A 44,101-nucleotide genomic window follows, 5' to 3' on the forward strand; every position below is an offset into this window, starting at 1 on the left:
GAGTACCCGGACATGACGCTCACGGAGGTGGGTTTCTCCGGGGAGGACCAGGCCGCGAACGCACAGATGGCGACGGACTACATGAACGCCAACCCGAACCTCGAGGGCCTGATCGGGCAGTGCACCACGTCCGCGGTCGGCGTGGCGCAGGCCGTGCGCGACGCCGGGCGGATCGGGGAGGTCTTCACCGTGGGCGTCGGGACGCCGCAGTCGATGAAGCCGTACCTGGAGGACGGTTCGTCCTCGGCGTCGATCCTCTGGGACGTCGAGAACTTCGGCTACCTCACGGCGTGGGCGGGCCGGCAGCTCGCCCTCGGCGAGGAGTTCCAGGAGACGAACGAGGTCAGCGAGGAGCTCGGAGAGGTCGAGTACGTCCCGGAGGAGGAGATGCTGATCCTCGGCCCGGCCCTGGAGATCACCCCCGACAACGTCGACGACTTCGACTACTGAGCGGAAGGCGTTCGTGAGCTCCGCACCCGCCGCTCCCCGGGTCCGCGTCCGCGGAGCCGCCAAGCGCTTCGGCGCCGTCCACGCCCTGCGCGCCGCCGACCTGGACGTGCACGCCGGTCGCGTCCACGCCCTCGTCGGGGAGAACGGGGCCGGCAAGTCGACCTTGGTCAAGATCCTCGCCGGTGCGGAGACGGCCGACGCCGGCACTGTCGAGTTCGACGGCCGCGCAGTGCAGCTGTCCTCGACCTCCGAGGCGCTGTCGCTGGGCATCAGCACCGTCTGGCAGGAACCCCAGCTGTTCGACGAGCTGACCGTGACGGAGAACATCTTCACCGGCAGGGAGCTGCGCAAGGGGTTCGTGGTCGACTGGCGTCGCCAGCGTGAGGAGGTCGGGCGGCTGCTGGACCTCATCGGGCTGCCCGGGCACCTGGCCACCGTGCCCGTCGCCGAGCTGTCGATCGCGCAGGCGCAGCAGGTCTCCATCGCCAAGGCGCTGGCGCAGGAGGCTGCCGTGCTGGTGCTGGACGAGCCCAGCGCGATCCTCACCGACGCCGAGATCGAGGTCCTCTTCGGCGTGGTGCGCCGGCTCACGGCCCGGGGGGTCGCGGTCGTCTACATCTCCCACCGCCTCGACGAGCTGTTCCGCATCGCCGACGAGGTGACCGTCATGCGCGACGGGCGGACCGTGGGCACCTGGCCGATCCACGACCTGACGGTGCGGCGCATCGCCGAGCTCATGGTCGGCGGCCTCATCGACGAGCACGTGCGCCGCGACGCCGCCCTCGACCCGGCGGCGCCCGTGGTCGTGGAGCTCGACGACCTGACCGGGCCGGGGTACACCGGCGTGCGGTTGCAGGTGCGCGCCGGAGAGGTCGTCGCCCTCTACGGGCTGGTGGGTTCCGGCGCCGCCGCGATCGCGGCCTCGCTGTGGGGGATGGTGACGCCGGTGTCCGGTCGCGTGCTGCTCGAGGGCCGCCCGGTGCGTCCCCGCTCCCCGAAGCACGCCCAGGCGACGGGCATCGCGCTGCTGCCGGCGGACCGCAAGCGCGAGGGGATGTTCGCCTTCCAGTCCATCGCGTTCAACGTCTCCGCCGGTCACATCGGGATGCTGAGCCGGCTCGGGCTGTGGTTCGACCGCCGCCGGGAGCGTGAGCTCGCGCGCTCCATGGTGCAGCGACTGGCCATCAAGACGCCCAGCGAACGGCAGGCCATCGGGGCTATGTCCGGGGGCAACGCGCAGAAGGCCGTGCTGGCGCGGCAGCTGGTGCGCCGCCCGAAGCTGCTGGTCCTCGAGGAGCCCACGCAGGGGGTCGACGTGGGGGCCAAGGAGGAGATCCACCGGCTGGTGGCGGAGGTCGCCGGCGACGGCACCGCGGTCCTCGTCGTCACCTCCGACCTGCCGGAGGCGTTGCGCGTGGCGGACCGGGTCGTGGTCGTGCGGGGCGGCACCACGACGGCCGAGTTCGGCCGCGGCGCCACGCAGGTGGACGTGCTGGCCGCGGCCGCCGGCGACGACGCCCTCGCGCGCGGGGGCCGGGCGTGAGCGCGGGGACGCTGCAGCCGGCCGCGCCGCGCGAGCGCCGGCGCCCGCGCGTGCTGCCCGCCCCGGTCTCGGCCGCCGAGCTGGTGCTGCTGGGCGTGGTGGCGCTGCTGTGGGTGCTGCTGGGGCTGACCACCCCGGCGTTCCTCAGCGCCGCCTCCCTGCAGCCGCTGCTGTCCAACGTCGCCCCGATCGCGCTCGTCGGGGTGGGGATGACGTTCGTCATCGTCTCCGGCGGGATCGACGTGTCCGTCGCGGGGATGCTCACCGTCAGCGCCGTCCTGGTCGCCAAGGCCATGACGGGCGCGGACGTGTCCCTGCCGGTCGCCCTGCTCATCGCCGTGGGCTCCGGCGGGCTCATGGGACTGGCGAACGGCCTGCTCATCGCGGTCGGCCGCGTGCACCCGATCATCATCACGTTCGGCACCGCGAACGTGTTCCTGTGGGTGGGGCTGCGCGTCTTCGACGCGCAGGTGGTCAACGGCCTGCCGCCCACGCTGGCCGTGCTGGGCCGCGGCCCGGAGGGCCGGCTGCTGGGCGTGCCGGTCTCCTTCCTGCTGGCCCTCGCCGTCGCCGCGCTCGCCTGGTGGTACCTGCGCTACACCGCCGGCGGGCGCCACGTGTACGCCGTGGGCAACGACGCCGCCGCCGCCCGGCTGGCCGGCATCCCGGTGCGCCGCCGGATCGTGGGCGCCTACCTGCTCACCGGGCTCCTGGCCGGGTTGGCGGCCTGCGTCCTGATCGCCAACGGCACCCAGACGCTGGCCCCCAACGTCGGGGCCGGCAAGGAGCTCGCGGTCATCGCGGCGGTCGTCATCGGCGGCACGTCCATCACGGGCGGGCGCGGCACCGTGCTGGGCACCGTGCTGGGCGCGGTGCTCGTGCAGACCGTCACCAGCGGGGTGACCCAGCTGGGGCTGCCGTCCCAGCTGGCCGAGCTGTTCGTCGGCGTGTTCATCGTCGTGGCGGTCGGCGCCGACCTGGTCCTGCAACGACTGCGGAGGTCCGCGTGAGCACGTCGACGTCGTCCAGCCCGCGGACCACCGCACCGCCCGCCCCCTCGCGGTGGGCGTCCCTGGGGCGCACGGTCCTGACCCAGCGCGTCGTGCTGCTCGCGGTCCTCGTCGCGGCCGTCGTCGCCACCTTCACGGCGCTGGACCTGGCGGGGCGCACCAGCGGGCCGTACAACCCCGACTACCTCGCGGGCTCGCTCATCAACGTCGTGCCGACCGCGATGCTGGGCCTGGCCGAGCTGCTCGTCATCGTCTCGGGCCGCGGCGGGATCGACCTGTCGGTGGGGGCGATGGTCTCCCTCGTCGGCATGGGGTTCGGGTTCTGCTACGGGCTGTGGGGCTGGCCGCTGTGGGTTGCCGTCCCGGCGGCGGTGCTCGGCGGCGCCGTCCTCGGCGCCGTCAACGGGTTCCTCGTGGCGCACCTGCGCTTCCCCGCGCTCATCGCGACGCTGGCGACGTACTACGCGTACAAGTCGATCGCCATCGTCGTCAACGACCAGCAGCCCATCAACTCCCCCCGGGTGCAGGACCTGTACGCCACGGCGCGCGCGGTGGAACTGCCCCTGATCGGTGCGCAGCTGCCGCTCCTGCCGCTGGGGGTGGTGCTGTTCCTGCTGCCCACGGTGCTCGTCGTCTGGTACGTCGTGGACCGCTCCCCGTACGGGCGCCGGCTGTTCGCCGTGGGCACCAACGACGTCGCCGCGACCTGGGCGGGCATCGGCGTGACGGCCACCCGGTTCTGGGCGTACGCCGGGGCGGGGGCGATCAGCGGCCTCGTCGCGGTCGTCACCGTGGGGCAGTTCGCCTCCGCGCGACCCGACGCCGGCACCTCCGGCAACGGCATGGCCCTGCCCGCCATCACCATCGCCGTCCTGGCGGGGGTCGCCATCACCGGTGGCATCGGACGCGTCTCGGGCGTCGTCCTGGCCGCGGTGCTGGTGGCCTGGCTCAACGCGGGCGTGCTGCTGACCTTCCCCGGCAACGCCGGGACCCGGCTGCAGCTGCTCGCGCTGGGGCTGCTCCTGGTGCTCGCCGCGCTGTTCAACGGCTGGACGAACCGGCGCTACCGGATCCTCGGCTGACCCCCCGCACCGCGGCGGATCCACCGACCGCGACCACCCCATCGACCGAGGAGGAGCACGTGGCGGTTCTCGACGCCTTCGACCTGACCGGGCGCAAGGCCCTGGTGACCGGTGGCAACCGCGGGCTGGGGCTGGCCTTCGCCCGCGGCTTGGCGGAGGCGGGGGCCTCCGTCGCCATCGCCGCGCGCGACGCCGCCCTCAACGAGGCCTCGGCGGCGCTGCTGCGCTCGGAGGGTCACACCGTCCACGTCGTCACCGGCGACGTGGTCACCGACGCCGAGCGCATCGTGGCCGGGGCCGAGGAGGCGCTCGGCGGGCTGGACGTGCTGGTGAACAACGCCGGCATCGCCATCCACCGCCCCTCGTTCGAGGTGAGCGACGAGGAGTGGCGCACGGTGGTGGACCTGAACCTCACGTCGTTGTGGAAGACCTCCGTGGCCGCGGCCCGGCACATGAAGGACCACGGCGGCGGCAGCATCGTCAACATCGGGTCGATCTCGTCGATCATCGTGAACCGCCCGCAGTGGCAGGCGTCGTACAACGCCTCCAAGGCCGGGGTGCACCAGCTGACGAAGTCGCTGGCCGCCGAGTGGGCGCCGCACGGCATCCGGGTGAACGCCGTCGCCCCCGGCTACGTCAAGACGGACATGGCGCCGGTGGACCGCCCCGAGTTCCGGGCCCGGTGGATCGAGGACTCCGTCCAGCAGCGGTACGCGCTGCCCGAGGAGATCGCGCCCACGGTCGTCTACGTGGCCTCCGACGCCGCCGCGTTCATGACCGGGTCCGTCGTGGTCATCGACGGCGGGTACACGGTCTACTGAGCCCCGGCTGCCGGAACGCGCGAGGCCGCCCCCGGGGGGAGTTCCCCGGGGGCGGCCTCGTCAGTGGTGCGGGTCGGTGGTGCGGACCGGTCAGACGGTGGCGGGCTCGGCGATCGCGTCCTCGACGCGCCGGCGGGAGCGGAACCGCTCCAGGTCCAGGATGCCCTCGCGCTTGGCGACGATCGTGGGCACCAGCGCCTGGCCGGTGACGTTCACCGCGGTGCGGCCCATGTCCAGGATCGGGTCGATGGCCAGCAGCAGGCCCACGCCCGCCAGCGGCAGGCCCAGCGTCGACAGGGTCAGCGTCAGCATGACGGTGGCGCCGGTCAGGCCCGCGGTCGCGGCCGAGCCGACGACCGACACGAACGCGATGAGCACGTAGTCGGTGATGGACAGGTCCACGTCGAAGAACCCGGCCACGAAGATCGCCGACAGCGCGGGGTAGATCGCGGCGCATCCGTCCATCTTGGTGGTGGCGCCCAGCGGCACCGCGAAGGAGGCGTACGAGCGCGGGACGCCCAGCTCCTCCTCGGTGACCCGCTGCGTCACCGGCAGGGTGCCGATGGAGGAGCGGGAGACGAACGCCAGCTGGGTGGCGGGCCACACGCCGGCGAAGAAGCTGCGCACGCTCAGGCCGTGCGCGCGCAGCAGCACCGGGTACAGCACGAACAGCACCAGGGCCAGGCCGACGTAGATGTCCACGACGAACACCGCGAGCGGGCTCAGCGCGTCCCAGCCGTAGCTGGCGACGGCCCGTCCCAGCAGGCCGACGGTGCCCAGCGGGGCCAGGCGGATGACCCACCACAGGACGGTCTGCACGATGGCCAGGGCGGAGCGGGCCACGTTCAGCACCGGCTCGGCCTTCTCGCCGACCTTGAGGATCGCCACGCCGAGCGCGATGGAGATGACGAGCAGCTGCAGGACGTTGAAGGACAGCGAGACGCCGTCGTCGGAGGCGGAGGCCTGCAGGCCGAACACGTTGCCGGGGACGATGCCCTGGAGGAAGTCCAGCCACGAGCCGGTGCTGCTGGGCTCCTGAGCGGCCGAGGCCGCCACCGAGGTGCGGTCGCCCGGGTCGGTGGCGATGCCCAGCGCGATGCCGATGCCGACCGAGATCAGGGCGGTGATGGCGAACCAGAGCAGGGTCTGCCACGCCAGCCGCGCGGCGTTGGTGACCTGGCGCAGGTTCGCGATGGAGGTGACCACGGCCAGCACGACGAGCGGCGGCACGAGCGTGCGCAGCAGCGTGACGAAGATCGAGCCGATGGTGGACAGGGTGGTCGTCAGCCAGTTCGGGTCCTCGCTGGTGCCGCCCATCGAGCGGGCGATCGCGCCGAGGACGACGCCGAGGACGAGGCCGATGAGCACCTGGACGCCGAAGGGCGTCCGCTTCAGGGTGCGGATCACGGGGTGAGCTCCTGGGTAGGGGTGGGTGGCGCGGTGGCGGGGGTGCTGCGCACCCCGCTAGACCGCGCTCGCCGTCCGGCCCAGGTCGATGTGCCGGCGCTCCGTGAGCTTCCATCCCGTGTCCATGCCGATGGGGAGAATGCCACAGCGGCGTCTTCTGTTCCCGCCGGGCTCACCCGTCCGCGGGCCGGGCGCCGGCGCTCCCGTGCGCAGCCTCCCGCCGGGCGCGGTGCTCCCCGGCGAGCAGCCCGAACAGCAGCAGGTCGGCCCAGCCGTCAGCGGCGGCCGGATCGGGTTCGGCACGCACGAGCCTGCCCTCCGGTCGCATGCCCAGCCGGGCCACCACCCGTGCCGACGCGGTGTTCCCCGCGTGGACGCGGGCGGCGACGCGGTGCAGGCCCAGCGGGCCGAACGCCAGGTCCAGCACCGCCCGGCACGCCTCGGTGGCGTACCCGCGCCCGGTGGCCGCGGGGTGCAGGACGTACCCGACCTCACCGGCGGCCGTGCGCTCGTCGTGCCAGAAGAGCACGACGTCCCCGACGAGCCGCCCGCTGCGGTCCTCCACGCCGAGGGTCAGCCCCTGCCCCGGGCCGGTGAGCTCGGTGCGGCTCAGGTCGCCGGCCAGCCGGGACCGGAGCACGGCCTCGTCCATCGGCGCGAACGGCAGGTACCGGCACACCTCGGCGCGCCCGCGGTAGGCGAGGAGCGCGGGGACGTCGCCCTCGTCCAGCGGGCGCAGCCGCAACCGCTCCGTGGTGACGGGGTACCGCGGTCGCAGGTGCACCCGCGGCCTCAGAAGAGGGTGTAGCCGCCGTCGGCGACGACGACCGCGCCGGTGGAGAAGCTGGCCGCGTCGGAGGCCAGGTAGACCACGCTGGCGGCGATCTCCTCGGGGGTGGCGTAGCGCTGCATGGGCGCGTCCTCGATCCACATGCGCCGGAAGCGCGGCTCGTCCACGGGTGCCATGTCCGTCTTGACGTACCCGGGCGCCAGGGCGTTGACCCGGATGCCCAGCGGCGCCCACTCCGCGGCCAGCGACTTCGTCAGCTGGTGCACGGCGGCCTTGGAGGCGTTGTAGACGGGCTGCATCTGCGGGCGGTTGACGATGGAGGCGCTGATCGAGCCGATGTTGACGATGCTGCCGCCGCCGTGCTCCGCCATCCACCGCGCCGCGACCTGGCTGGGCAGCCACACGCCCTTGACGTTGGTGGTGATGACGTCGTCGTACTCGTCGTCGGTCACCTCCAGCGCGGGGCGGTGCACGCAGGTGCCGGCGTTGTTCACCAGCACGTGCAGCCCACCCAGCTCACCGGTGGTGCGGGCCACGGCCGCCTCCACCTCCGCGCGGTCGGTGACGTCCAGGCGCACCCCCAGCGCGCGCCGGCCGGTCGAGTCGGCGATCTCCCGCGCGGCGGCCACCGAGCGGGCCTCGTCGCGGGCGGCGACCACGACGTCGGCGCCCGCCTCGGCGAGGGCCTGGGCGAACGCACGGCCCAGCCCCCGGTACCCGCCGGTGACCAGGGCGACCTTCCCGGTGAGGGAGAACCTGCTCAGCACGTCGCTCACGACCGCGCCCCCGTCCCGCTCGTGGGGTTCACCACGACCACCGCCTTCATGCTCAGCGGGTCGGAGTCGGCGTTCAGGGCGTCCTCGACCCGCTCCAGCGGGTACCGGGCGGTGACCATCTCGTCCAGGTGCACGGCGCCGGCGGTGAACAGCGCGATGCCGCGCGGCCAGGTGTCCACGTAGCGGAACACGCCGGTCACCGTGATCTCCCGGCTGGCGACGAGGCTGACCGGGATCGGCATCTCGTCCGGGCCCATGCCCACCAGCACCGCCGCGCCCCCGGGGCGCAGCGCGCGGATCCCGGACAGCACCGCGGGGGTGGCCCCGGAGCAGTCCACGAAGGCGTCGGCCCCCAGGGCGGCGATCTCGCCGGCGTCGTCCACGGGGTGCAGGGCGCGGGTGGCGCCGAAGGAGGTGATGCGCTCGCGGCGGGAGTCCACGAAGTCGGTGACGACGACGTCGGCGGCACCGCGCGCCCGCACCGCCTGCGCCACCATCGCCCCGATGGGCCCGGCCCCCGCGACCAGCACCCGGTCCCCGGGGGTGACCTGCGCCTTGTGCGCGGCCCACAGCCCGACGGAGAACGGCTCCAGCAGGGCGGCGGCGTCGTCGGACATCGCGTCCGGCACGGCGTACGCCATGTCCGCGGGGGCGGTGACGTAGTCGCAGAACGTCCCGTCGACCGGCGGGGTGGCGTAGAACTCCATGTGCGGGCACAGGTTCATCCGCCCCGACCTGCACGCCCGGCAGTGCCCGCAGGGGCGCTGCGGGTCGATCGCGACGCGCTCGCCGACGCGCGACTCCGCGACCCCGCGGCCCACCGCGACGACCTGGCCGGAGACCTCGTGGCCGAGCACGAGGGGCTGCTCGACGACGAAGCCGCCGATGCGGCCCTCCTTGTAGTAGTGCACGTCCGAGCCGCACACGCCGACCGAGGCCACGCGGACGAGGACCTCTCCGTCGGCGGGGGCGGGTACCGGCCGCTCCTGCAGCTCGATGACGCCCTGCTCCACCAGCACGCTCGCGCGCATGGTCGACGGGACGGGGGCGGTGCTCACGGGTTCCTCCATCGGGGACGGGGTGATGGGGTCCCGGGCCGATGCGGCCTCGGGACGGCTGGGCGTCAGCGGATCGTGTACCCGCCGTCGACGAGCAGGTCGTGCCCGTTGACCATGGCGGCGCCCGGGCCAGCGAGGAACACGACCGTGGCGGCAACCTCGTCGGGTTCGGCGAACCGGCCGGCGGGTATCTGCTCACGCAGAGCCTCGCCGGCCGGGTTCTCCCAGTTCGGGCGGCTGAGCGGGGTGAGGACCACGGTGGGGGACACGCAGTTGACGGTGATCCCCAGGGGTCCCCACTCCAGGGCGAGCGTTCGAGAGAGCCCGAGCAGGCCCGCCTTGGACGCGGCGTAGGCGGCGTGGCCGGCCAGCGCCACGGTCGCCGCCTGGGAGGCGATGTTGACGATCCGGCCGCAGCCCGAGCGCGCCAGGTGGGGGGCGGCGGCCCGGCTGACGACGAAGGTGCCGGTGAGGTTCACCCGCAAGGTCCGTTCCCAGCCGCCGAGGTCCAGTTCGAGCGCGGGGGCGATCGCCGCCGTGCCGGCGCAGTTGACCAGGACGTCGAGGCGGCCGGCCTCGTCCACGACCCGCTGCACCGCGGACTCGACCGACGGCACATCGGTGACGTCGCACGGCAGCAGCAGGCGGTCGCCCGCCGCCTGCTCTTCGAGCGCTGCCGCGTCCCGGTCGAGGACGGCTGAGCGGGCACCGCCCGCCTCCAGCGCTTCGACGATCGCCGCGCCGATGCCGCTGGCTCCGCCCGTGACGAGGGCGACCCGGCCCTGGAGGGGCGGGGCCGCGGCCGGCGCGGGGGTCACTGCCCCGGGATCCCCTCGTCCGCGATGTCGCCGCTCTGCAGGTTCTCCTCCGTCATGGCCGGCAGGTCGGCGAGGAACTGCTCGCGCTCGGTGACGACGTGCTGGATCGCGACGTCGACGTTCTCCTGCGTGATGCGCGGCATCCGGTAGACCGGCTCGGTGTTCACGTCCTCGCCCTGGGCGATCTTCGAGGCGACGGCGAGGCCGGCCGAGAGTTCCACGGTGCCGTTCTGCAGCATCGTCCCGATGAACTCGCCGCTCTTCACGGCGTTGAGCCCGTCCTCGATGCCGTCGATGCCGACGATCGGCACGGTCATGCCGGCTTCCTTCATCGCCTGCAGCGCGCCCAGGCCCATGTCGTCGTTCTCAGAGACGACGCCCTTGATCTGGTCCCCGAAGGCGGAGATCCAGTTCTTGACCTTGTTGACCGCCTCGTCGCGCTTCCAGTTCGCGGTGTCCTGGGCGAGGATCGTGATGCCCGGGTAGTTCGCCAGCGTCTGCTGGATGCCCTTGGTCCGGTTGATCTCGCCAGACTGGCCGAGCGGACCCTGCAGCACGACGATGCCTCCCTGACCGCCGAGGGCGTCGGCCATCATCTGCATCTCCTCCGCACCCGCCGCGACGTCGTCGGGCTGCACGTTGCCGGCGATGTCGGGAGAGTTCAGTTCGGCGTTGACCGCGACGAACGGGATGCCTGCGGCCTTCGCCGCCGCCACCTGCGGCTGCAGCGAGTCGGCCTGGACCGGGACGACGATGATGGCGTCGACGCCGGCGTTGACGTACTGGTCGACCTGGCTGGCCTGCGTGTTGACGTCGAGGTTGGCGGCGTTCCACAGCAGCTCGATGTCGTTCGCCTCGGCGTAGGCGTCCATGCCCTCCTTGCCGGCGGTGATGAACGAGCTCATGTCGTAGACGCTGACGCCGATGCGCAGCGGCTGCGCCCCGTCCCCGGCGTCGCCTCCGCCGGCGGTGGGGTCGCCGGCACCGCAGGCCTGCAGGGCCAGCGCGAGCGTCCCGACGCCGAACCCACCGGCGAGCAGCGTGCGGCGGGAGAGGGGCGAGGGATTGGTGGACTGCGACACGGGGGTCTCCTTCGGTCCGGTCGTCACGGTGTGCGAGGTGGTCGTGGTGGTCAAGTGCGGCGCTTGGTGGACCAGACGTCGACGGCCACGGCGGCGACGATGAGGACGCCGGTGATGACGCTCTGCCAGTACGCCGGTACGAGCAGCAGGTCGAGGCCGTTGTTGAGGGTCTGGATGAGGAGCAGGCCCAGGGCGGTGCCCCAGACGGTCCCGCGACCGCCCATGAGGCTGGCACCACCGATGACGACGGCGGCGATGGCGTCCAGCTCGTAACCGGCGCCCAGGTTCGGCGGCCCGGAGATGACGCGCGAGGCGAGCATGACCCCGGAGAGCCCGGCGAGCAGGCCGCTGATGGCGTAGACGCTGAACAACGTGCGGCGGGTGTTGACGCCGGCGATCTCGGCGGCGACCCGGTTGCCGCCGACCGCGTAGACGCGCATGCCGTAGGACGTCCGGCGCATGACGACCGCGAGGCCGACGATCCCGATGATCATCACGATGACGGGGATCTGCAGGCCGAGCACTTCGGTGTTGGCGATGCGGCCGAACTCCGCGGGCAACCCGTTGATGGGGGCGCCGCCGCCGATGACGTAGGCGATGCCGGAAGCCGCCGTCAGCATGCCCAGCGTGGCGATGAAGGGGGGCACGTCGACGCGCGACACGAGCACGCCGTTGATCGCGCCCGCGAGCAGGCCCACGGCCATCGCCGCGAGCACGGTCATCCACACCTGGCCGGGGTTCGCCTTGGCCACGGCGGCTCCCGTCATCCCGGCCACCGCGATGACGCTGCCGACGGACAGGTCGATGCCACCGGTGAGGATGACGAGCGTCTGGCCGAGGGCGATGAGCGCGAACGGCGCAGCTGCGACGAGGATGCTCTGCAGGTTCTCCGGGGAGGTGAACCGCAGACTGCGGTAGCTGAAGAAGGCGATGACGAGCAGCATCACGATGAGCATCGCGCGCCGGATGAGCTGCGCGACGATCCACTCCCGGGTGAACCGCCGGGATCGGGCGGGTGCGGCGGCCGGTGCGGCCGCGGTGTCGGTGGAAGTCATGTCAGGCGTCCTCGGCGGTGGAGACGGTGGAAGGCCCGGCGTGCGGGTCGGTGGGGGTGGCGGGACGCGCTCCGAGGCCGGAGCTGGCGCGGAAGATGACCTCCTGCACGTCCGGGCGCTGCAGCGCCGGGCGGTCCAGCTCGGCGACGACGCCGCCGTCGCGCATGACGAGCGCGCGGTGGGCCAGGCCGACGACCTCCGTCATGTCGGAGGAGGCCATGACGACAGCCATGCCCGCGGCGGCCAGTTCGGTGATGATGCGGTAGATCTCCGAACGCGCACCGACGTCGACACCGCGCGTCGGCTCGTCGAGCAGCAGGACGTCCACGTGCTCGGTCAGCCACCGAGCCAGCACGACCTTCTGCTGGTTGCCGCCGGACAGCGTGCCGACCTCCTGGGAGAGGCCGCGGCTCTTCAGCCGCACCGAGCGCATCGCCTCGCCGACGTCCTGGGAGCGCGCCCGCTGGCGCAGCCACCCCGCGACGCTGAACCTGTCCAGCCTGGGCAGCGTGCCGTTGTCCAGGACGGACAGGCCCATGACCGCTCCGGCGTGCTTGCGGTCCTCGGGCACCAGGGCCATGCCCGCGCTGATGGCGGCGGCCGGTGAACGGCGCTTGACCTCCCGGCCGGACACGACGACGCGTCCCGCGGTGGTCGCGCGCACCCCGAACAGGCCCTCGAGCAGTTCGGTGCGGCCGGCGCCGACGAGGCCGGCCAGGCCGAGGACCTCCCCGGGGCGCACCTGCAGGCTCACGGCCCGCGAAGCGCCCGCCACCTTCAGCTCCTCGACGCGCAGCACCGGCTCGGCGTCCGCCGGCACCGTGTGCAGCGTCGGGAAGAGGTCCTCCAGCTCCCGGCCGATCATGGCCGTGACGATGTCGTCGTCGGAGACGTCGGCCATGTCCTCGTCGAGGACGAGCCCGCCGTCGCGCAGGACGACGACGCGGTCGGCGATGGCGCGCATCTCGGCCATCTTGTGGGTGGTGAACACCATGGCGACCCCGGAGTCGCGCAGCCGCCGCACGACCCGGTACAGGCCCTCGACCTCCCGCTCGGAGATCGCGGAGCTGGGTTCGTCGAGCAGGACGACCTGCGCACCACGGCTGGAGTTCTTGACGATCTCCACGATCTGCTGCAGACCCACGGGCAGCGACCCCATGCGGGCGTCCGGGGGGATCGCCACACCGAAGACCTCCAGCATCTCCGCGGCGCGCGCGGCCATGGCCCGGCGGTCCAGGGTCCCGATCCTCGTCTTCAGCTCCCGGCCGACGAAGAGGTTCTCGTAGACGGTCATGTGGGCGATGGAGGCGAGCTCCTGCGGGACGATCGCCACGCCCAGGCGGTGGGCGTCGCGGATGCTGCCCGCGGCCAGTTCCTCACCGCGCACCCGCACCGAGCCGGAGTCCGCCCGGTACTGACCGGCTGCGATCTTCATCATCGTGGACTTGCCGGCGCCGTTCTCGCCGGCGAGCGCCGTCACGGTGCCCGGCCGCAGGGCCAGCGAGACGCCCGTGAGGACGGGTACGCCGCCGAAGGACTTGCGCAGGTCTCGGCACTCCAGGACGACGTCCCGGCTGGTGCCCAGCTCCACCGTGCTCACGGGGTGCTCCTCGGTCGTGGGGGCGGGGGTCAGCGGATCGTGTAGCCGCCGTCGACGACCAGGTCGGTGCCGTTGACCATGTCGGAGGCGCCCGAGGCGAGGAACAGAGCGGCCGCGGCGATCTCGCGGGGCAGGGCGAACCGGCCCGTGGGGATGGCGGCCCGGGCGGCCTCGCCCTTCGGGCCCGCCCACGCCTTGCGACCGAGCTCGGTCAGGACGACCGTCGGTGAGATGGAGTTCGCCGTGACGCCGCGGTCCGCCCACTCGCTGGCCAGCACTCGCGTCAGGCCCACGACACCGGCCTTGGAGGCGCAGTAGGCGGCGTGCCCGTCGAGGGCGACCGACGCCGCCTGCGAGGCCATCGTGATCACCTTGCCGCGGCCGCGCTCGAGCATGCTGCGTCCCACCTCGCGAGCCGTGAGGAACGTCCCGGTCAGGTTGATGGCCAGCGTGCGGGCGAACACGGCGGGCTCGAGCTCCTCGGCGGGAGCGAGGTCGACGATGCCTGCGCAGGTGACCAGCACGTCGATCCCACCGGTGGCCCGCAGCGCAGCGGCCGTGAACCCCGCGGTGGCGGCGGGGTCGGAGACGTCGCCGGCCAGGCCGAGGGCGTCGCCGTCCAGCTCGGCGGCCCGGCGCTCTGCGGCTGCGCCGTCGAGGTCGACGACGACGACGCGCGCGCCGCGCTCGGCGAAGACGCCGGCGATGGCGCTGCCGATCCCGGAGGCGCCGCCGGTGATGAGGGCCACGCGTCCCTCGAGCCGGAAGCTGAGGTCGACTCCCTCGTCCGTGGGGTCGGTGCGCGTGGGGGTCTGCGCAGTCATGTGGTGGTCCCTCTCCCGCTCCGTCGCGTGTGGTGACGGGTCGAATCCTGGGAGCGTGTTGCACACCCGTCAACCGACCTGCTCACATGAGCAGGTGGGACCCGAGGAGCTGGCCGAACTCGTCGCCATCGCGCGGCGCCACTACGTCGACGGCGTCTCCCGGGTGGACATCGCCCGCGAGCGCGATCTGTCGCGCTTCAAGGTGGGTCGGCTGCTGCAGACCGCGGTCGCTCAGGGGATCGTCCGCGTGGAGGTGCGTGCTCCCCCGGGCATCGACTACGAAGTCTCCGAGCAGGTGCGCGTGCGGTACGGGTTGCGGAGGGCCCTGGCGGTGCAGACGGACGACGGCCCCGGGGTGCGCGAGGCGCTGGGGCAGGTCGCGGGGGAGCTGCTGCGCGAGGTCGTCGTCGCGGGTGACCTGCTGGGGGTCGACTGCGGCCGGACCCTGCGCACCATGACCAGCCACCTCGCCGGCCTGGCGTCCTGTGACGTCGTGCAGATCACCGGCATGGGTGGTGCGGTGGGCGACACCGGTACGGACATCACCCGGGCGATCAGTGAGCGCAACGGGGGGCGCGTGCACTCGCTGTTCGCGCCGATCGTGGTGCCGGACGCCCGCACGGCGCGGGCCCTGCTGTCCGCGGGTGCCATCCGCTCAACCCTCACCGCCTGCTCGCGGGTCACGAAGGCGGTCGTCGCTGTCGGGGCGTGGACGACCGAGCTGTCGCAGATCCCCGCGATGATCGGTCCCGAGGAGACCCGCCGGCTGGCTGCGGCTGGGGTGGTGGGGGAGACCGGCGGGCTCCTCGTCGATGCGGGAGGCCGCCGCATCCGGGCGCTGGACGACAGGCGCGTGGCCCTCAGCGAGGAGCAACTGCGCGCCGTCCCCGACGTCATCGGCGTTGCCGGGGGGCGGGGCAAGACGCGCGCCGTGCGCGCCCTGCTGCTCTCGGGGCTCGTGTCGTCGATCGTCACCGACGTCCACCTCGCGCGGCGGTTGCTGGTGCAACCGTGAAGGACCCCGCGCCCCGGCTCGTGAGCCGGGGCGCGGGGCGCCCCGTCAGCCGCGCTGCTCGAGCCTCAGCCCCGCTGCTCCAGGTAGTACCGGATGAGCGAGGCGGTCGACGGGTCCTGGGACTGAAGGGCCGCGGCGTCCCCGGTGAGGGCGGGTGCGATCTCCATCGCCAGCTTCTTGCCGAGCTCCACGCCCCACTGGTCGAAGCTGTCGATGCCCCACACCGCGCCCTGGACGAACGTGACGTGCTCGTACAGGGCGATGAGCTGGCCGAGCACCGAGGGGGTCAGCGCCGGCGCCATGATCGAGGTGGTGGGCCGGTTGCCGGAGAACGTGCGGGCCGCGACGACGTCCTCGGCGGTGCCCTCGGCGCGCACCTCCTCGGCGGTCTTGCCGAACGCCAGCGCCTTGGTCTGGGCGAAGAAGTTCGCCAGGAACAGGGCGTGCACGTCCGCGCCGCCCGCGTCGTGGTCCACGAGCGGGTGCGCCGGGTTCGCGAACGCGATGAAGTCGCTCGGGACCACCCGGGTGCCCTGGTGGATGAGCTGGTAGAAGGCGTGCTGGCCGTTGGTGCCCGGCTCGCCCCAGAACACCTCTCCGGTGGCGGTGGTGACGTCCGAGCCGTCGTAGCGCACCGACTTGCCGTTGGACTCCATCGTCAGCTGCTGCAGGTACGCCGGGAACCGGTGCAGGAGCTGCGAGTACGGCAGCACCGCGTGGGTGTGCGCGTCGCAGTGGCCGACGTAGTAGACGTTCAGCAGCCCCATGAGCAGCGGCACGTTCGCGGCCGGCTCCGCGGTGCGGAAGTGCTCGTCGACGGCGTGGAAACCGGCGAGGAACTCGCGGAACCGCTCCGGCCCGATCGCCACGGCCAGCGACGTGCCGATCGCGGAGTCCACCGAGTACCGCCCGCCCACCCAGTCCCAGAACCCGAACGCGTTGGCCGGGTCGATGCCGAACGCCTCGACCTTCTCCAGCGCGGTGGACACGGCCACGAAGTGCTTGGCGACCGCACCGCGGCGGGCCTCGTCGTCGTCGGCGAGCACGCCCGCCGCGGCCAGCCGCTCCCACAGCCAGGTGCGCGCCAGGCGCGCGTTCGTCAGCGTCTCCAGGGTCCCGAACGTCTTGGAGGCGACGATGAACAGCGTCGTCTCCGGGTCCAGGTCCGCCGTCGTCTCGGCGACGTCGGTGGGGTCGATGTTGGAGACGAAGCGGCACTCCAGGCCCGCCTGCACGTACGGCTTCAGGGCCTCGTACGCCATGACGGGGCCGAGGTCGGAGCCGCCGATGCCGATGTTGACGACCGTGGCGATCCGCTTGCCGGTCACGCCCGTCCAGGCGCCCGAGCGCACCGACTCCGCGAACGCGGACACCTTCTCCAGCTCGCGCTGCACGTCGGCGTCCACGTCCTGGCCGTCCACGACCAGCGCCGGCTGCGCGCCCGCCGGCCGGCGCAGCGCGGTGTGCAGCACGGCGCGGTCCTCGGTGACGTTGATGTGCTCCCCGGCGAACATGGCGTCCCGGCGGGCCGGCACCCCGGTCTGCTCGGCCAGCTGCAGCAGCAGCTCGACCGTCTCGTCGGTGACGAGGTTCTTCGACAGGTCCACCCGCAGGTCGGCCACGTCGAGCGTCAGGCGGTCGGCGCGCTGCGGGTCCTGCGCGAACCAGCTCCGCAGGTCCGGGGTGGTGGCGGCGCGGTGCGCGGCCAGGGCCGCCCACGCGCTCGTCGTGGTGGGGTCGACAGGTCCTGCGTTCACGCGTCCGCCTCCAGCGCTGCCGGCCCGGCGTCCCCGGGCCGTGGTGTCGTGGGTCTTCTGCCGCACGAGACGGTATCGCCGCACCCGCCGGCCGCGACCGCGGCGGGCGGCTGGCACAGTGTGCGGGTGCAGCGGTGGGACGGACTGGCAGACGTGGACCCCGGTTTCGGCCCGTCGGTGGTCACCATCGGCAACTTCGACGGGGTGCACCGCGGGCACGTCGCCGTGCTGGAGCGGGTGGTGCGGGCGGCCCGCGAGCGCGCCGCCGCCGCCGTGGCGGTCACCTTCGACCCGCACCCGCTGCAGGTGCTCGTCCCCGAGCGGGCCCCCGGCCTGCTCACCGGGCTGGAGCACCGCCTGGAGCTGATGGCCGCCTGCGGCCTGGACGCGGTGCTCGTGCTGCCGTTCACGCGCGAGCTGGCCGGCTGGAGCCCCGAGCGCTTCGTGGCGGACGTGTTCGTCCGGGCGCTGGGGGCGGTCGAGGTCGTCGTCGGCCACGACGTGCGCTTCGGGCGCGGCAACACCGGCGACCTGACCACCCTGCGCGAGCTGGGGGAGCGGCACGGCTTCGCGGTGACCGCCCTGGACGACCTCGGCGACGACGGCGCCCCGCCGCGCTGGTCGTCCACGGCCGTGCGCGAGGCGCTGGCCGCCGGGGACGTCGAGCGCGCGGCGGCCGTGCTGGGGCACCCGCACCGCGTCAGCGCCACCGTCGTGCACGGCGACCACCGCGGCCGCGAGCTGGGCTACCCCACCGCCAACCTCTGCGCCGACGACGTCGAGGGCCTGGTGCCCGCGGACGGCGTGTACGCCGGGTGGCTGCACCGCCCCTCCGGCGAGCGCCTGCCCGCGGCGGTCTCGGTGGGCACCAACCCCACGTTCGACGGCGTCGAGCGCCGCGTGGAGGCGCACTGCGTCGACAGCACCGGCCTGGACCTGTACGGCGAGCGCGTCGCCGTGGACTTCCTGCACCACCTGCGCTCGACGCGCCGCTTCGACGGCGCGCAGGCCCTCGTGGAGCAGATGGGGCGCGACGTGCAGCGCTGCCGGGAGCTGCTCGGGCTCGTCTGAGCCCCTCGCGGTGCCCCCTGTGGCTGGGTGGGGTGGCCCGGTGGCGGGTGCTGCGGCCGGCTCTCCGCCCGCTGCGGGGTGCACCGGCTCGCCCGGGTGCGCGCGGCGGGCTCCGGACGCCGGCCTCCGCACCCGCCCCCGTCCCGTCGTCCCCACCGTGGGCGTCGTGGTGCCGGACCGCCGCCGCAGGTGCCGCTGGAGGAGCTCCCCGGCGCCCGGGACGCCAGCCGACCCCGGGACGCGGGCCCACCTCCGGAAGTCGGCCGCGACACGGCCGTCGCGGAGCGTCGCGCACCGGCTGGTAGCCTGGGCGAGCCGTTCGACCGGCCGCGGACCCAGAGAGCCCGGGTGGATCAGCCCCGGAGCACCGCGCAACGAGACTCAGGAGAGCACCGTGCCCCTCGATGCCGAGACCAAGAAGAAGATCATGGCCGAGTACGCCACGAGCGAGGGCGACACCGGCTCGCCGGAGGTCCAGGTGGCGATGCTCACCCAGCGCATCCGCGACCTGACCGAGCACCTCAAGACGCACCAGCACGACCACCACAGCCGCCGCGGGCTGCTGCTGCTGGTCGGCCAGCGCCGCCGCCTGCTGCAGTACATGGCGAAGAAGGACATCAACCGCTACCGCTCGATCATCGAGCGGGTCGGCATCCGCCGCTGAGGCGGCGCAGGGGCGGTCCCTCCGGGACCGCCCCTGCTGCACGTCGCGCCCCGGGCGGGTCCCCGGACCCGTTGCCGCGCGCGACCGCCCGACCCCGGGCAGACTCGGGGTGCTGACCGCAGCACTCCGTCAGCCGCACCGCGCAGCGTCGTGCCGGTCCTCGGTAGTGGCCTCCGGGCGCACAGCGCCCGTGGGCCTCGATCGAAGGCCGGACCGGCGGGGGGACGCCCCCCGCCGGGCACGCGCCGGTGCGAGAACCGCACCGATCACAGAGGAGGAACCCGTGGAGGGTCCCGAGATCACCGCCGCCGAAGCCGTCATCGACAACGGCTCGTTCGGCACCCGCACCGTCCGCTTCGAGACCGGCCGCCTGGCCAAGCAGGCCGCCGGCTCCGCCGCCGTCTACCTGGACGGCGAGTCCTTCCTGCTGAGCGCCACCAGCGCCGGCAAGTCCCCGAAGGACCAGTTCGACTTCTTCCCGCTGACGGTGGACGTCGAGGAGCGCAGCTACGCCGCCGGGAAGATCCCCGGCTCGTTCTTCCGCCGCGAGGGCCGCCCCTCGACCGAGGCGATCCTGACCTGCCGCCTCATCGACCGCCCGCTGCGCCCCAGCTTCGTCAAGGGCCTGCGCAACGAGGTCCAGGTCGTCGTCACCGTCATGGCGCTGCACCCCGACGACGCTTACGACGTCGTGGCCATCAACGCCGCGTCGCTGTCCACCCAGCTCGCGGGCCTGCCGTTCTCCGGCCCCGTCGGCGGCGTGCGCATCGCGCTGATCGACGGCCAGTGGGTCGCCTTCCCGCGCTACTCCGAGATCGAGCGGGCCGTCTTCGACATGGTCGTCGCCGGCCGCGTCGTCACCGCCGCGGACGGCACCGAGGACGTCGCGATCATGATGGTCGAGGCCGAGGCGACCGAGAACTCCTGGACGCTGGTCAAGGAGCAGGGCGCCGCCGCCCCGACCGAGGAGGTCGTCGCGCAGGGCCTGGAGGCCGCCAAGCCGCACATCGCCGCGCTCGTCAAGGCGCAGGCCGAGGTCGCCGCGAAGGCCGCCAAGCCCACCGCCGAGTTCCCGCTGTTCCTGGACTACCAGGACGACGTCTACGCCGCCGTCGAGCAGGCCGTCTCCGGCGACCTCGCCCAGGCGCTGGCGATCGCCGGCAAGCAGGAGCGCGAGAACCGCGTCGACGAGGTCAAGGCGCAGGTGCGCGAGTCGCTCTCCGAGCAGTTCGCCGGCCGCGAGAAGGAGATCTCCGCGGCCTACCGCGCGGTGCAGAAGAAGCTGATCCGCCAGCGCATCCTCACCGACTCCGTGCGCATCGACGGGCGCGGCCTGGCCGACATCCGGACGCTGTCCGCCGAGGTCGAGGTCCTGCCCCGCGTGCACGGCTCGGCCCTGTTCGAGCGCGGCGAGACGCAGATCCTGGGCGTCACCACGCTGAACATGCTGCGCATGGAGCAGCAGCTGGACACGCTGTCGCCGGTGACGCGCAAGCGCTACATGCACAACTACAACTTCCCGCCGTACTCCACCGGTGAGACCGGCCGGGTGGGTTCGCCCAAGCGCCGCGAGATCGGTCACGGCGCCCTGGCCGAGCGCGCGCTGGTGCCGGTGCTGCCGGCCCGCGAGGAGTTCCCCTACGCGATCCGCCAGGTCTCCGAGGCGCTGAGCTCCAACGGGTCCACCTCGATGGGCTCGGTGTGCGCCTCGACCCTGTCGCTGCTGAACGCGGGTGTGCCGCTGCGCGCGCCCGTCGCCGGCATCGCGATGGGCCTGGTCTCCGACACCGTGGACGGTGAGACCCGCTACGCGGCGCTGACCGACATCCTCGGAGCGGAGGACGCCTTCGGCGACATGGACTTCAAGGTCGCCGGCACCAAGGAGTTCGTGACCGCCATCCAGCTGGACACCAAGCTGGACGGCATCCCCGCCTCGGTCCTCGCCGGGGCCCTGACCCAGGCCCGCGACGCGCGCCTGCACATCCTGGACGTCATGGCCGAGGCCATCGACGCCCCCGACGAGATGTCGCCCACCGCACCGCGCATCATCACGGTGAAGGTGCCCGTCGACAAGATCGGCGAGGTCATCGGGCCCAAGGGCAAGATGATCAACCAGATCCAGGAGGACACCGGCGCCGACATCTCCATCGAGGACGACGGCACCGTGTTCATCGGCGCGGTCGACGGCCCCTCGGCGGAGGCGGCCCGCGCGGCGGTCAACGCGATCGCCAACCCGACGATGCCCGAGGTCGGCGAGCGCTACCTCGGCACCGTCGTGAAGACGACCACCTTCGGGGCGTTCGTCTCGCTGCTGCCCGGCAAGGACGGCCTGCTGCACATCTCGCAGCTGCGCAAGCTCTCCGGCGGCAAGCGCGTCGACAACGTCGAGGACGTCGTCGCGGTGGGCCAGAAGGTGCAGGTCGAGATCGCCGAGATCGACCCGCGCGGCAAGCTCTCGCTGGTCCCGGTCGTGGCCGAGGAGGACGCGCCGGCCGCCGAGGGTGCCGAGACCGCCGACGCCGCGACGGCCGACGCCTGACCGTGCCGGCCCACCACGACGTCCCCGGCCCCGTCGACCTCCCCACGGAGGCGGCGGGGCCGGGCCCCGTCACGACCACCCTGTCCGACGCGGACGGCGCGCTGGTGCGGCGCACCGTCCTGCCGTGCGGCGCGCGCGTGCTGACCGAGGCGATGCCCGGCCAGCGCTCGGCGAGCATCGGCTGCTGGGTGGGTGTCGGGTCCCGCGACGAGACCAGCGGGCACTACGGCTCCACCCACTTCCTGGAGCACCTGCTCTTCAAGGGCACCGAGCGCCGCGACGCGATGGACATCGCCACCGCGTTCGACGCCGTCGGCGGCGAGGCCAACGCCGCCACCGGCAAGGAGCACACGACCTACTACGCGCGGGTGCTCGACACCGACCTGCCGATGGCGATCGACGTCGTGACCGACATGGTCACCTCCGCCGTGCTCGACGACGACGACTTCAGCTCCGAGCGCGAGGTCATCCTCGAGGAGCTGGCGATGAACGAGGACGACCCCGGCGACCTCGCGCACGAGAGGTTCGCCGAGCTGGTGCTGGGCGAGCACCCGCTGGCACGCCCCATCGGCGGTACGCCCGAGACCATCCGGGCGGTGGGCCGCGACGACGTCTGGGCCCACTACCGCGAGCACTACCGCCCCTCGACGCTCGTGTTCACCGCCGCCGGCGGCCTGGACCACGAGGAGGTCGTGGAGGCGGTGCAGCGCGAGCTGTCCCGCGCCGCGGGCGACCTGCACGACGCCGCCCCGGCTCCGCGCCGCGTGTCCAGCGGCGTGGCGGGGGGGCTGGCGCAGGGCCGTGCCCTCGTCGTCGAGCGCGCCACCGAGCAGGCGCACGTCCTGCTGGGCACCACCGGGATCACCGCGACCGACGAGCGGCGCTTCACGCTGAGCGTCCTGAACGCCGTCCTGGGCGGCGGCATGAGCAGCCGGCTGTTCCAGGAGGTGCGCGAGAAGCGCGGTCTGGCGTACTCGGTGTACTCGTTCAACGCGAACTACGCCGACTCCGGCTACGTGGGCCTGTACGCCGGGTGCTCCCCGGCCAAGGCCGCCCAGGTCGCCGAGCTGATGCTCGCCGAGCTGGCGGAGCTGGCGGACTCGCCGATGGAGGCCGAGGAGCTGGAGCGCGGCATCGGCCAGCTCGCCGGCGGCATGGTGCTGGGCCTGGAGGACTCCGGCTCGCGCATGAACCGCCTGGGCAAGTCCGAACTGGTGCACGGGCAGTTCCTGGACGTGGACGGCGTCCTGGCCCGCCTGCGCGCCGTCACGGCGGAGGACGTGCGCGCCATGGCCGCGGACCTGCTCTCGCGGCCGCGCTCGATCACCGTGGTCGGTCCCTTCGCCGACGACACCGCGTTCCGCGCGGTGGTGCGGTGAGCACGCCCGGCGAACCGCTGCGCGTGGCGGTGGCCGGGGCGCGCGGGCGCATGGGCTCGCAGGCCTGCGCCGCCGTGCAGGCCGCGCCCGACCTGCACCTGGTGGCCGCCCTGGGCCGCGGCGACGACCTCGCCGCGGCCGCCGGCGCCGACGTGCTCGTCGACCTGACCGTCCCCGGCTCGGTGATGGGCAACGTGCAGTGGGCGCTGGAGCACGGGCTGCACGTGGTCACCGGCACCACCGGGTGGACCGACGAGCGTCTCGCGCAGGTCGAGGCGTGGCAGGGCGCCTCGGGCCGCAACGTCCTCATCGCCACGAACTTCGGCCTGGGCGCCGTGCTCGTCATGCAGTTCGCGAAGCAGGCGGCCCGCTTCTTCGAGTCCGTCGAGGTCGTCGAGCTGCACCACCCCGGCAAGGTCGACGCCCCCTCCGGTTCCGCGATCCGCACCGCGCAGCTGATCGCCGCCGCCCGCGCCGAGGCCGGGCTGGGCCCGTCCCCGGACGCCACCGAGCAGTCCCTGCCCGGTGCCCGCGGCGCCGTCGTGGACGGGGTGCACGTGCACGCGGTGCGGATGCGCGGCATGACCGCCCACCAGGAGGTCGTGCTCGGCGGGCCGGGGGAGACCCTGACGCTGCGCGACGACACCTACGACCGGGCCGCCTACATGCCCGGTCTGCTGCTGGGGGTGCGGCAGGTCGCCTCCCGCCCCGGCGTCACCGTGGGGCTCGAGCACTACCTCGACCTCGGCTGAGGGGGCGGCGTTGCGCACCAAGGTCGTCGTGGCGGTGTCGTGCGCGGCGCTGCTGTTCTACTTCGTGCTGCTCGGGCGGGTGGGCGTCGAGCTCATCGGCACCGGGAACTGGGCCGGCGTGCTCATCGGCGCCGCCGTCCTGGTGCTGCCCCTGGTGACCGCGTGGGCGGTGGCGCGCGAGCTGCTGTTCGGGCGCGCCACCGAGCGGCTGGGCCGCGAGCTCGCCGAGCGCGGTGACCTGCCCGCCGACGACCTGGAGCGCACCGCGACCGGTCGCGTCGACCGCGCCGCGGGGCAGGCGATGTTCGAGCGGTACCGCGCCGAGGTGGAGGCCGCGCCGGACGACCCGGGCGCCTGGTACCGCCTGGCCATCGCCTACGACGCGGCGGGCGACCGCCGCCGCGGCCGCGCCGCCGCCCGCCACGCCGTGAAGCTGCGCGCGCAGCGCTCCTGACACCCGGTGCGCTGCGGGCGCCCTCAGTGCGCTGCGCGCACCCGCTGGGCCGGTTCGCACCCGGGCGGCTGCGGGGGGCGCGGCAGCAGCGGCGCGCGCTCGCGCACCGGCAGGGTCACGGGGGAGCCGGTGCGGACCACGACCTCCTGGCCGGCGTGCCGCAGCCGCACCGAGGCCTCCGGCCCGTCGTGCACCTCGTACGTCGCCTCGTGGGCGCGCACGGTCACCCGCAGGGTGTTGCCGCGCCAGCGCACCGAGAACCGCAGCCGGGAGATGCCGTGCGGCAGCGCCGGGTCCAGGGAGAGCTCCCCGGCGGTGTCGCGCAGGCCCCCGAACCCCTGCACCAGCGCCATCCACGTCCCGGCCAGGGACGCGATGTGCAGGCCGTCGGCGGTGTTGTGGTGCAGGTCGCGCAGGTCGACGCTGGCGGCCTCGTACGTGTAGTCGTGCGCGAGCTCCAGGTGGCCTGCCTGCGCGGCCAGCACCGCCTGCACGCACGCCGACAGGGAGGAGTCGCGCACCGTGCGGCGCTCGTAGTAGTCGACGTCGCGGGCGAAGTCCTCCTCGCTGAAGCGGTCGCCGAACCAGAACAGCGCCATGCCCAGGTCGGCCTGCTTGCACACCTGGTGCCGGTACAGGTCGAAGTACGGCACGTTCAGCAGCAGCGGGTACTGGCGCCGGTGCTCGAAGTCCCACTCGGGCAGGCGGGTGAACCCCTCGTGCTGCTGGTGCACGCGCAACCGCTCGTCGTACGGCACGTGCACCGCGTGGGCCGCGTCGACCCACGCCGCCGCCTCCTCCAGGTCCACGCCGAGCTCGTGAGCCCGCTCCTGCCGGCGGCGCACGGCGGCGGCCGCGACGGACAGGTTGTGCGCGGCGGCCAGGTTGGTGAAGAGGTTGTCGTCGACCACCGCGGTGTACTCGTCGGGCCCGGTGACCCCGGCGACGTGCCAGCCGCCGTCGGCGTCGTGGTGCCCCAGCGACATCCACAGCCGGGCGGTCTGCACGAGCACCTCCAGGCCGCCGGCGGCCTCCAGGCCGTCGTCGCCGGTGACGACGCGGTAGCGCTCCACCGCGGCGGCGATGTCGGCGTTGACGTGGAACGCGGCCGTCCCGGCGGGCCAGTAGCCGGAGCACTCCTCCCCGCGGATGGTGCGCCACGGGAACGCCGCCCCGCGCAGGCCCAGTTCCTGCGCGCGCGCACAGGCCTTGTCCAGGGTCGTCGACCGCCAGCGCAGCGCGTCGCGCGCCGCGTCCGGGGCGGTGTAGGTGAGCACGGGCAGGACGTACGCCTCGGTGTCCCAGAAGATGTGCCCGTCGTAGCCCGGGCCGGTCAGGCCCTTGCCGGGGATGCCGCGCCCCTCGCTGCGCGCGCCCGCCTGCAGCACGTGGAACAGCGCGAACCGCACGGCCTGCTGCACCTCGGGGTCGCCCTCGACCTCCACGTCGGCGGCGTCCCAGAACGCGTCGAGGTACTCGCGCTGCTCGCGCACCAACCCCTCCCAGCCGGTGTAGCGGGCGCCGCTGAGGGCACCGGCCACCTGGTCGCGCAGCGCGGAGGACGAGCGCTGCGAGGACCAGCCGTACGCGAGGTGCTTGACCAGGCGGACCGGCTGCCCCGGCTCCGCCTTCACGACGAACGTGGTGCGCGCCCAGTCCTCGGAGGTGCTGGTCTGGCACTCCACCCGGCCGGCGGCCTCCAGGGTGTTGTGCATGCCGGCGGCCATCTGCAGGCCGCTGGCGCGGGTGCGGTGCACGAGCGTGGCGGACCGGGGGCCGTTGTCGCGCTCCACCGCCTCCAGCGGGGAGTTCAGGACGGCGGCGACGCGGGGGTCGCGCTTCTTCGCCGGCACGGCCTCGTTCGCGACGAGCTCCGACTGCAGGGTCAGGCGCACGGGGCGGTCCACGGCCTCCACGACGTACTCGATCGCGGCCACCGCGCGCTGCACGAACGAGACCAGGCGCGTCGAGCGCACCCGCACGCGCCGGCCGGCGGGGGAGACCCACTCCGCGGTGCGCGTCAGCGTGCCGGCGCGCAGGTCCAGGACGCGCTCGTGGGAGAGGACTTCGCCGTAGCGCAGGTCGAACGGCTCGTCCTCGACGAACAGGCGCACCAGCTTGCCGTTGGTGACGTTGACGACGGTCTGCCCGACCTCGGGGTAGCCGTACCCGGCCTCGGCGTACGGCAGCGGGCGGTCCTCGTAGAAGGAGTTCAGGTAGGTCCCCGGCGTCCCGTGCGGTTCACCCTCGTCGAGGTTGCCGCGCATGCCGATGTGCCCGTTGGACAGCGCGAAGACGGATTCCGTCTGCCCCAGCAGGTCCAGGTCCAGGCGGGTCTCCCGGACGTGCCACGGCTCGACGGGGAAGGTGTCCGGGCCGATCACCGGCTGCCCTCGTCGAGCAGCTCGGCCAGGTCCTGCACGACGACGTCTGCGCCGTGCTCGCTCAGGGCGTCGGCGTGCCCCACCCGGTCCACGCCGACCACCACGCCGAACGCCCCGGCGCGGCCGGCCTCGACACCGGACAGGGCGTCCTCGAACACCGCCGCGCGTTCCGGCCGCACCCCCACCCGGCGCGCGCCCTCCAGGAACGTGTCGGGGGCGGGTTTGCCGGCCAGGCCCAGCTCGCGCAGCGTCACGCCGTCCACCCGGTCCTCCACGAGCTCCGCCAGGCCGGTCACCTCCAGCACCTGGCGCGTGTTCGCGCTGGAGGACACCACGACCCGGCGCAGCCCGGCGTCGCGGGCCGCCTGCAGGTACCGGCGCGAGCCCTCGTACACCTGGACCCCGTCGGTGGCCAGGCGGTGCAGCAGGTCGGCGTTCTTGGCGTTGCCCAGGCCGCTGACCGTCTCGGTGCCCGGCGGGTCGTCGGGGGAGCCCTCCGGCAGGGTGATGCCACGGCTGGCGAGGAAGTCGCGCACCCCGGCGGCGCGCGGCTTGCCGTCGACGTGGGCGCGGTAGTCGGCGTCGGGGTCGAAGGGCACGAACTCCTCCCCGGTCCGGGCGGCGCGCTCGCGCAGGTAGCCGTCGAACGCGGCCGTCCAGGCCGCGTTGTGCACCGCCGCGGTGTCCGTGAGGACACCGTCCAGGTCGAACAACAGCGCCTCGATGCCGTCCGGCAGTCCCAGCACGTCGCCTCTCCTCCCCGCGGGGGTCGGTCCGCCCGCGCCCCGACCCTAGGCGGACCGGGCCGGCGGTGCAGTCCGGCTCGCGCGCCCACCACCGGGGTGGTTCACACCGGCCGGGGACGGGTACGTGCTGGGCAGAGCACCACCGGAACAGCACCGCGAGGGGTGGGACCACCCGCCCGGGGAGGAGGACGGCGTGAGCGACCGCCCGGGGAGCCACCCCGCCGCTCGAGCCGGGGAGGAGCCCGCGCGACGACGCGGGACGCACCCCGCCGGCGTCCTGGTCAGGCTCGGCGACACCACCGGCACCGTCGCCGACCCGGCCGAGGACGTGCGGGGCCGGCGCGTGCTGGACGGCGCCGGCGCCGAGCTGGGCACCGTCGACGACCTGCTGGTGGACGGCGAGCAGCAGCGGGTCCGCATGCTGCGCCTGAAGCACGGCGGCGTCCTCGGCATCGGCGCGGAGGTCTCCTTCGTGCCGGTGGAGGCGATCACCGCGACCACCGACGAGGAGGTGCGCGTGGACCTCGACCGCGAGCGCGTCTCCGGGGCCCCGCGCTACGACCCGGACCTGGCCGACCAGTCGGAGTTCTACGACTCCCTGTACGGCTACTACGGCTACGCGCCCTTCTGGGGACCCGGCTACGTCGCCCGGCCGTGGCCGTACCCCGGCGCCGACCCGGTCTGAGCCGCCACCGCCCGCCCGCGGTGCTGCGCGCCGAACGCGGGTAGGGGAGGGGCATGTGGTTCGACTCCTGGTCCGATCTCGGACGCGTGCTCGCGGTGGGCGCCTGCGCCTACGTCACCGTCGTCGTCGTGCTGCGCCTGTCCGGCAAGCGCACCCTGGCCAAGCTCAACGCGTTCGACCTCGTCGTGACGGTCGCGCTGGGCTCCACGCTGGCCACGATCCTGCTCAGCTCCGACGTCTCCTGGGCGGAGGGGGCCGTGGCCCTCGCCCTGCTGGCCGGGCTGCAGTTCGCCGTCGCGTGGACGACCAGCCGCCTGCCGCGGGCGCGCAGCGCGGTGACGGCCCGGCCGACGCTGCTGCTGTCGCACGGCGTGGTGGACGAGGAGGCGCTGCGGCAGCAGCGGGTGACCCTGAGCGACGTGCGCCAGGCCGTGCGCGCCAGCGGCAGCGGTGCCCTGGAGGACGTCGCAGCCGTCGTCCTCGAGGGCGACGGGACGCTCAGCGTCGTGTCGGCCTCGAAGTTCGGCAGCGGGTCCGCGCTCGCCGACGTCCCCGGTGCCCGGCGGGCCACCCGGCCGGGCGGCGAGTGACGCGGGGCCCGGCGGGGTAGGACAGGAACGTGCCCGCGACACCCGAACCCGAGAGGGGACGACCGTGAACCTGAACCCGGCCATCCGAGACCGCCCCAGCCCGATCACCGCCGCGGGCGGGCGCAAGGGAGCGTGGTTGAGCGTCCTGGACCAGGGCGCGAAGCTGCTGCAGTCGGCGCCACCCCTGAAGGGTTTCGACGTCTACGTCGCGGGGCTGCACTGCGCCAAGGGCGACGCCGGCATGCAGATGGAGGCGCACCACTTCTGCAAGGTCGTCAACGACGACCTCCTCCAGTGCACGATCTTCGACGGGAACACCGCCGACGCCAACCTCATCGGCATCGAGTACATCGTCTCCGGGGAACTGTTCGACACGCTGCCGGAGGACGAGAAGGACTACTGGCACCCGCACAACTACGAGGTGTTCTCCGGTCAGCTGTCCGCGCCCGGCCTGCCGCAGAAGGTCGAGACGTCCCTGATGAAGCAGCTGGTGAACTCCTACGGCAAGACGTGGCACACCTGGCACACCGGCACGCACGGGAACCCGGGGATGGACCTGCCGATGGGGGACGCGACGCTGATGTGGTCGTTCAACCGCGACGGTGAGGCCGACGAGGGCCTGCGCACCGGGTTCGAGGAGGCCATGGGCGTGGACTCCGAGGCCAAGCGCCCGGACCGGCAGTCCCTGCTGCCGCTGGCCCGGCCGCAACGCGGCGTGGACGAGATGAGGGACGACTTCACCGGCACGACCCCGGTGCCCGGCGTCGTCGACGTGGACGCACCCCGGTGAACGTGCTCAGCCCGTGCCGGTCCGCCGGCGCGGGCTGAGCCACCAGCCGAACGCCGCCTCCACCGCGTCGACCGGCACCTCGTGCCCCCCGTCGAACTCCCGGTGCTCCACGTCACGGCCGCTGCGGCGCAACCGCGGGACGACGACCCGGCTCGTGCGGTCGATCGGCAGGACGCGGTCGGCGGTGCCGTGGGAGACGAAGCACCGTGGTCGCCGGCCGGGGGCGCCGTCGACGACGAACCCGGGGGAGAAGGCCGTGACGGCCTCCACGGTGCCCGGGTTCGCCAGTCCGACGGTCAGGGCGTAGGAGGCCCCGTCGGAGAAACCGCCCAGGCACAGCGCACCCGGGACGAGGTCCAGGTGGGCGAGGGTTCCCGCCAGGGCGCGGCGCAGCGCGCCGACGTCCGGACCGGGCTCGCCGACCACCACGTCCCACGTGTACTCGCTCGACCGCGGCGCCAGCACGGCGACACCGTGGTGCTCGGCGGCCTCGCCCACCAGGCCCAGGGACTGCTGCGGGGTTCCGCCGGAGCCGTGGAAGAACACCAGCAGCGGCACCGGGCCGTCCGCCGCGGCGCGGGGCACGGCCAGCAGCGCGTCGTGGCGGCCGGCGGGCACCGCGAGCGTCCCGCGCACCGGTGCCGGAGCCGGGGGCGCGCTGCGCGCGGGCATGGCCCCGAGGTCGAAGGGCCCTCGCAGCGCCGGTTCCCGGGCGCCGTCCTCGTCGTCCCCCTCGCCGGACACGGTGGCCTCCGCTCAGTCGTCCCGCTGCGTGGGCTGTGCGCCCCGCCGTCCCAGTCTGCGGTCCGTGGCGTTCGCAGGCACCCGCGGGCACGCGCGGGCACCCGCGGGCTCCCGGGGTCGGCCGACGGCGGGTCGACTGGCGGATCACCGGGGCGCGCAGCATCGTGGCGGGCACGACGGTCGAACCCTGGCCGGTCGTGGTGCGGTGCCGCAGCCGCGGGGAAGGGGGCGTCGTGACCGAGGGGCGGGACCGGGAGCAGCCGGAGGCCCAGGAGGGCGACGTCCTCCTGCGCGCCCTGCGGAGCACCGTGGGCAGGGAGAGCACGACCTTCGGGTTCTCCATCCTCGTCACGGTGACGTTCGGGCTGCTGCAGGCGACCGAGGGCTCTCCGGACGTCTGGCGCGTGTTCCTGTACGCGTTCGGCGCCGTCATGTCCTTCACGCTCCTGGAGGGGGCGCTCTCCAAGGGTTTCCGGGGCCCCATGCCGCAGCACCGCACCAGGACGCTGGCACTGGGCACCAGCCTGAACATCGTCTCCGTGCTCGCGGCCCTCGGGGTGGCGTACCTGATGGCGCGGTGGCTCGACCACGTCGCGCTCTGGGCCGTGGCCCCGTTCGTCGCCGGCGTGGTGTACCTCGTCGTCGAGAGCGCGGAGGCGGCCGGCGCGGAGAGGCTGCTCACGTCGGCGGGGGACCGCAAGGCGGGGGAGGTGTCCGACGAGTAGGTCCTCCGGGCCGTGCACGGGCTCGGTGGGAGCCGCCACTCACCCAGCCCGTCGCCGCACGGCAGCCCCGCTCCGCGACGATCAGCGCCCGGCCCCCGGTGCGCAGCGCTCAGCGCAGCCGCACGGGGACCGCGTCGACGGGGGTGTGGAACGGGGCGTGCGGCTTGCTGCGCAGGACGGCGTCGTGCTCGCAGGAGGCCAGGTGCACCCGTCCGCCGTCGTCGGTCTCCAGCCGGTCCGAACCGGTGCCCTCGTCGACGACGGTGGCCGCCACGGCCTCGTCGTCGAGGGAGGGGTCGCGCAGCGCCGCCGTGGAGACGCTGCACCAGCGGCGCGAGGCCAGCGGGCGGTAGAACAGCCGCTCGCCGTCCGCCGAGATCGCGGTGCCGTCCGCGCCCATCCACACCGGCTGGGTGGAACCGTCCCGCGAGCGCTCCAGGAACGGCCTGCCCTCCACCACGGGGCGGAACCTCGACAGCGGTTCGGCCTTCGTGGAGGGGGGCTCGTGCAGGCGGCGCCGGGCGCTCCCCGTGGCCAGGTCCACGACGATCAGGGCGTTGGGACCGGAGTCCGAGGAGTCGGTGATGTGCGCCGTCCCCGCCTCGCCGGCGCGCAGGTCGACACGCACGAGCTTCGGGCCGCCGGGGCTGGTGGGGGCGAACCCCCGGGGGTGTCGACGGCTCCGAGAGCACTCACGCGGGCTGACCCGGGTGCAGCAGCACCTTCGTCCACCCGTCGACGCGGTCGTCGAAGTTGCGGTACCCCTCAGGTGCCTGTTCCAACGGCAGCTCGTGGGAGACGATGAACCCGGGCTTCGCCCGCCCGGCGGTGATGAGGTCGCGCAGCTGGCGGTTGTAGCGCATGACGGGTGCCTGGCCGGTGCCCATGGACAGGCCCTTGGTGAAGAAGGTCCCGTAGTCCCAGCCGATGCGGCCCTGCTTCGCGCCCTCGGTGGCCGCGCCCGGGTCCTGCGGCATGTAGACGCCCACGACGCCGATGCCGCCGGTGCTGCGGACGACCTTCACGAGGTTGTCGAGCACCAGTTCGGGGTGCTCGTCGCCGGCGGGGTCGTGGGCCTGGTACCCGACGGCCTCCACGCCGCGGTCGACGCCGCGCCCCTTCGTCGCCTCGGTGATCTGCTCGACCGGGTCGGACGCGGAGAAGTCGACGCCGATCGCGCCGATGCTCTCGGCCAGCGCGAGGCGGTCCTTCTCCTTGTCCACGACGAACACGCGGGAGGCGCCCTTGATCAGGGCGCTGTGCGCGGCCATGAGCCCCACCGGGCCGGCGCCGAACACCGCGACATCGTCGCCGGGGACCATCCCGGACAGCTCCACGCCGTGCCAGCCGGTGGGGAAGATGTCGGAGAGCATCGTGAAGTCGTTCTCGTGCTCGGTGCCCTCGGGCAGCTTCAGCAGGTTGAAGTCCGCGAACGGCACCCGCAGGAACTCCGCCTGCCCGCCGTCGTACGGGCCCATGTTGGCGTACCCGTAGGCGGCGCCGTCCATGCCCTCGTTCGGGTTCACCCGCAGGCAGAACGACGTCCAGCCGTGCACGCAGTTGCGGCAGGTGCCGCAGGCGATGTTGAAGGGCACCGAGACGCGGTCACCGACCTCGACGCGGTCCACACCGTCGCCGACGGCCTCGACGACGCCCATGTTCTCGTGGCCGAGGACCTTGCCCTCCTCCACGGTCGTGCGCCCCTCGTACATGTGCAGGTCGGAGCCGCACACGTTCGTGGTGGTGATGCGGACGACCGCGTCCGTGGGGTTCTCCACGCGGGCGTCGGGGACCTCCTCGACGGCGACGGTCTTCGGGCCTCGGTAGACGACAGCCTTCACGGTTCTCCTCCTGTGGACGTGGTGGTCGGGTCGGTCCTCGGTCGGGCGAGGTGCGCGGGTCAGTCGGCGATCGGCTGCCGCTCGGGCACGACGAACACGGTGACGCGCTCCGTCTTGATCTGGTCGGGCGGGTGGGGGCCGCCCTCGTGCTCCTGCGACAGCTCGTCGATCCGGTCGCGCGCGGCCTGGCCGCGCTCCACGTCCCCGACCGTGCCGCGGACCTCGGCGTAGCGGTACGGGTTCTGCTCGTCGCGGATGGCGATCGTCACGAGGGCGTCGCGCTCGAGGTCGTGGAACTCCTGCCGGTGGTCCTCGGTGTTGACGTACAGCCGGTCGCCGTCGACGCCGGCCCAGATGCACTGCGTCTGGATGCGCCCGCTGGGCAGCGGGGTCGAGATGGCCGCGAAGTCGTGCCCGTTCGCCGGCTCACGGGTGGTGGGGTGCAGTTCCGGTCCGTCCTTCGTGTCGGCCACGACCGCCTCCTACCCACCATCCCCGTGGTCATGCGCTCCCGTGCGGTCCGAGGATCGGCTGCCGTCCCGAGTGGTGGCGGGCCGGGGTGGCCACCACGATCGCCGACGTGGACGTCGTCGTGCTGCTCGGCCTGCTCGTGCTGGGGATCGTGGTGCTCACGCCCCTCGCGGAGCGGATCGGGGTACCGCAACCCGTGGTCCTCACCGTCTACGGGCTCCTGCTGGCCCTCGTGCCGCAGGTGCCCTCTCCTCGCCTGCCGCCGGAGGTGATCCTGCCGCTGGTGCTGCCGCCGCTGCTGTTCGCCACGACGCAGCGGGGGTCGCTGAAGGAGTTGCGGCGCGACGCCGGCTCGGTGGTGTTCCTCGCCGTCGGGCTGACGCTGCTGAGCGCGCTCGCCGTGACCCTCGTCGCCCACGCGTTCGGCCTGCCGTGGGCGGTGGCCGTGGTGCTGGGCGCGATCGTCGCCCCGCCCGACCCCGTGGCGGCCACCGCCGTGGCGCGCCGGTTGCGGCTGCCGCCGCGGCTGGTGACGGTGCTGGAGGGGGAGGGGCAGTTCAACGACGCCACCGCGCTGACGCTGTACTCGGTGGCCCTGGTCGCGGTGACGAGCGGCAGCGTCGGGGTGGGGGAGATCGGGTGGCACCTGTTCCTGGAGGTCGTCGGCGGCACCGCGATCGGCCTGGCCGCCGGACTGCTGGCCCGCTGGGCGCTGGCACGCCTGCACGACGCCTCGGTGGAGACCACGGTGACGATCGCGCTGCCCTTCGCGGCCTACCTCGTCGCCGACGAGGTGCAGGCGTCCGGGGTGCTGGCCGTCCTGGCGGCGGGGCTGCTGCTGCGCGCCCGGGGCGCCGGGGCCACCACGTCGCGCGGCTGGCTGCTGGGGCGCGCGGTGTGGCGCTACGTCGACTTCGCCGTGACCGGGTTGCTGTTCGGTTTCCTGGGGATCGAGCTCACCACGGCCCTGCAGAACACCTCCCAGCTGGGGAACACCCACGCCGTCGCCCTCGCCGGCACCGTCGTGGCCGTGCTCATCGCGCTGCGCTTCGCGGTGGTCAACACGGCCTCCGCGTTCGAGGGGCGGCGTGCCCGCCGGCGCGGCTCGGCCACCCCGGCCGGCTGGCGGGAGGCCACCGTCGCCTCGTGGGCGGGCATGCGCGGCGTGGTCACCGTCGCCCTGGCCCTCGCCCTGCCGGTGACGGGCGCTGACGGCGGCTTCCCGTACCGGGCGGAGGTGGTCCTCGTCGCCCTGGTCACCGTCCTGGTCACGCTCATCGCGCAGGGCCTCACCCTCGCCCCGCTGGTGCGGCGCCTGCACGTCGCGGGCCCCGGGTCCGAGGACGCCGACGTGCGGCGGCTGCGCCGCGAGGCGACCGCGGCGGCGCTGCGCGCCGTCGAGGGCCCCGGCCCCGAGGTTCCCGAGCGCGCCCGGGCGACCGCGGCCGCGCGCTACCGCGCACGCCTGGCGCACGACGAGTCGGTGGCCGCGCTGGTCGACGAGGGCGAGGAGGAGCCCGGGGTGCTGGACGCCCTCGACCGCCTGCACGTCGCGGCCCTGGACGCAGAGCGCGAGACCGTCCTGGAGGCCCGCCGCACCGGCGCGGTCAGCCCCGACGCCGCGGACGAGGTCCTCTTCGAGGTCGAGGCGCGCGCGTCCCGCTACGAGTGAGGCGCCCGCGGGGTGCGGCGGCCCGGCCCGGCCCGCGCGGCCGTCTGGAGCGGCGCGCCCGGGCCGGGACGCGTACCGTGCGCAGCGGTGGTGGCCCCGGGGCCGGCGCGGTCCCGCACGAGGGGTCCGCCGCCGTGCGCGGGCGAGCACGCCCGGGTCGAGCGGCCGGCCCCGCCGAGCAGTCACGACATCCCCTCCAGGAGGACCACCATGACCGACCAGCCCACCCGCACCGCCGGTCAGCTCGTCGACGAGCTGACCTCCGACACCGCCTCCCTCGTGCGCGCCGAGGTCCGCCGCGGCCAGCAGGAGATGATCGCCAAGGCGAAGGAGGCGTCGAAGGGCGCGGCGCTGCTCGGCGGCGCCACCGCCCTGGGGGCGCTCGCGGCCGGCACGTCCGCCGCCTTCGTCGTGCGGACCCTCGGCAAGGTCGTGCCCGCGCCCAGCGCCGCGTTCCTGGCGACGCTCCTGTACGGCGGTGGCGCCGCCGCCCTCGCCGCCGCGGGTGTGGCGGAGCTGAAGCGGGTGGGCTCGCTGCTGCCCGAGGAGACCCTGGCCAGCGTCCGCGAGGACGTGCGCGCGGCGCGCCCCGGTGCGGAGGCGGGCACCACCGCCTGACCCCCGGCCCCCGGCCTCCCGCCCCGTGACAGGAACCGCGTGACGACCACGACCGCCCGCACCGCCGCCCCCGCCGCACCGACCCGCCGCGGCACGCGGTGGGCCGACCTGGCCGTGGCCGGCGCCTGCCTGGTGCACCTGTGGCTGTGCTGGCGGCTGCGCGGCTTCGTCACCGACGACTCCTGGATCAGCGTCCGCTACGCGGAGAACCTCGCCGCCGGCCACGGCTTCGTGTGGAACCCCGGCGGTCCGGCCGTGGAGGGCGCCAGCAACCCGCTGCTGGTGGGCCTGGAGGCGCTGGCCGCCCTCGCCGGGCTCCCGGCACTCCGCACCGCCCGGGTGCTGGGGGTCGTCGCCGGGGTCACGTGCGTCCTGCTCGTCGGCCTGCGCGGCCGTGTGCTCGCGGGTGCTCCCGCGGCCGCGGTGGGGGCCCTGCTGGTCGGCTGCAGCGCGCCGTTCGCCGCGTGGGCCGTGGGCGGGCTGGAGACGCTGCTGGTCGCCGCGGTGCTGACGACGGCGGTGCTGGAGCTGGCCCGGCCCCGCGGCGGCAGCGCGGCCCTGGCCGGTGGCGCTCTGGCGCTGCTGCCCTGGCTGCGCCCGGAAGGGCTCGTGGTCGCCGCCGCGGTCGTGGCGTGCAGCGAGGGCCCCGGGCTGCTGCGCAGCGCCACCCGCCGGGCGGCGCTGCGCCGGTGCGCGTGGGTGGTCGCGGTCCCCGTGGCCTCCCAGGCGGTGCTGGAGGCGGGACGGCTCCTCGTGCACGGGCACCTGCTGCCGAACTCGGTGCTCTACAAGTCCGGCACCGGTGAGGGCGCCACGGTCCTGGTCAAGTTCCTCGAGCAGGGCGCGCTCGTCGTCGTGCTCGCCGCCGCCGGCACCGCCCTGGCCACCGGTCGGGCCCGGTTGCTCGCGGTGGCCCCGCTGGTGCACGCGGTGGGGTCCCTCGGGACGCTGGACAGCGCCAACGGCTACAGCCGCTTCTTCATGCCGGTGTGGCCGCAGCTGGCCCTGCTGGCGGGGGTGGCCGTGGCGGCGCTGCTCGCCCTGCGGGGGCGCTGGGGCCGGCCGGCCGCGGCGGCGACCAGCGCCGCGACCGCCGCGGTGAGCGCCGCGCTCCTGCTCGCCGGTCCCGGCGCCGAACGTGCGGTGCGCTCGTCGGCGCAGGAGTACACCGCGTGCAAGGTGGCCGCCCGGGAGGGGGTGGCGGCCTGGCTGCGCACCACGCCCCCGGGCACCGTCTTCGCCGTCTCCGACGCCGGGCTCGTACCCGCCCGGGCCGGCGGACGCACGGCCGTGGACTCCTTCCTGCTCAACGACCCGCTGATCCAGGAGACCGGGCCGCTGCCGTCCGCCCAGCGCGCCCGGATCGTCCTGGAGCGCGGGCCCGACGTGCTCGTCCTGGTCAGCCGCGAGGCCGGGCGCTTCGTCGCCGGCTACCCCACCGACGCCCGGCTGCACGAGCTGGGCACCGCGTCCGGGTACCGGCTGCAGCACGTGTCGTCCGGGCGGGGTGCCGGGTGCCGCTACCACTTGACGGCCCTCGCGCGGTGAGGCCGTGAGCGGCGGCTCGCGCGCCGCCGCGGGGGCGGTGCACCCGGCGGTGTGGCGCACGGCCGCGCTGGTGCTGTGGCCGCTGGCGGCCGGCACCCTCCTGCACCTCCTCGTGGAGTCGGCCACGGGGGAGGCCGGGGACCTGCGCATCCTGTGGCGCAGCGCCGCGAGCCTGGCCTCCGGCGGGCCCCTGTACGACCCCGGGCACGAGTACCTGTACCCGCCGGTCAGCGGCTGGGTGCTCGCCCCGCTGGGCCTGGTGCCCTTCCGGGTGGCCGGCACGCTCGTGGCCGCGGCCTCGGTGGCGGCCGTGGTGCTCAGCGTCCTGCTGCTGCTGCGCACCACCGCCGGGGTGCGGCTGCGCACGCCGCAGGGGTCGGCGCTCGCGGCGGGCACCCTGCTGCTGGTGGCGCTCAGCCGGCCGGTCGCGGGGCTGCTGCGCCTGGGCAACGTCGACCTGCTGCTCCTGCTGGTGCTGACCGTGGCGATCGTCCTGCTCGGACGGGGCAGGGACGCGCCGGCCGGACTGCTGCTGGGCGCCGCCTGCGCCGTCAAGCCCGTGCTGCTGCCGGCGCTGGTGGCGCTGCTGCTGCTCGGGCGCACCCGGGCCCTGGCGGCCGGTGGTGCGGCCCTGCTGGCCCTGACCGCTGCGGGCTTCCTCACCGTCCCCGATGCGGCGGTGTTCACCCGCGACGTCCTGCCGCTGCTGGCCGCGGGGAACCGGGCCGAGCTGGCCCCGTACGACCGGTCCGTCAGCGGCGCGGTGGACCAGCTGGGACTGCCCGCACCCGTGGGGCTCGCGCTGCGGGCCGCGGTGCTCGCCGCCGCCTGCTGGCTGGCGCGGCGGTGCCGCGGGCGGCCGCGCGCGGCGGCGGAGGCGCTGCCGCTCGTGCTGGTCGGCTCCTTCGCCGCGGCCTCCTTCGCGTGGGCGGACTACGGCGCCTACCTGCTGCCGCTGCTGTTCACGGTGGGGCGCGCCGACTCCCTGGTGCGGGCCTGGCCGGCGTGGGCGGGCGTGTACCTGGCGGCCACCACGGACGCCTGGCACGTCCAGCAGCTGCCGCAGGCGCCGGACACGCTGCTGCGGCTGGTGCCGCTGTGGGGGTGGCTGCTGGTGCTCGGCACGTGCGTCGTGCGGGAGCTGCGCGGCCGGGGGGACGTGCGGGGACGCCCCGACCCCTGACGCTCGCCCGGACGGGGGCGCCGGACGTGGCACCATGCACGGGAGTCGAACTCCGACTGTCCGACGGGTGAACGCAGAGGTCGCCGATGCGCGAGGTCCCCAGCACGTCCAGCACGTCCAGCGAGCTCGGCAGGGCCGCACCCCGCCGTGCCGCCGCACCCGGGCGGGTGGCTCCCGAGGCGGTGGGCCGCACCCCCCGGCTGGGGAGCTGGTCGCTGATGGTGGCCGTCGCGCTGCTCACCGGCGGGCTGGCCGTCGTGGCGTCGCTGGCCCTGGGCATCCGGTTGCGCGACCCGGACGGCTTCCTCGGTCCCAGCTACGTGCGGCTGCCCGCGCTCGTCGTGGGCTTCCTGCTGGCGGACCTGCTGCCCCGCCTCGCGCTGCGGGTCCGGGCGGCGGCCCGCGCCGGGGAGCAGCGTGCGGCGGCTGCGCGCGCGGTGCTGCACGAGCGGCTCACGTCGACGCGGCTCGCCCACGTGCTGGTGGGGCTGATCAGCTTCTACGTCACCTACGTCGGGTACCGGAACCTCAAGAGCTACCTGCCGTTCCTGCGGGACGAGCTGCACGACGGCGACCTGCTGCGGCTGGACGAGCTCATGGCCTTCGGCGCCGACCCCGGGCAGCTCGCGCACGAGCTGCTGGGCACGACCGTCGCCGCGCACGTGCTCTCCGCGGTGTACCTGTTCTTCCTGTTCTTCGTCCCGTTCTCGCTGGCGCTGGCGCTGGTGTGGGTCCGCGACCCGCGCGACGGCTACTGGTACGTGACCGCCCTGGGGCTGAACTGGGCCCTGGGGACGGCCTCGTACTACCTGGTGCCCAGCCTCGGCCCCGTCTACGCCGACCCGGGCGTGTACGCGGACCTGCCGGAGACGGGGGTGTCGGACCTGCAGGCGAGCCTCATGACGTCGCGGGTGCTGGTGCTGGCCGACCCCTTCAGCACGAACCGCATCCACGGCATCGCCGCGTTCGCCTCGCTGCACGTCTCGATCGTCCTGACGGCCGCGCTCGTCGCCCAGTTCATGCGCCTGTCCCGGGTGGTGCGCTGGGCGCTGTGGCTGTTCGTCGCGCTGACCGCCGTGGCGACCGTCTACTTCGGCTGGCACTACCTCGTCGACGTGCTCGGCGGGGTGGTCGTCGCCGGGCTGTCGGTGTGGCTGGCGGCGCTGGGCACGCGGGGCTGGCGGCAGCGGGCACGCTCGTCGCCCACCGCTCCCGCCGGCCCCGCGGGCGGCTGAGGTCAGCTCACCGCCAGCTCACCGAGCTCCACCTGCAGGGTCTGCTCCTGCCCGGCGCGCTGCACCGTGACGTCCACCGTCTGGCCCACCTCCAGGTCGGCCAGCACCGCGGACAGGTCCGCGGTGCTGCTCACCCGCTGGTCGCCGACGGCGGTGATGACGTCGCCCTCGCGCAGCCCCGCGGCCTCGGCGGCACCACCCGGTTCCACCCCCACGACACCCACGCCGGCGGGCTGCCCCGAGGAGTCGGCGACCGTGGTCACCGTGACACCCAGGGCGGCACGGTTGGTGTCGGTGACCTCGCCGTCCTCGATGAGCTGCGGGGCCACGTCCTTGACGGTGTTGGAGGGGATGGCGAAACCGATGCCGGGCGCGGCTCCGCCCCCACCGGCCGGGCTGGTGGCGGCCAGCGTCGGGATGCCGATGACCTCGCCCTGCATGTTCACCAGCGCCCCGCCGCTGTTGCCGGGGTTGATGGCCGCGGAGGTCTGGATCGTCCCCGGGAGCGTGGCTCCCGCCGGCGCGGCCTCGCTCGGCGGCTCGGACACGGTGCGCCCGGTGGCCGAGACGATGCCGTCGCTGACGCTGCTGGACAGGCCCAGCGGGTTGCCCATGGCCAGCACGAGGGTGCCGACCTCCACGGCGTCGGAGTCGGCCAGCGTCGCCGGTTGCAGCTCGGGGGCGCCCTCCACCCGGATCACCGCCAGGTCGTTCTGCGGGTAGGTGCCCACCAGCGTCGCCGGGTACGAGGTCGCCGAGTTCGCGAACTGCACCTCGAACTCGGTGGCGGTGCCCACCACGTGGGCGTTGGTGACGATGTTGCCGTCCTCGTCGAGCACGACGCCGCTCCCCAGGCCGTTGGTGGTGCGGATCTCCACCACCGAGGGCAGGACGTCGCTGATGACCTGCTGGTACGACTCCTGCAGGGTCTGCGCCGGCGAACCGGCCGCCGAGCCGTCGGGCGAGCTGGACGCCTCGGCCGCGGCGGCGCTGGTGCCGGCCGGCGCCCCGGACCCGCCGCTGTCGCCGGTGCACCCCGCGATCGCCAGGGGGACGAGCAGGAACCCCGCCATCGCGGCGCGGCGGCGCCGGCGGTCGTGCGTCCCGATCTCGGGGCGGGCGGTGGTCGAGGTGCTGCTCACGGATGCTCCCATCGTGGTGGGGACCTCGCGCCCGGCGCGGGGGCCCCGGTGCCGACGTGACCTTTGCAGGACGTCAATCCTGCTGTTCAGCGCGCTCGACCGCCACCGGACCGGTGCTCAGCCCTGCGTGGTGCCGCGCTCGGCGGTGCCTCCGCGCGGGACGGGAGCGTCGCGCCCGGACGGCCCCAGGTCGGCCGGGTGGGCGCCGCCGAGGTGGCGGGCGGTGTTCACCAGGCCGACGAGGCTGAAGGCCTGCGGCGTGTTGCCCAGGTGCCGGCGCGCGACCGGGTCGTACTCCTCGCTGAGCAGGCCCAGGTCGTTGCGCAGGTCCAGCAGCCGCTCGAACAGCTGCCGGGCCTCCTCGCGGCGGCCCGTGCCGTGCAGGGCGTCGGCGAGCCAGAAGGTGCAGATCAGGAAGGTGCCCTCCTCACCGGCCAGCCCGTCGCCCCCGTCCGTCCCGGTGTCGTAGCGCAGCAGGAACCCGTCCCGCTCCAGCTCGCGCTGCACCGCGTCGACGGTGCCGACCACGCGGGGGTCGTCCCACGGCAGGAAACCGACCTCGGGGATGAGCAGGGTCGCCGCGTCCAGGCCCCGCGAGCCGTAGGACTGCGTGAAGGTGCCCCGCGCGGCGTCGAAACCCTGTTCGCACACCTCGGCGTGGATCTCCTCGCGCACCCGCCGCCAGGCGTCCACGGGCCCGTCCAGGCCGAACCGCTCGACCGCCTGGACGCCGCGGTCCACCCCCGCCCAGGCCAGCACCTTGGAGTGCACGAAGTGCCGCCTCGGCCCGCGGACCTCCCACAACCCGTTGTCGGGTGTGCGCCAGTTGCCCTCCAGGTGCTCCAGGAGCGCCTTCTGCAGGTCCCAGGCCGTCTCGTCCGGCTCCAGGCCCGCGCTGCGGGCCACGTGCAGCCCGTCGAGGACCTCGCCCCACACGTCGAGCTGGAGCTGGTCGGCGGCGGCGTTGCCGATCCGCACCGGCCCGGAACCCTCGTACCCGCCGAGCCAGGGCAGCTCGTGCTCCGGCAGCCGCCGGGTGCCGTCGATGCCGTACATGATCTGCAGCTTCGACGGGTCGCCGGCCACGGCGCGCAGCAGCCACTCGCGCCACGCCTTCGCCTCCTCCACGAACCCCGTGCCGAGCAGCGACTGGAGGGTGAACGTCGCGTCGCGCAGCCAGGTGAACCGGTAGTCCCAGTTGCGGGTGCCCCCGATCTGCTCCGGCAGCGAGGTCGTGGCCGCGGCGACGATGCCACCGGTGGGGGCGTACGTCAGCGCCTTCAGCAGGACCAGGGACCTGCGCACCGCCGCCGTCCAGCGCTCGGCCGTGGCCGGTTCCCCGCGCAGGTCGCGCGGGTCGTAGCGGAAGCTGCCCAGCCACTCGTTCCAGTACGACTCGGTGCCGGCCAGGGCCTCCTGCGCGTCCACGGGCTCGGGTTCACCGGTCCACGACGGCGTGTGCGTCAGCACGAACGGCACCCGGTCGCCGGGTTGGACCGTGAACTCCGCACGGGTGGAGAACCCCTCCCCGTGCAGGGGCACGGGGGTGTGCAGGTGGGCGGCGTCGGGGCCGGCGACCGCGCGCAGACCGCCCTCGGTGCGCCGGACCCACGGCACGACGCTGCCGTGGTCGAAGCGCAGCCGCAGGTCCATCGACACCTGGACGCGCCCGCTGACGCCCTCCACGACGCGCACCACGTCGGGGGCCTGCCCGCGCGGCGGCATCAGGTCCACCACCCGCACCGCGCCCTCGGGGGTGTCCCACTCGCTCTCCAGCACCAGCGCGTCACCCCGGTAGCGGCGCCGCGTGCAGTCCCCGGCCCCGGTGGGCGCGATGCGCCAGCGCCCGGCGTCGGCGTCCCCCAGCAGCGCGGCGAAGCACGCGGGGGAGTCGAAGCGGGGCAGGCACAACCAGTCGATCGATCCGTCGCGGCCGACCAGGGCCGCCGTCTGCAGGTCGCCGATCAGCCCGTAGTCCTCGATGAGGGCCACCGGTCCTCCTCTCGTCGGTGTGCTGCGGTGCGCTGGCCACCCTCTCGTGCGCGAGCCGTCAGCGCTCGGGGGACTCCTGCGGCGGTGGGGTGGGGACCACCGAGACCGCCCCCTTCGCCTCGAAGATCGCCAGGTGCACCGACGACGTGCCCGGGTGCCCCTGCTGGCGCATGATCGCCTCCAGGTCCGTGGGGGTCAGGCCGCAGCGGCGCATGTTCCGCTGGTCCACGACGCCGTCGCGCACCAGGACGCGCAGCGGCGGGTCGACGAGGCGGCGCACGGGGTCCAGGAAGCGCAGCCGGGCGATCGCGCTGTGCACCGCGAAGATCGCCAGCAGCACCGCGGCGCCGGTGAGCCAGGAGGTGTCCGACGCCGTGGCCGAGCGGCCCACCACGGCGCCCACGGCGACGGCCGCGACCCAGTCGAAGGGGGCGAACGCGGCCAGCGTCCGCCGCTCGGAGATGCGGAACAGCGCCAGGGCGGTCGCGAAGAGGGCGACGCCCTTCACCGCCGCCCACGCGGCCACGCGCCAGTCGCCCAGCAGCGCCTCGTGGGCGGTCACATGGCTTCCTTGATGCCCTTGCGGATGAGCCACACGTTGGCCGGCACGGAGGTGAAGAACCCGATGACCATGCCGACCTGCATGAGGAACCAGTAGGCGGCGTCGTCGGGCCGCAGCGGGTGCTCCGGGAAGAACACGAAGCGCATGAGCGCCATCCAGGCGAACAGCCCGATCTCGAAGGTGATGAGCGAGAGGATGTCCGCCTTGGTGGCCTGCTTGACGCCCTCGCGCACGCCGAGGCCGCGCATGGGGGCGATGGCGAAGTACTGGAACGCCAGGCCCAGCAGGACCGCCAGGACGAAGCTGCCGACGTACTCGGCAAAGATCTCGTGCCCGAACAGCGTCAGGCCCAGCAGGAACACGCCGGTGGCGGCGATGACGTCGCCGATGGTGCAGCCGGCGCCGCAGTGGCTGACCCCGGTGGCGACGGTCGCCCAGCCGGGCTTCTCGGGCGCCTGGTCGCGGTCGTGCTCCTGCAGCCACCGGTGCGACTTCTTCCGCCCGAAGCGGTAGTAGCCCCACACCGCCACGGGGCCGAAGTACAGGGCGGTGACCGGCCAGACGATCTCCATGACCTTCATGTGCTGGCGGTAGCCGCGGGCGTAGGTGTCGACGAGGATCACGGCGGCGCTCGCGAAGGCGGCGGCCAGGGCGATCCAGGAGACGACGGTGAGCCAGGTCGGTGGCACGGGGTGCTCCTCCGTCTCGGTCGGGTGCGGTTGTCGTCCGCGCAGATGCTTGCGCAAACGCAATGGACGCGCACCCTGGAGCGGCGGGCGCCAGGGGCGCATGCCCCCCCGGCGCCGGGGGTACGGGGAAGGCATGAGCCCTCACGAGCGCCGCGACCCGACCACCCGCCCGGTCGACCCGTCGGTCCCCGCGGGGCAGCCCCGCGGCCGCACCGGGGACGAACCGCGCACCGCCCGCTCCCCGCTGACCCTGCGCCTGCTGCTGGCGGCGTTCGGGGCCCTGGTGTGCGCCGTGTTCGCCGTGCTGTGGCTGACGGCGGACGAGCCGCCGGGCGGCAGCAAGGGCCCCGGCATCGTGCTGCTGGGACTGGCCGTCGTCGCCGTCGTCGACCTCGTCGTCGTCGCGCGGCGCCTGCGCCGCGGCAGAGCGCGACGGGTCTGAGGCCGGGCGCGAGGGCTGCGGGGGGGGGGGGGGGGGGGGGGGGGGGGGGGGGGGGGGGGGCGGCGCGGGGCGGGGGGGGGGGGGGCGCGGGGTGG

General features: G+C 74.3%; 42 protein-coding genes (1 of these 42 only partly in view). 22 read left to right on the forward strand and 20 right to left on the reverse strand.

The genetic code is table 11. The annotated features are described in order from the left end of the window. The 5 genes in view from ACRYR9_RS00800 to ACRYR9_RS00820 are tightly spaced (at most 59 nt apart) and all read left to right on the forward strand, a layout consistent with a single transcriptional unit that may run on beyond the window. Positions 1-450: the 3' end of an autoinducer 2 ABC transporter substrate-binding protein gene (locus tag ACRYR9_RS00800; RefSeq protein ID WP_432491732.1), read on the forward strand. Its footprint begins 579 nt before the window's first position; only the last 450 of its 1,029 coding nucleotides appear in the window; the start codon falls outside the window, past its left edge; its stop codon occupies positions 448-450. 13 nt (positions 451-463) lie between these two features. After that, a complete protein-coding gene (locus ACRYR9_RS00805; protein WP_432491734.1) occupies positions 464-1,993 on the forward strand; it encodes a sugar ABC transporter ATP-binding protein in 1,530 nt (509 codons plus the stop codon). After that, positions 1,990-3,003, forward strand: coding sequence for an ABC transporter permease (locus ACRYR9_RS00810; protein ID WP_432491736.1), 1,014 nt, complete (start codon positions 1,990-1,992; stop codon positions 3,001-3,003). Before ACRYR9_RS00805 ends, ACRYR9_RS00810 begins: the two co-directional genes overlap by 4 nt. Continuing rightward, entirely contained in the window at positions 3,000-4,085 is a 1,086-nt protein-coding gene (locus ACRYR9_RS00815) for an ABC transporter permease (RefSeq protein WP_432491738.1), read from the forward strand. Before ACRYR9_RS00810 ends, ACRYR9_RS00815 begins: the two co-directional genes overlap by 4 nt. Before the next feature lie 59 nt (positions 4,086-4,144). Continuing rightward, entirely contained in the window at positions 4,145-4,906 is a 762-nt protein-coding gene (locus ACRYR9_RS00820) for an SDR family NAD(P)-dependent oxidoreductase (RefSeq protein ID WP_432491740.1), read from the forward strand. 90 nt (positions 4,907-4,996) lie between these two features. Here ACRYR9_RS00820 and ACRYR9_RS00825 read toward each other — a convergent pair whose 3' ends face one another. From ACRYR9_RS00825 to ACRYR9_RS00865, 9 genes are all read right to left on the reverse strand, one after another. Beyond that, a complete protein-coding gene (locus tag ACRYR9_RS00825) occupies positions 4,997-6,313 on the reverse strand; it encodes a dicarboxylate/amino acid:cation symporter (RefSeq protein ID WP_432491742.1) in 1,317 nt (438 codons plus the stop codon). Between the two features lie 172 nt (positions 6,314-6,485). Then, the gene (locus tag ACRYR9_RS00830; protein WP_432491744.1) at positions 6,486-7,097 is read right to left on the reverse strand and encodes a GNAT family N-acetyltransferase; all 612 of its coding nucleotides are present in this window, start codon (positions 7,095-7,097) and stop codon (positions 6,486-6,488) included. Positions 7,098-7,105: 8 nt separating this feature from the next. Continuing rightward, entirely contained in the window at positions 7,106-7,879 is a 774-nt protein-coding gene (locus ACRYR9_RS00835; RefSeq protein WP_432491746.1) for an SDR family NAD(P)-dependent oxidoreductase, read from the reverse strand. Beyond that, complete coding sequence (locus tag ACRYR9_RS00840; protein WP_432491748.1) at positions 7,876-8,949, reverse strand: NAD(P)-dependent alcohol dehydrogenase; 1,074 nt, start codon at positions 8,947-8,949, stop codon at positions 7,876-7,878. Before ACRYR9_RS00840 ends, ACRYR9_RS00835 begins: the two co-directional genes overlap by 4 nt. Before the next feature lie 53 nt (positions 8,950-9,002). Then, complete coding sequence (locus ACRYR9_RS00845; RefSeq protein WP_432491750.1) at positions 9,003-9,755, reverse strand: GolD/DthD family dehydrogenase; 753 nt, start codon at positions 9,753-9,755, stop codon at positions 9,003-9,005. Next, complete coding sequence (locus ACRYR9_RS00850; RefSeq protein ID WP_432491834.1) at positions 9,752-10,795, reverse strand: substrate-binding domain-containing protein; 1,044 nt, start codon at positions 10,793-10,795, stop codon at positions 9,752-9,754. Before ACRYR9_RS00850 ends, ACRYR9_RS00845 begins: the two co-directional genes overlap by 4 nt. Positions 10,796-10,887: 92 nt before the next feature. Beyond that, positions 10,888-11,892 (reverse strand): ABC transporter permease, encoded by a 1,005-nt coding sequence (locus ACRYR9_RS00855; protein WP_432491752.1) that lies wholly within the window; start codon positions 11,890-11,892, stop codon positions 10,888-10,890. Between the two features lies 1 nt (position 11,893). Beyond that, positions 11,894-13,492, reverse strand: a complete 1,599-nt coding sequence (locus ACRYR9_RS00860; protein WP_432491754.1) for a sugar ABC transporter ATP-binding protein — start codon at positions 13,490-13,492, stop codon at positions 11,894-11,896. Between the two features lie 29 nt (positions 13,493-13,521). Further along, the gene (locus tag ACRYR9_RS00865; protein WP_432491756.1) at positions 13,522-14,316 is read right to left on the reverse strand and encodes a GolD/DthD family dehydrogenase; all 795 of its coding nucleotides are present in this window, start codon (positions 14,314-14,316) and stop codon (positions 13,522-13,524) included. A gap of 94 nt (positions 14,317-14,410) precedes the next feature. Between ACRYR9_RS00865 and ACRYR9_RS00870 the strand changes: the two genes are divergently transcribed. Next, on the forward strand, positions 14,411-15,331 hold the full coding sequence (locus ACRYR9_RS00870; protein ID WP_432491758.1) for a sugar-binding transcriptional regulator: 921 nt from the start codon (positions 14,411-14,413) through the stop codon (positions 15,329-15,331). Between the two features lie 65 nt (positions 15,332-15,396). On the opposite strand, the gene pgi is transcribed toward ACRYR9_RS00870, so the two are convergent. Further along, complete coding sequence (gene pgi / locus ACRYR9_RS00875; RefSeq protein ID WP_432491760.1) at positions 15,397-17,088, reverse strand: glucose-6-phosphate isomerase; 1,692 nt, start codon at positions 17,086-17,088, stop codon at positions 15,397-15,399. 126 nt (positions 17,089-17,214) lie between these two features. On the opposite strand from pgi, the gene ACRYR9_RS00880 reads away from it, so the two are divergent. The 6 genes from ACRYR9_RS00880 to ACRYR9_RS00905 all read left to right on the forward strand — a co-directional run bounded on the left by ACRYR9_RS00880 (position 17,215) and on the right by ACRYR9_RS00905 (position 23,947). Then, the gene (locus tag ACRYR9_RS00880; protein ID WP_432491762.1) at positions 17,215-18,159 is read left to right on the forward strand and encodes a bifunctional riboflavin kinase/FAD synthetase; all 945 of its coding nucleotides are present in this window, start codon (positions 17,215-17,217) and stop codon (positions 18,157-18,159) included. Positions 18,160-18,553: 394 nt separating this feature from the next. Then, the gene (rpsO, locus tag ACRYR9_RS00885) at positions 18,554-18,823 is read left to right on the forward strand and encodes a 30S ribosomal protein S15 (RefSeq protein WP_337060991.1); all 270 of its coding nucleotides are present in this window, start codon (positions 18,554-18,556) and stop codon (positions 18,821-18,823) included. A gap of 283 nt (positions 18,824-19,106) precedes the next feature. Beyond that, entirely contained in the window at positions 19,107-21,362 is a 2,256-nt protein-coding gene (locus tag ACRYR9_RS00890; protein ID WP_432491764.1) for a polyribonucleotide nucleotidyltransferase, read from the forward strand. A 2-nt stretch (positions 21,363-21,364) separates the two neighbouring features. Beyond that, the gene (locus tag ACRYR9_RS00895) at positions 21,365-22,741 is read left to right on the forward strand and encodes a M16 family metallopeptidase (RefSeq protein WP_432491766.1); all 1,377 of its coding nucleotides are present in this window, start codon (positions 21,365-21,367) and stop codon (positions 22,739-22,741) included. Beyond that, on the forward strand, positions 22,738-23,493 hold the full coding sequence (gene dapB / locus ACRYR9_RS00900; RefSeq protein ID WP_432491768.1) for a 4-hydroxy-tetrahydrodipicolinate reductase: 756 nt from the start codon (positions 22,738-22,740) through the stop codon (positions 23,491-23,493). Before ACRYR9_RS00895 ends, dapB begins: the two co-directional genes overlap by 4 nt. A 10-nt stretch (positions 23,494-23,503) precedes the next feature. Next, positions 23,504-23,947, forward strand: coding sequence for a hypothetical protein (locus ACRYR9_RS00905; protein WP_432491770.1), 444 nt, complete (start codon positions 23,504-23,506; stop codon positions 23,945-23,947). A gap of 23 nt (positions 23,948-23,970) precedes the next feature. On the opposite strand, the gene ACRYR9_RS00910 is transcribed toward ACRYR9_RS00905, so the two are convergent. Both ACRYR9_RS00910 and ACRYR9_RS00915 read right to left on the reverse strand, forming a co-directional pair. Next, on the reverse strand, positions 23,971-26,331 hold the full coding sequence (locus ACRYR9_RS00910) for a glycoside hydrolase family 65 protein (protein ID WP_432491772.1): 2,361 nt from the start codon (positions 26,329-26,331) through the stop codon (positions 23,971-23,973). Beyond that, positions 26,328-27,077, reverse strand: a complete 750-nt coding sequence (locus ACRYR9_RS00915) for a beta-phosphoglucomutase family hydrolase (RefSeq protein ID WP_432491774.1) — start codon at positions 27,075-27,077, stop codon at positions 26,328-26,330. The genes ACRYR9_RS00910 and ACRYR9_RS00915 overlap by 4 nt, the downstream gene beginning before the upstream one ends. 193 nt (positions 27,078-27,270) lie before the next feature. On the opposite strand from ACRYR9_RS00915, the gene ACRYR9_RS00920 reads away from it, so the two are divergent. The 3 genes from ACRYR9_RS00920 (at position 27,271) to ACRYR9_RS00930 (ending at position 29,142) form a co-directional block, all read left to right on the forward strand. After that, the gene (locus ACRYR9_RS00920; RefSeq protein ID WP_432491776.1) at positions 27,271-27,762 is read left to right on the forward strand and encodes a PRC-barrel domain-containing protein; all 492 of its coding nucleotides are present in this window, start codon (positions 27,271-27,273) and stop codon (positions 27,760-27,762) included. Between the two features lie 53 nt (positions 27,763-27,815). After that, the gene (locus ACRYR9_RS00925) at positions 27,816-28,352 is read left to right on the forward strand and encodes a DUF421 domain-containing protein (protein WP_432491778.1); all 537 of its coding nucleotides are present in this window, start codon (positions 27,816-27,818) and stop codon (positions 28,350-28,352) included. A gap of 70 nt (positions 28,353-28,422) precedes the next feature. After that, positions 28,423-29,142, forward strand: a complete 720-nt coding sequence (locus ACRYR9_RS00930) for an OBAP family protein (protein WP_432491836.1) — start codon at positions 28,423-28,425, stop codon at positions 29,140-29,142. Positions 29,143-29,148: 6 nt separating this feature from the next. On the opposite strand, the gene ACRYR9_RS00935 is transcribed toward ACRYR9_RS00930, so the two are convergent. After that, a complete protein-coding gene (locus tag ACRYR9_RS00935; RefSeq protein WP_432491780.1) occupies positions 29,149-29,886 on the reverse strand; it encodes an alpha/beta hydrolase in 738 nt (245 codons plus the stop codon). 233 nt (positions 29,887-30,119) lie between these two features. Between ACRYR9_RS00935 and ACRYR9_RS00940 the strand changes: the two genes are divergently transcribed. After that, positions 30,120-30,611: a hypothetical protein gene (locus ACRYR9_RS00940; protein ID WP_432491782.1), complete on the forward strand. Its 492-nt coding sequence runs from the start codon at positions 30,120-30,122 to the stop codon at positions 30,609-30,611. Positions 30,612-30,720: 109 nt separating this feature from the next. On the opposite strand, the gene ACRYR9_RS00945 is transcribed toward ACRYR9_RS00940, so the two are convergent. From ACRYR9_RS00945 to ACRYR9_RS00955, 3 genes are all read right to left on the reverse strand, one after another. Further along, a complete protein-coding gene (locus ACRYR9_RS00945) occupies positions 30,721-31,239 on the reverse strand; it encodes an L-dopachrome tautomerase-related protein (RefSeq protein ID WP_432491784.1) in 519 nt (172 codons plus the stop codon). A 64-nt stretch (positions 31,240-31,303) separates the two neighbouring features. Beyond that, positions 31,304-32,452, reverse strand: a complete 1,149-nt coding sequence (locus ACRYR9_RS00950; RefSeq protein WP_432491786.1) for a glutathione-independent formaldehyde dehydrogenase — start codon at positions 32,450-32,452, stop codon at positions 31,304-31,306. A 59-nt stretch (positions 32,453-32,511) separates the two neighbouring features. After that, positions 32,512-32,925 (reverse strand): pyridoxamine 5'-phosphate oxidase family protein, encoded by a 414-nt coding sequence (locus tag ACRYR9_RS00955; protein WP_432491788.1) that lies wholly within the window; start codon positions 32,923-32,925, stop codon positions 32,512-32,514. A gap of 86 nt (positions 32,926-33,011) precedes the next feature. Here ACRYR9_RS00955 and ACRYR9_RS00960 point away from each other — a divergent pair, with 86 nt between their 5' ends. The 5 genes from ACRYR9_RS00960 to ACRYR9_RS00980 all read left to right on the forward strand — a co-directional run bounded on the left by ACRYR9_RS00960 (position 33,012) and on the right by ACRYR9_RS00980 (position 39,179). Beyond that, the gene (locus tag ACRYR9_RS00960) at positions 33,012-34,595 is read left to right on the forward strand and encodes a cation:proton antiporter (protein ID WP_432491790.1); all 1,584 of its coding nucleotides are present in this window, start codon (positions 33,012-33,014) and stop codon (positions 34,593-34,595) included. 210 nt (positions 34,596-34,805) lie between these two features. Next, positions 34,806-35,213, forward strand: coding sequence for a phage holin family protein (locus tag ACRYR9_RS00965; protein ID WP_432491792.1), 408 nt, complete (start codon positions 34,806-34,808; stop codon positions 35,211-35,213). A gap of 39 nt (positions 35,214-35,252) precedes the next feature. Continuing rightward, complete coding sequence (locus tag ACRYR9_RS00970; RefSeq protein WP_432491794.1) at positions 35,253-36,761, forward strand: hypothetical protein; 1,509 nt, start codon at positions 35,253-35,255, stop codon at positions 36,759-36,761. Positions 36,762-36,765: 4 nt separating this feature from the next. Continuing rightward, positions 36,766-37,944, forward strand: a complete 1,179-nt coding sequence (locus tag ACRYR9_RS00975) for a glycosyltransferase 87 family protein (protein WP_432491796.1) — start codon at positions 36,766-36,768, stop codon at positions 37,942-37,944. Positions 37,945-38,030: 86 nt separating this feature from the next. Beyond that, on the forward strand, positions 38,031-39,179 hold the full coding sequence (locus tag ACRYR9_RS00980) for a phosphatase PAP2 family protein (RefSeq protein ID WP_432491798.1): 1,149 nt from the start codon (positions 38,031-38,033) through the stop codon (positions 39,177-39,179). A 2-nt stretch (positions 39,180-39,181) separates the two neighbouring features. Here ACRYR9_RS00980 and ACRYR9_RS00985 read toward each other — a convergent pair whose 3' ends face one another. The 4 genes from ACRYR9_RS00985 to ACRYR9_RS01000 all read right to left on the reverse strand — a co-directional run bounded on the left by ACRYR9_RS00985 (position 39,182) and on the right by ACRYR9_RS01000 (position 43,564). Continuing rightward, the gene (locus tag ACRYR9_RS00985; protein ID WP_432491800.1) at positions 39,182-40,321 is read right to left on the reverse strand and encodes a S1C family serine protease; all 1,140 of its coding nucleotides are present in this window, start codon (positions 40,319-40,321) and stop codon (positions 39,182-39,184) included. A 117-nt stretch (positions 40,322-40,438) separates the two neighbouring features. Continuing rightward, a complete protein-coding gene (locus ACRYR9_RS00990; RefSeq protein ID WP_432491802.1) occupies positions 40,439-42,313 on the reverse strand; it encodes a glycoside hydrolase family 15 protein in 1,875 nt (624 codons plus the stop codon). 58 nt (positions 42,314-42,371) lie between these two features. Next, positions 42,372-42,875, reverse strand: a complete 504-nt coding sequence (locus ACRYR9_RS00995) for a DUF421 domain-containing protein (RefSeq protein WP_432491804.1) — start codon at positions 42,873-42,875, stop codon at positions 42,372-42,374. Then, entirely contained in the window at positions 42,872-43,564 is a 693-nt protein-coding gene (locus ACRYR9_RS01000) for a DUF4396 domain-containing protein (protein ID WP_432491806.1), read from the reverse strand. The genes ACRYR9_RS00995 and ACRYR9_RS01000 overlap by 4 nt, the downstream gene beginning before the upstream one ends. Positions 43,565-43,697: 133 nt before the next feature. On the opposite strand from ACRYR9_RS01000, the gene ACRYR9_RS01005 reads away from it, so the two are divergent. Further along, complete coding sequence (locus tag ACRYR9_RS01005; RefSeq protein ID WP_432491808.1) at positions 43,698-44,006, forward strand: DUF6343 family protein; 309 nt, start codon at positions 43,698-43,700, stop codon at positions 44,004-44,006. The last annotated feature ends 95 nt before the right edge of the window (positions 44,007-44,101 follow it).

It is taken from the genome of Kineococcus auxinigenes, assembly GCF_050871525.1.
In the GTDB taxonomy this organism is placed as follows: Bacteria; Actinomycetota; Actinomycetes; order Actinomycetales; family Kineococcaceae; genus Kineococcus.

Coding starts and splice junctions, on each gene's coding strand:
- ACRYR9_RS00840 (WP_432491748.1), bottom strand. CDS start 8,949: ATGGAGGAACCCGTGAGCACCGCCCCCGTCCCGTCGACCATGCGCGCG.
- ACRYR9_RS00855 (WP_432491752.1), bottom strand. CDS start 11,892: ATGACTTCCACCGACACCGCGGCCGCACCGGCCGCCGCACCCGCCCGA.
- ACRYR9_RS00865 (WP_432491756.1), bottom strand. CDS start 14,316: ATGACTGCGCAGACCCCCACGCGCACCGACCCCACGGACGAGGGAGTC.
- ACRYR9_RS00925 (WP_432491778.1), top strand. CDS start 27,816: ATGTGGTTCGACTCCTGGTCCGATCTCGGACGCGTGCTCGCGGTGGGC.
- ACRYR9_RS00965 (WP_432491792.1), top strand. CDS start 34,806: ATGACCGACCAGCCCACCCGCACCGCCGGTCAGCTCGTCGACGAGCTG.
- ACRYR9_RS00980 (WP_432491798.1), top strand. CDS start 38,031: ATGCGCGAGGTCCCCAGCACGTCCAGCACGTCCAGCGAGCTCGGCAGG.
- ACRYR9_RS01005 (WP_432491808.1), top strand. CDS start 43,698: ATGAGCCCTCACGAGCGCCGCGACCCGACCACCCGCCCGGTCGACCCG.